The organism is Pseudomonas brassicacearum, from assembly GCF_918698105.1.
Lineage (GTDB): Bacteria > Pseudomonadota > Gammaproteobacteria > Pseudomonadales > Pseudomonadaceae > Aquipseudomonas > Aquipseudomonas brassicacearum_F.
Map to the genome: position 1 here is coordinate 1 of NZ_CAKKMI010000042.1, position 55588 is coordinate 55588.

General features: G+C 58.2%; 59 protein-coding genes, 4 tRNA genes and 1 rRNA gene (1 of these 64 cut by a window edge). 57 read left to right on the forward strand and 7 right to left on the reverse strand.

Features of this window, described 5'->3' with window-relative positions; genetic code table 11:
- From rrf to bfr, 51 genes are all read left to right on the forward strand, one after another.
- Positions 1-100, forward strand: a 5S ribosomal RNA gene (gene rrf, locus LQ215_RS17180); the annotation flags it as partial.
- A gap of 133 nt (positions 101-233) precedes the next feature.
- The gene (gene birA, locus LQ215_RS17185; protein ID WP_230151654.1) at positions 234-1190 is read left to right on the forward strand and encodes a bifunctional biotin--[acetyl-CoA-carboxylase] ligase/biotin operon repressor BirA; all 957 of its coding nucleotides are present in this window, start codon (positions 234-236) and stop codon (positions 1188-1190) included.
- A complete protein-coding gene (locus LQ215_RS17190; protein WP_230151655.1) occupies positions 1180-1929 on the forward strand; it encodes a pantothenate kinase in 750 nt (249 codons plus the stop codon). Before birA ends, LQ215_RS17190 begins: the two co-directional genes overlap by 11 nt.
- A 7-nt stretch (positions 1930-1936) precedes the next feature.
- The gene (locus tag LQ215_RS17195) at positions 1937-2392 is read left to right on the forward strand and encodes a hypothetical protein (protein WP_057452119.1); all 456 of its coding nucleotides are present in this window, start codon (positions 1937-1939) and stop codon (positions 2390-2392) included.
- Positions 2393-2534: 142 nt separating this feature from the next.
- A tRNA-Tyr gene (locus LQ215_RS17200) sits at positions 2535-2619 on the forward strand.
- A 23-nt stretch (positions 2620-2642) separates the two neighbouring features.
- Positions 2643-2716, forward strand: a tRNA-Gly gene (locus tag LQ215_RS17205).
- 26 nt (positions 2717-2742) lie between these two features.
- Positions 2743-2818, forward strand: a tRNA-Thr gene (locus LQ215_RS17210).
- Between the two features lie 84 nt (positions 2819-2902).
- Entirely contained in the window at positions 2903-4096 is a 1194-nt protein-coding gene (tuf, locus tag LQ215_RS17215; RefSeq protein ID WP_003186103.1) for an elongation factor Tu, read from the forward strand.
- A 53-nt stretch (positions 4097-4149) separates the two neighbouring features.
- A tRNA-Trp gene (locus LQ215_RS17220) sits at positions 4150-4225 on the forward strand.
- A gap of 45 nt (positions 4226-4270) precedes the next feature.
- Positions 4271-4639 carry a preprotein translocase subunit SecE gene (gene secE, locus LQ215_RS17225; RefSeq protein ID WP_003206102.1) on the forward strand — a complete coding sequence of 123 codons (369 nt, stop codon included), beginning with the start codon at positions 4271-4273 and terminating at the stop codon, positions 4637-4639.
- A gap of 9 nt (positions 4640-4648) precedes the next feature.
- Positions 4649-5182, forward strand: a complete 534-nt coding sequence (nusG, locus tag LQ215_RS17230; RefSeq protein WP_003186097.1) for a transcription termination/antitermination protein NusG — start codon at positions 4649-4651, stop codon at positions 5180-5182.
- Positions 5183-5299: 117 nt separating this feature from the next.
- Entirely contained in the window at positions 5300-5731 is a 432-nt protein-coding gene (rplK, locus tag LQ215_RS17235; protein ID WP_003176435.1) for a 50S ribosomal protein L11, read from the forward strand.
- Positions 5731-6426: a 50S ribosomal protein L1 gene (rplA, locus tag LQ215_RS17240; protein WP_003186095.1), complete on the forward strand. Its 696-nt coding sequence runs from the start codon at positions 5731-5733 to the stop codon at positions 6424-6426. Before rplK ends, rplA begins: the two co-directional genes overlap by 1 nt.
- Before the next feature lie 198 nt (positions 6427-6624).
- Positions 6625-7125, forward strand: coding sequence for a 50S ribosomal protein L10 (gene rplJ, locus LQ215_RS17245; protein ID WP_003186092.1), 501 nt, complete (start codon positions 6625-6627; stop codon positions 7123-7125).
- 79 nt (positions 7126-7204) lie between these two features.
- The gene (rplL, locus tag LQ215_RS17250) at positions 7205-7570 is read left to right on the forward strand and encodes a 50S ribosomal protein L7/L12 (RefSeq protein WP_230151658.1); all 366 of its coding nucleotides are present in this window, start codon (positions 7205-7207) and stop codon (positions 7568-7570) included.
- Positions 7571-7790: 220 nt separating this feature from the next.
- On the forward strand, positions 7791-11864 hold the full coding sequence (gene rpoB, locus LQ215_RS17255; RefSeq protein WP_053125867.1) for a DNA-directed RNA polymerase subunit beta: 4074 nt from the start codon (positions 7791-7793) through the stop codon (positions 11862-11864).
- A 64-nt stretch (positions 11865-11928) separates the two neighbouring features.
- Positions 11929-16128 (forward strand): DNA-directed RNA polymerase subunit beta', encoded by a 4200-nt coding sequence (gene rpoC / locus LQ215_RS17260; protein ID WP_230151660.1) that lies wholly within the window; start codon positions 11929-11931, stop codon positions 16126-16128.
- A 216-nt stretch (positions 16129-16344) separates the two neighbouring features.
- Positions 16345-16716: a 30S ribosomal protein S12 gene (gene rpsL, locus LQ215_RS17265; protein ID WP_003186084.1), complete on the forward strand. Its 372-nt coding sequence runs from the start codon at positions 16345-16347 to the stop codon at positions 16714-16716.
- A gap of 102 nt (positions 16717-16818) precedes the next feature.
- Complete coding sequence (gene rpsG, locus LQ215_RS17270; RefSeq protein ID WP_003186074.1) at positions 16819-17289, forward strand: 30S ribosomal protein S7; 471 nt, start codon at positions 16819-16821, stop codon at positions 17287-17289.
- A 30-nt stretch (positions 17290-17319) separates the two neighbouring features.
- On the forward strand, positions 17320-19425 hold the full coding sequence (fusA, locus tag LQ215_RS17275; RefSeq protein WP_230151663.1) for an elongation factor G: 2106 nt from the start codon (positions 17320-17322) through the stop codon (positions 19423-19425).
- 30 nt (positions 19426-19455) lie between these two features.
- Positions 19456-20649 (forward strand): elongation factor Tu, encoded by a 1194-nt coding sequence (gene tuf / locus LQ215_RS17280; protein ID WP_003186071.1) that lies wholly within the window; start codon positions 19456-19458, stop codon positions 20647-20649.
- 157 nt (positions 20650-20806) lie between these two features.
- Positions 20807-21118 carry a 30S ribosomal protein S10 gene (gene rpsJ, locus LQ215_RS17285; protein WP_003186070.1) on the forward strand — a complete coding sequence of 104 codons (312 nt, stop codon included), beginning with the start codon at positions 20807-20809 and terminating at the stop codon, positions 21116-21118.
- Positions 21119-21198: 80 nt separating this feature from the next.
- On the forward strand, positions 21199-21834 hold the full coding sequence (gene rplC, locus LQ215_RS17290) for a 50S ribosomal protein L3 (RefSeq protein WP_003186059.1): 636 nt from the start codon (positions 21199-21201) through the stop codon (positions 21832-21834).
- 12 nt (positions 21835-21846) lie between these two features.
- Entirely contained in the window at positions 21847-22449 is a 603-nt protein-coding gene (gene rplD, locus LQ215_RS17295; RefSeq protein ID WP_003186057.1) for a 50S ribosomal protein L4, read from the forward strand.
- The gene (gene rplW, locus LQ215_RS17300) at positions 22446-22745 is read left to right on the forward strand and encodes a 50S ribosomal protein L23 (RefSeq protein ID WP_002555488.1); all 300 of its coding nucleotides are present in this window, start codon (positions 22446-22448) and stop codon (positions 22743-22745) included. Before rplD ends, rplW begins: the two co-directional genes overlap by 4 nt.
- 14 nt (positions 22746-22759) lie before the next feature.
- Positions 22760-23584 (forward strand): 50S ribosomal protein L2, encoded by an 825-nt coding sequence (rplB, locus tag LQ215_RS17305; RefSeq protein ID WP_003186055.1) that lies wholly within the window; start codon positions 22760-22762, stop codon positions 23582-23584.
- A gap of 16 nt (positions 23585-23600) precedes the next feature.
- Positions 23601-23876 (forward strand): 30S ribosomal protein S19, encoded by a 276-nt coding sequence (gene rpsS / locus LQ215_RS17310; protein WP_002555486.1) that lies wholly within the window; start codon positions 23601-23603, stop codon positions 23874-23876.
- Positions 23877-23887: 11 nt separating this feature from the next.
- Positions 23888-24220, forward strand: coding sequence for a 50S ribosomal protein L22 (gene rplV / locus LQ215_RS17315; protein WP_003103908.1), 333 nt, complete (start codon positions 23888-23890; stop codon positions 24218-24220).
- Between the two features lie 13 nt (positions 24221-24233).
- Positions 24234-24920, forward strand: a complete 687-nt coding sequence (gene rpsC / locus LQ215_RS17320) for a 30S ribosomal protein S3 (RefSeq protein ID WP_003176422.1) — start codon at positions 24234-24236, stop codon at positions 24918-24920.
- Between the two features lie 12 nt (positions 24921-24932).
- Positions 24933-25346 carry a 50S ribosomal protein L16 gene (gene rplP / locus LQ215_RS17325; RefSeq protein WP_003186052.1) on the forward strand — a complete coding sequence of 138 codons (414 nt, stop codon included), beginning with the start codon at positions 24933-24935 and terminating at the stop codon, positions 25344-25346.
- Positions 25346-25537, forward strand: a complete 192-nt coding sequence (gene rpmC / locus LQ215_RS17330; RefSeq protein WP_002555481.1) for a 50S ribosomal protein L29 — start codon at positions 25346-25348, stop codon at positions 25535-25537. Before rplP ends, rpmC begins: the two co-directional genes overlap by 1 nt.
- 2 nt (positions 25538-25539) lie before the next feature.
- On the forward strand, positions 25540-25806 hold the full coding sequence (gene rpsQ, locus LQ215_RS17335; RefSeq protein ID WP_003194644.1) for a 30S ribosomal protein S17: 267 nt from the start codon (positions 25540-25542) through the stop codon (positions 25804-25806).
- Positions 25807-25829: 23 nt separating this feature from the next.
- Complete coding sequence (gene rplN / locus LQ215_RS17340; protein WP_002555479.1) at positions 25830-26198, forward strand: 50S ribosomal protein L14; 369 nt, start codon at positions 25830-25832, stop codon at positions 26196-26198.
- Between the two features lie 11 nt (positions 26199-26209).
- Positions 26210-26524: a 50S ribosomal protein L24 gene (gene rplX, locus LQ215_RS17345; protein WP_186546713.1), complete on the forward strand. Its 315-nt coding sequence runs from the start codon at positions 26210-26212 to the stop codon at positions 26522-26524.
- A gap of 22 nt (positions 26525-26546) precedes the next feature.
- Positions 26547-27086, forward strand: a complete 540-nt coding sequence (gene rplE / locus LQ215_RS17350; protein ID WP_003186044.1) for a 50S ribosomal protein L5 — start codon at positions 26547-26549, stop codon at positions 27084-27086.
- A 13-nt stretch (positions 27087-27099) separates the two neighbouring features.
- The gene (rpsN, locus tag LQ215_RS17355; RefSeq protein WP_003186042.1) at positions 27100-27405 is read left to right on the forward strand and encodes a 30S ribosomal protein S14; all 306 of its coding nucleotides are present in this window, start codon (positions 27100-27102) and stop codon (positions 27403-27405) included.
- A 210-nt stretch (positions 27406-27615) separates the two neighbouring features.
- Positions 27616-28008 carry a 30S ribosomal protein S8 gene (gene rpsH, locus LQ215_RS17360; RefSeq protein WP_003186040.1) on the forward strand — a complete coding sequence of 131 codons (393 nt, stop codon included), beginning with the start codon at positions 27616-27618 and terminating at the stop codon, positions 28006-28008.
- A 12-nt stretch (positions 28009-28020) separates the two neighbouring features.
- The gene (rplF, locus tag LQ215_RS17365) at positions 28021-28554 is read left to right on the forward strand and encodes a 50S ribosomal protein L6 (protein WP_053125864.1); all 534 of its coding nucleotides are present in this window, start codon (positions 28021-28023) and stop codon (positions 28552-28554) included.
- 10 nt (positions 28555-28564) lie between these two features.
- Positions 28565-28915, forward strand: coding sequence for a 50S ribosomal protein L18 (gene rplR, locus LQ215_RS17370; RefSeq protein WP_003186037.1), 351 nt, complete (start codon positions 28565-28567; stop codon positions 28913-28915).
- A gap of 3 nt (positions 28916-28918) precedes the next feature.
- Positions 28919-29419 (forward strand): 30S ribosomal protein S5, encoded by a 501-nt coding sequence (rpsE, locus tag LQ215_RS17375; RefSeq protein ID WP_003186035.1) that lies wholly within the window; start codon positions 28919-28921, stop codon positions 29417-29419.
- Between the two features lie 2 nt (positions 29420-29421).
- Positions 29422-29598, forward strand: coding sequence for a 50S ribosomal protein L30 (gene rpmD, locus LQ215_RS17380; RefSeq protein WP_003186033.1), 177 nt, complete (start codon positions 29422-29424; stop codon positions 29596-29598).
- A 3-nt stretch (positions 29599-29601) separates the two neighbouring features.
- A complete protein-coding gene (rplO, locus tag LQ215_RS17385) occupies positions 29602-30039 on the forward strand; it encodes a 50S ribosomal protein L15 (RefSeq protein WP_003186032.1) in 438 nt (145 codons plus the stop codon).
- On the forward strand, positions 30040-31368 hold the full coding sequence (gene secY, locus LQ215_RS17390; protein WP_003186029.1) for a preprotein translocase subunit SecY: 1329 nt from the start codon (positions 30040-30042) through the stop codon (positions 31366-31368).
- A 30-nt stretch (positions 31369-31398) separates the two neighbouring features.
- Positions 31399-31515, forward strand: coding sequence for a 50S ribosomal protein L36 (gene rpmJ / locus LQ215_RS17395; RefSeq protein WP_002555468.1), 117 nt, complete (start codon positions 31399-31401; stop codon positions 31513-31515).
- Positions 31516-31645: 130 nt separating this feature from the next.
- Positions 31646-32002, forward strand: a complete 357-nt coding sequence (gene rpsM / locus LQ215_RS17400; protein ID WP_003186020.1) for a 30S ribosomal protein S13 — start codon at positions 31646-31648, stop codon at positions 32000-32002.
- A 30-nt stretch (positions 32003-32032) separates the two neighbouring features.
- On the forward strand, positions 32033-32422 hold the full coding sequence (rpsK, locus tag LQ215_RS17405) for a 30S ribosomal protein S11 (RefSeq protein WP_002555466.1): 390 nt from the start codon (positions 32033-32035) through the stop codon (positions 32420-32422).
- 18 nt (positions 32423-32440) lie between these two features.
- On the forward strand, positions 32441-33061 hold the full coding sequence (gene rpsD, locus LQ215_RS17410; protein WP_003176404.1) for a 30S ribosomal protein S4: 621 nt from the start codon (positions 32441-32443) through the stop codon (positions 33059-33061).
- A 22-nt stretch (positions 33062-33083) separates the two neighbouring features.
- Positions 33084-34085 (forward strand): DNA-directed RNA polymerase subunit alpha, encoded by a 1002-nt coding sequence (locus tag LQ215_RS17415; RefSeq protein WP_003186012.1) that lies wholly within the window; start codon positions 33084-33086, stop codon positions 34083-34085.
- 42 nt (positions 34086-34127) lie between these two features.
- Complete coding sequence (rplQ, locus tag LQ215_RS17420; RefSeq protein ID WP_003186009.1) at positions 34128-34514, forward strand: 50S ribosomal protein L17; 387 nt, start codon at positions 34128-34130, stop codon at positions 34512-34514.
- Between the two features lie 222 nt (positions 34515-34736).
- A complete protein-coding gene (locus LQ215_RS17425; RefSeq protein ID WP_230151665.1) occupies positions 34737-36185 on the forward strand; it encodes a catalase in 1449 nt (482 codons plus the stop codon).
- A 158-nt stretch (positions 36186-36343) separates the two neighbouring features.
- Positions 36344-36808: a bacterioferritin gene (bfr, locus tag LQ215_RS17430; protein WP_230151667.1), complete on the forward strand. Its 465-nt coding sequence runs from the start codon at positions 36344-36346 to the stop codon at positions 36806-36808.
- A 98-nt stretch (positions 36809-36906) separates the two neighbouring features.
- Here bfr and uvrA read toward each other — a convergent pair whose 3' ends face one another.
- Positions 36907-39741, reverse strand: a complete 2835-nt coding sequence (uvrA, locus tag LQ215_RS17435; protein ID WP_230151669.1) for an excinuclease ABC subunit UvrA — start codon at positions 39739-39741, stop codon at positions 36907-36909.
- A gap of 179 nt (positions 39742-39920) precedes the next feature.
- Here uvrA and LQ215_RS17440 point away from each other — a divergent pair, with 179 nt between their 5' ends.
- Both LQ215_RS17440 and LQ215_RS17445 read left to right on the forward strand, forming a co-directional pair.
- Entirely contained in the window at positions 39921-41318 is a 1398-nt protein-coding gene (locus tag LQ215_RS17440) for an MFS transporter (protein ID WP_057452332.1), read from the forward strand.
- 9 nt (positions 41319-41327) lie between these two features.
- The gene (locus tag LQ215_RS17445; protein WP_003206078.1) at positions 41328-41849 is read left to right on the forward strand and encodes a single-stranded DNA-binding protein; all 522 of its coding nucleotides are present in this window, start codon (positions 41328-41330) and stop codon (positions 41847-41849) included.
- A 75-nt stretch (positions 41850-41924) separates the two neighbouring features.
- On the opposite strand, the gene LQ215_RS17450 is transcribed toward LQ215_RS17445, so the two are convergent.
- Entirely contained in the window at positions 41925-42488 is a 564-nt protein-coding gene (locus tag LQ215_RS17450; protein ID WP_230151670.1) for a cysteine hydrolase family protein, read from the reverse strand.
- Positions 42489-42585: 97 nt separating this feature from the next.
- Between LQ215_RS17450 and LQ215_RS17455 the strand changes: the two genes are divergently transcribed.
- From LQ215_RS17455 to LQ215_RS17465, 3 genes are all read left to right on the forward strand, one after another.
- Positions 42586-43581 (forward strand): GlxA family transcriptional regulator, encoded by a 996-nt coding sequence (locus LQ215_RS17455; protein ID WP_230151671.1) that lies wholly within the window; start codon positions 42586-42588, stop codon positions 43579-43581.
- A gap of 327 nt (positions 43582-43908) precedes the next feature.
- Positions 43909-45018: a DUF3182 family protein gene (locus LQ215_RS17460; protein ID WP_230151683.1), complete on the forward strand. Its 1110-nt coding sequence runs from the start codon at positions 43909-43911 to the stop codon at positions 45016-45018.
- Positions 45008-45766: an alpha/beta hydrolase family protein gene (locus LQ215_RS17465; protein ID WP_063324151.1), complete on the forward strand. Its 759-nt coding sequence runs from the start codon at positions 45008-45010 to the stop codon at positions 45764-45766. The genes LQ215_RS17460 and LQ215_RS17465 overlap by 11 nt, the downstream gene beginning before the upstream one ends.
- A 133-nt stretch (positions 45767-45899) precedes the next feature.
- On the opposite strand, the gene LQ215_RS17470 is transcribed toward LQ215_RS17465, so the two are convergent.
- Genes LQ215_RS17470 through LQ215_RS17485 form a run of 4 tightly spaced genes read right to left on the reverse strand, consistent with a single transcriptional unit; the run spans position 45900 to position 49915 of the window.
- Positions 45900-46901, reverse strand: coding sequence for a lysylphosphatidylglycerol synthase domain-containing protein (locus LQ215_RS17470; RefSeq protein WP_230151672.1), 1002 nt, complete (start codon positions 46899-46901; stop codon positions 45900-45902).
- Positions 46888-48186 carry a cardiolipin synthase ClsB gene (gene clsB / locus LQ215_RS17475; RefSeq protein WP_230151674.1) on the reverse strand — a complete coding sequence of 433 codons (1299 nt, stop codon included), beginning with the start codon at positions 48184-48186 and terminating at the stop codon, positions 46888-46890. Before clsB ends, LQ215_RS17470 begins: the two co-directional genes overlap by 14 nt.
- Positions 48183-48992, reverse strand: coding sequence for an endonuclease/exonuclease/phosphatase family protein (locus tag LQ215_RS17480; protein WP_230151676.1), 810 nt, complete (start codon positions 48990-48992; stop codon positions 48183-48185). The genes clsB and LQ215_RS17480 overlap by 4 nt, the downstream gene beginning before the upstream one ends.
- Positions 48989-49915 (reverse strand): DUF72 domain-containing protein, encoded by a 927-nt coding sequence (locus LQ215_RS17485; RefSeq protein WP_230151677.1) that lies wholly within the window; start codon positions 49913-49915, stop codon positions 48989-48991. The genes LQ215_RS17480 and LQ215_RS17485 overlap by 4 nt, the downstream gene beginning before the upstream one ends.
- A gap of 287 nt (positions 49916-50202) precedes the next feature.
- On the opposite strand from LQ215_RS17485, the gene LQ215_RS17490 reads away from it, so the two are divergent.
- On the forward strand, positions 50203-52290 hold the full coding sequence (locus LQ215_RS17490; protein WP_230151679.1) for a mechanosensitive ion channel family protein: 2088 nt from the start codon (positions 50203-50205) through the stop codon (positions 52288-52290).
- A gap of 134 nt (positions 52291-52424) precedes the next feature.
- Here LQ215_RS17490 and LQ215_RS17495 read toward each other — a convergent pair whose 3' ends face one another.
- Positions 52425-55588: the 3' portion of a DEAD/DEAH box helicase gene (locus LQ215_RS17495; RefSeq protein ID WP_230151681.1), read on the reverse strand. 1150 nt of this gene lie beyond the right edge of the window; the window shows 3164 of its 4314 coding nt (coding positions 1151-4314); its start codon lies beyond the right edge, outside the window; it ends in the stop codon at positions 52425-52427.

Genomic DNA, 55588 nt, shown 5'->3' on the forward strand with positions numbered 1-55588 from the left:
CATTGGAACCACCTGATCCCATCCCGAACTCAGCAGTGAAACGATGCATCGCCGATGGTAGTGTGGGGTTTCCCCATGTGAGAGTAGGTCATCGTCAAGATTAAATTCCGAAACCCCTATCTGCTGATGCAGGTAGGGGTTTTGTTTTGCCCGCGGGAAAGTCATTTTGTGTTTCTATGCAACTGTCTTGCGCATGGCTATCATGCGGGCCTCATTATCAGGGCGCAGTCCGCATGCTCACGTTGCTAAAACTTCTGAAGGATGGTCGCTTTCATTCAGGGCAGGCGCTAGGTGCTGCGCTGGGTATCAGTCGTAGTGCTGTATGGAAGCAATTGCAGCACTTGGAGGCAGAAATAGGGCTGTCTGTTCATAAGGTTCGAGGTAGGGGGTACCAGTTGGCTAAGCCTCTGGTGCTTTTGGATGCTGCTGAGATTCACGCAAAAGGCCTTCATGAGTGGCCTGTCCATATCTTTGACGCTATTGACTCCACCAACGCCGAGGCGCTGCGTTTGATCGAGCGTGGGGCGGCGGCACCGTTCATGGTTTTGGCCGAGCGACAGATCGCTGGTCGTGGTCGCCGTGGCCGTAAGTGGGTCAGTCCGTTTGCCGAAAACCTCTATCACAGCCTGGTGCTGCGCATTGACGGCGGCATGCGGCAGATCGAAGGGCTGAGCCTGGTCGTCGGGCTTGCTGTCATGCATGCCCTGCGTGATATGGGGATCGCAGAGGCGGGACTGAAATGGCCTAATGATGTCCTGGTAGGAGAGAAAAAGATCGCCGGCATTTTGCTTGAGCTGGTGGGGGATCCTGCGGACGTTTGCCATGTTGTCCTGGGCGTGGGGATTAATGTGAATATGCAATCGACTGATGAGGTCGACCAGCAATGGACATCCATGTGCCTTGAGGCAGGAAGGGATTTTGATAGAAATGAGCTGGTGGCACGATTGGGTGCGAAGCTTCAGCACTATCTGAAGCTTCATCATGCATCGGGGTTTGCCGCAATACAGTCGGAGTGGGAGCAACACCATCTTTGGCAGGGCAAGGCTGTCTCCCTGATTGCTGGTGTTAATAAAATTGACGGTATTGTGCTGGGCATTGATCACCAGGGTGCGCTGCGTTTGAAGGTAGAGGGTGTGGAAAAAAACTTTAGCGGTGGTGAGCTCAGCCTGAGGTTGCGTGATGATTCTTGAGCTTGACTGCGGCAATAGCTTTATCAAATGGCGTGTTCTTCGTGCTGACGGGCTGACGCCGGTTGACGGCGGCGTGGTCAGCTCTGACAGCGATTTGCTGGTGAGCCTCAGTAATGCCGAGAAGTTCCAGCTCAAGAAATGTCGTCTTGTTAGTGTGCGGACCCTGGAGGAGACAGATTCACTGGTCGCCTCTCTGGTTGATGCGTATGGGGTGTCGGTGACCCGTGCTGTGCCTGCCCGAGAAATGGCGGGGGTGAAAAACGGCTACCAGGATTACGAGCGGTTGGGGCTTGATCGATGGCTGGCGCTGCTTGGTGGGTTCCATCTTGCTTCAGGTGCATGCCTGGTCCTTGACTTTGGTACTGCCATTACCGCTGATTTTGTGGCGGCGGATGGTGAGCATCTCGGCGGATTCATTTGCCCGGGCATGCCTTTAATGCGTAACCAATTGCGTACTCACACGCGAAGAATTCGCTATGACGATATGGCGGCTGAGCGAGCCCATGAGAGTCTTGCTCCAGGTCGGACAACTGTCGAAGCAGTCGAGCGCGGTTGCATGCTGATGCTCAGAGGGTTTGTTCTGACTCAGCTTGAATTGGCGCAGCAATATTGGGGAAAGGATTTCGTGGTGTTTCTCACGGGTGGGGACGCCAATCTGGTTTCCGGGGTTGTTCCTGATGCCAAGGTGGTGCCCGATCTGGTTTTTGTCGGTTTGGCGATGGCCTGTCCTTTGTCTTGAGGTTTCTATGCGGTGGTTGTTTCTGTTGTTGCTGGTTTTGAATGTCTTCTACTACATCTGGCATCAGCAGGAGGCCCCACTTCGCGCCAAGGATGTGACTCCGCTCAGTTTGTACCGCGGTTCGCAGCAGGATATCCACCTGTTGAGCGAAACGGCGGATGCACTTGTCAGGCGCGACCTGGGTAAACCCGGTGAAGCGCAAAAGACCTGTGTTTACTTGGGTGGTTTTGTTCGTCCGGAGCTGGCCAGGCAGTTGGAGCAGCGATTGGCTGCCTCGGGCGTCGTAGGTCGTTCTGCTGCGCCGAACTCGCCAAATCTCCCTGAGGGTGGGGGATTCTGGGTTCAGGTTTCCCAGGAAAGCGCGGGAAAGGTGAATGAAACGTTGCTTCAAAACCTTTCTAAAGAATTCAATGAGTTAAAACATAAAATAATGCCATGCGAAGGGGTTGCACCGGCAGGGTAGTTTGCATAGAATGGCGCCCGCTTCGCAGCGAAGACCTTTAAAGGTTAGCGATACGAAGCGACGTCAACGCAGCTAACCTCAGGTTTTTAATGAGAAAATGCTTGACAGAAGGCTGGCATGATATAGAATGCCGGCTCGCTTAGGAGGGGTTCCCGAGCGGCCAAAGGGATCAGACTGTAAATCTGACGTCTACGACTTCGAAGGTTCGAATCCTTCCCCCTCCACCATTTTAGCGTGAGCTGCAAGCTCCGCGGGTATAGTTTAGTGGTAGAACCTCAGCCTTCCAAGCTGATGATGCGGGTTCGATTCCCGCTACCCGCTCCAAGTTTGCAGGTTGTGCATAGTGTTTCGCTCTTGTAGCTCAGTTGGTAGAGCACACCCTTGGTAAGGGTGAGGTCAGCGGTTCAAATCCGCTCAAGAGCTCCATATAACAAGGCAGATATGAAAATATCTGCCTTTGTTTTAATGGCTTGTGTGACTTGCTAAATTCTTCTCCTAGGGGTGATTTCGATGGCTAAGGAAAAGTTCGAACGTAATAAGCCGCACGTCAACGTTGGTACTATTGGTCACGTTGACCACGGTAAAACCACGCTGACCGCTGCTCTGACCCGTGTCTGCTCCGAAGTTTTCGGTTCGGCCAAGGTTGACTTCGACAAGATCGATAGCGCCCCGGAAGAGAAAGCTCGCGGTATCACCATCAACACCGCTCACGTTGAATACGATTCGGCCGTGCGTCACTACGCACACGTTGACTGCCCAGGTCACGCCGACTACGTAAAAAACATGATCACTGGTGCTGCCCAGATGGATGGTGCGATCCTGGTTTGTTCGGCCGCTGATGGTCCGATGCCACAAACCCGTGAGCATATCCTGCTGTCCCGCCAGGTAGGCGTTCCGTACATCGTTGTCTTCCTGAACAAGGCTGACATGGTTGACGACGCTGAGCTGCTGGAACTGGTTGAGATGGAAGTGCGCGATCTGCTGAGCACTTACGATTTCCCAGGTGATGACACTCCAATCATCATCGGTTCGGCTCTGATGGCTCTGAACGGCCAAGACGACAACGAAATGGGCACCACTGCTGTCAAGAAGCTGGTGGAAACTCTGGATAGCTACATCCCAGAGCCAGAGCGTGCTATCGACAAGCCGTTCCTGATGCCAATCGAAGACGTATTCTCGATCTCCGGTCGCGGTACTGTTGTGACTGGTCGTGTTGAGCGTGGCATCGTCCGTATCCAGGAAGAAGTTGAGATCGTCGGTCTGCGCGATACTCAGAAAACTACCTGCACCGGCGTTGAAATGTTCCGCAAGCTGCTCGACGAAGGTCGTGCTGGTGAGAACTGCGGCGTGCTGTTGCGCGGCACCAAGCGTGACGATGTTGAGCGTGGCCAGGTTCTGGTCAAGCCAGGTACCGTAAAGCCGCACACCAAGTTCACCGCAGAAGTTTACGTTCTGAGCAAGGAAGAAGGCGGTCGTCATACTCCGTTCTTCAAAGGCTACCGTCCACAGTTCTACTTCCGTACAACTGACGTGACTGGTAACTGCGAGCTGCCAGAAGGTGTTGAAATGGTAATGCCGGGTGACAACATTCAGATGACTGTTACCCTGATCAAGACCATCGCGATGGAAGACGGTCTGCGTTTCGCTATCCGTGAAGGCGGTCGTACCGTCGGCGCTGGCGTCGTAGCCAAAGTCATCGAGTAAACAGTTGTAATGTCTTTTTCAGGCCGGCATAATGGTCGGCCTGATTTTGTTTTAGGTCAGTAGCTCAATTGGCAGAGCGACGGTCTCCAAAACCGTAGGTTGGGGGTTCGATTCCCTCCTGACCTGCCAGATTCACTCAGTGTGTCTGGCTTTCTTTTCACAGGATCTTCATAGATGACTCCTAAAGCTGAAGCTCAAGGCTCTCGCTTCGATCTGCTCAAGTGGCTAGTAGTAGTCGCTTTGGTGGTTATTGGCGTTGTTGGCAATCAGTATTATTCTGCTTCGCCGATCCTGTACCGCGTACTTGCATTGCTCGCCATTGCTGCTGTTGCTGCCTTTGTAGGCCTGCAGACAGCCAAGGGCAAGTCTTTCTTTGTACTCGCTAAGGAAGCTCGCACTGAGATTCGTAAAGTCGTATGGCCGACTCGCCAAGAAACCACGCAGACCACGTTGATCGTTGTGGCTGTTGTTCTGGTAATGGCGTTGCTGTTGTGGGGGCTCGATTCCCTGCTCGGCTGGCTTGTTTCCTTGATTGTTGGCTAAGGGTGTCCCGTGGCTAAGCGTTGGTACGTTGTGCATGCTTACTCGGGTTACGAGAAGCATGTTATGCGCTCGCTGGTAGAGCGCGTAAAGCTGGCTGGCATGGAAGATGGCTTTGGCGAGATTCTGGTCCCCACTGAAGAAGTGGTTGAGATGCGTAATGGCCAGAAGCGCAAAAGTGAACGTAAGTTCTTTCCGGGCTACGTGCTGGTACAGATGGACATGAACGAAGGGACTTGGCACTTGGTCAAGGATACCCCTCGGGTGATGGGCTTCATTGGCGGTACTGCCGACAAGCCTGCGCCGATCACAGATAAAGAGGCAGAAGCGATTCTGCGTCGCGTCGCTGATGGTAGCGACAAGCCGAAACCGAAAACACTGTTTGAACCAGGTGAGGTTGTACGCGTCACCGACGGTCCATTCGCTGATTTTAACGGCACGGTTGAAGAAGTTAACTACGAAAAGAGCCGGATCCAAGTGGCAGTGCTCATTTTCGGTCGCTCTACTCCGGTAGAGCTAGAGTTCAGTCAGGTCGAAAAGGTCTGATTGAGCAGGCATCCCAACCCCGCAGCCCAAGGCTGTGGGGTTTTGTCGTCACTGGGATAAACGCGCAAGTAACCGGGGAGCCTTTCGAGGCGTTCGAACCCGTAATTGGAGTGCCTCATGGCCAAGAAAATTACCGCTTACATCAAGCTGCAAGTGAAGGCCGCTCAGGCTAACCCAAGCCCACCTGTTGGTCCTGCCCTGGGTCAGCACGGCGTGAACATCATGGAATTCTGCAAGGCCTTCAACGCCCGTACTCAGGGTCTTGAGCCAGGTCTGCCGACTCCAGTGATCATCACTGTCTACAGCGACCGTAGCTTCACTTTCGAAACAAAAAGCACCCCAGCTTCGGTTCTGCTGAAGAAGGCTGCAGGTTTGACCAGCGGTTCCGCTCGTCCAAACACCGTTAAGGTTGGCACCGTTACCCGTGCTCAGCTGGAAGAAATCGCGAAAACCAAAAACGCGGATCTGACTGCAGCTGATATGGATGCAGCCGTGCGTACTATCGCCGGTTCTGCTCGTAGCATGGGCCTTAACGTGGAGGGTGTGTAATGGCTAAGCTGACTAAGCGTCAAAAGGCTATCGCCGGCAAAATTGAAGCAGGCAAGGCCTACAACTTTGTAGACGCCGCCGCTCTGCTGGCTGAGCTGTCGACTGTCAAGTTCAGCGAGTCGTTCGACGTTGCTGTAAACCTGGGTGTTGACCCACGTAAATCCGACCAGGTCGTTCGTAGCGCTACCGTGCTGCCACACGGCACTGGCAAGACCGTTCGTGTAGCTGTCTTCACCCAGGGCCCGGCAGCTGAAGCTGCTCTGGCTGCTGGTGCTGATCGCGTAGGCATGGACGATCTGGCTGCTGAAATGAAGGGCGGCGACCTGAACTATGACGTAGTGATCGCATCCCCGGATGCCATGCGCGTTGTAGGTCAGTTGGGTCAGATCCTCGGTCCACGTGGTCTGATGCCTAACCCTAAAGTCGGCACCGTAACGCCAGACGTAGCCACCGCGGTTAAAAACGCCAAGGCTGGTCAGGTTCGTTATCGCACCGACAAAAACGGCATCATCCACACTTCCGTTGGCAAGATCGGCTTCGATGCCGTCAAGCTGAAGGAAAACGTTGAAGCCCTGATCGCTGATCTGAAGCGTATCAAGCCAGCTTCTTCGAAAGGTATCTACGTCAAGCGCGTTACCCTGAGCACCACTATGGGCCCAGGTCTGGTCATCGATCAGAGCTCGCTCGACGCGTAAGACTCAGGTTGGCGCAAGTAATTGCGCCAATCAAAAAATTGGGGTCCCTGCCTGGCGGGGGCTGTCCAAGACCGTAGGCGACGCAAGTCTTAAACCACAAGCCTACGCAGATGGTGCTCCCGGTTCCTTACCGAATCAGACACCAAAACGACATTCGGTTTCGACCGGATGAAACGGTAACAAGCAGGAGTTAAACCCGTGGCAATTAAACTCGAAGACAAGAAGGCCATCGTCGCTGAAGTCAACGAGGCTGCCAAAGCTGCTCTGTCCGCTGTCGTGGCTGATGCCCGTGGCGTAACAGTAGGCGCTATGACCGGACTCCGTAAAGAGGCTCGTGAAGCTGGCGTTTACGTACGTGTTGTACGTAACACCCTGCTCAAGCGCGCCGTTGCTGACACTGAATACAGTGTCCTCAACGACGTGTTCACCGGCCCGACCTTGATCGCGTTCTCCACCCAACATCCTGGCGCTGCCGCCCGTTTGTTCAAGGAATTCGCCAAAGGTCAGGACAAGTTCGAGATTAAGGCAGCTGCGTTCGAGGGCAAGTACCTCGCAGCTAACCAGATCGACGTACTGGCAACTCTGCCGACCCGTGACGAAGCAATTTCCCAGCTGATGAGCGTGATTCAAGGCGCAACCAGCAAATTGGCTCGTACCCTGGCGGCACTGCGCGACCAGAAAGAAGCTGCCGCAGCCTAAGGCTGAGCATCCCTTTCCGCGTTTTTTGTTTATTTCGATGGTCGCGTAGGCCGTCCCCCAATTGTAGGAATTTAGAGTCATGTCTATCTCTCAAAACGATATCCTCGAAGCCGTTGGCAACATGTCCGTAATGGAAGTTGTTGAGCTGATCAAAGCTTTCGAAGAAAAATTCGGTGTTACCGCTGCTGCTGCTTCCGCTGGTCCAGCTGCTGCTGTTGCCGTTGCTGAAGAGCAAACCGAATTCAACGTCATGCTGACCGAAGCTGGCGAGAAGAAAGTAAACGTGATCAAGGCAGTACGTGAACTGACCGGTCTGGGCCTGAAAGAAGCCAAGGCTGTAGTTGACGGCGCTCCTGCCATGGTTCTGGAAGCTGTTGCCAAAGATGCAGCTGACAAAGCCAAAGCAGTTCTGGAAGAAGCAGGCGCTAAAGTCGAGCTGAAGTAAGCATCGACTTTGCGTCTCCAGCCCGAGCGTTAAGCGACAGGCTGATGGCTGGTGGCTCTTGCCACCGGCCTTTTTCCGTTATTGGCAGCCGACTGGGTCGGTGCCGATAGCGAGCTGTAACCACCCGATGTGGTGGCGCAAACCATGGGGTTTGCACGATTTTCTGGCTGCTCCCGTCGGGAGGGGCCAAACAAGCAGGTGACCAAGCTGGGGAACGCTGATGGCTTACTCATATACTGAGAAAAAACGTATCCGCAAGGACTTTAGCAAGTTGCCGGACGTCATGGATGTGCCGTACCTCCTGGCCATCCAGCTGGATTCGTATCGTGAATTCTTGCAAGCGGGAGCGACTAAAGATCAGTTCCGCGACGTGGGCCTGCATGCGGCCTTCAAATCCGTTTTCCCGATCATCAGCTACTCCGGCAATGCTGCGCTGGAGTACGTCGGTTATCGCCTGGGCGAACCGGCATTTGATGTCAAAGAATGCGTATTGCGCGGTGTTACTTACGCCGTACCTTTGCGGGTAAAAGTGCGCCTGATCATTTTCGACAAAGAATCGTCGAACAAAGCGATCAAGGACATCAAAGAGCAAGAAGTCTACATGGGTGAAATCCCCCTGATGACTGAGAACGGTACCTTCGTAATCAACGGTACCGAGCGTGTAATCGTTTCCCAGCTGCACCGTTCTCCGGGCGTGTTCTTCGACCACGACCGTGGCAAGACGCACAGCTCCGGCAAACTGCTTTACTCCGCGCGCATCATTCCTTACCGCGGTTCGTGGTTGGACTTCGAGTTCGACCCGAAAGACTGCGTATTCGTGCGTATCGACCGTCGTCGCAAGCTGCCTGCATCGGTACTGCTGCGCGCGCTCGGCTATACCACCGAAGAAGTGCTGGACGCGTTCTACACCACCAACGTTTTCCATGTGCAAGGTGAAAACCTCAGCCTGGAACTGGTGCCTCAGCGCCTGCGCGGTGAAATCGCTGTCCTCGATATCCAGGATGACAAAGGCAAGGTTATTGTCGAGCAGGGTCGTCGTATCACCGCTCGCCACATCAACCAGCTGGAAAAAGCCGGGATCAAAGAGCTGCAGGTACCTCTGGACTACGTCCTGGGTCGCACCACGGCCAAGGTCATCGTGCATCCGGCCACCGGCGAAATCCTGGCAGAGTGCAACACCGAGCTGAACACCGAGATCCTGGCAAAAATCGCCAAGGCCCAGGTCGTTCGCATCGAGACGCTGTACACCAACGACATCGATTGCGGTCCGTTCATCTCCGACACGCTGAAGATCGACTCCACCGGCAACCAACTGGAAGCCCTGGTCGAGATCTATCGCATGATGCGTCCTGGCGAGCCGCCAACCAAGGATGCCGCCGAGACCCTGTTCAACAACCTGTTCTTCAGCCCTGAGCGCTATGACCTGTCTGCGGTCGGCCGGATGAAGTTCAACCGTCGTATCGGTCGTACCGAAATCGAAGGTTCGGGTGTACTGAACAAGGACGACATCGTTGCCGTTCTCAAAACCCTGGTCGACATCCGTAACGGCAAGGGCATCGTCGATGACATCGACCACCTGGGTAACCGTCGTGTTCGCTGCGTAGGCGAAATGGCCGAGAACCAGTTCCGTGTTGGCCTGGTGCGCGTAGAGCGTGCGGTCAAGGAACGTCTGTCGATGGCTGAAAGCGAAGGCCTGATGCCGCAAGACCTGATCAACGCCAAGCCAGTGGCTGCGGCGGTGAAGGAGTTCTTCGGTTCGAGCCAGCTGTCCCAGTTCATGGACCAGAACAACCCGCTGTCCGAGATCACCCACAAGCGTCGTGTCTCCGCACTCGGCCCGGGCGGTCTGACCCGTGAGCGTGCAGGCTTCGAAGTTCGTGACGTACACCCGACTCACTACGGTCGTGTATGCCCGATCGAAACGCCGGAAGGTCCGAACATCGGTCTGATCAACTCCCTGGCTGCCTATGCGCGCACCAACCAGTACGGCTTCCTCGAGAGCCCGTACCGTGTGGTGAAAGACGCCCTGGTCACCGACGAGATCGTGTTCCTGTCCGCCATCGAAGAAGCTGATCACGTGATCGCTCAGGCTTCGGCCACGATGAACGACAAGAAAGTCCTGATCGACGAGCTGGTAGCTGTTCGTCACTTGAACGAGTTCACCGTCAAGGCGCCGGAAGACGTCACCTTGATGGACGTATCGCCGAAGCAGGTAGTTTCGGTTGCAGCGTCGCTGATCCCGTTCCTCGAGCACGACGACGCCAACCGTGCGTTGATGGGTTCGAACATGCAGCGTCAGGCTGTACCCACCCTGCGTGCTGACAAGCCGCTGGTAGGTACCGGCATGGAGCGTAACGTTGCCCGTGACTCCGGCGTTTGCGTCGTGGCTCGTCGTGGCGGCGTGATCGACTCCGTCGACGCCAGCCGTATCGTGGTTCGTGTTGCCGATGACGAAGTTGAAACTGGCGAAGCCGGTGTCGACATCTACAACCTGACCAAATACACCCGCTCCAACCAGAACACCTGCATCAACCAGCGTCCGCTGGTGAGCAAGGGTGATCGGGTTCAGCGCAGCGACATCATGGCCGACGGTCCGTCCACCGATATGGGTGAACTGGCGTTGGGTCAGAACATGCGCATCGCGTTCATGGCATGGAACGGCTTCAACTTCGAAGACTCCATCTGCCTGTCCGAGCGTGTGGTCCAGGAAGACCGCTTTACCACGATCCACATCCAGGAACTGACCTGTGTGGCCCGTGACACCAAGCTTGGCCCAGAGGAAATCACTGCGGACATCCCGAACGTGGGTGAGGCTGCACTGAACAAGCTGGACGAAGCCGGTATCGTTTACGTAGGTGCTGAAGTAGGCGCAGGCGACATCCTGGTCGGTAAGGTCACTCCGAAAGGCGAGACCCAGCTGACTCCGGAAGAAAAACTGCTGCGTGCCATCTTCGGTGAAAAAGCCAGCGACGTTAAAGACACCTCCCTGCGCGTGCCTACCGGCACCAAGGGTACCGTCATCGACGTACAAGTCTTCACTCGCGACGGCGTTGAGCGTGATGCTCGTGCACTGTCGATCGAGAAGACTCAACTCGACGAGATCCGCAAGGACTTGAACGAAGAGTTCCGTATCGTCGAAGGCGCAACTTTCGAGCGTCTGCGCTCCGCTCTGGTCGGCCACAAAGCCGAAGGCGGCGCCGGCCTGAAGAAAGGTCAGGAAATCACCGACGAAGTTCTCGACGGTCTTGAGCATGGCCAGTGGTTCAAACTGCGCATGGCTGAAGATGCTCTGAACGAGCAGCTCGAGAAGGCCCAGGCCTATATCGTTGATCGCCGCCGTCTGCTGGACGACAAGTTCGAAGACAAGAAGCGCAAACTGCAGCAGGGCGATGACCTGGCTCCAGGCGTGCTGAAAATCGTCAAGGTTTACCTGGCAATCCGTCGTCGCATCCAGCCGGGCGACAAGATGGCCGGTCGTCACGGTAACAAAGGTGTGGTCTCCGTGATCATGCCGGTTGAAGACATGCCGCACGATGCCAATGGCACCCCGGTCGATGTGGTCCTCAACCCGTTGGGCGTACCTTCGCGTATGAACGTTGGTCAGATCCTTGAAACCCACCTGGGCCTCGCGGCCAAGGGCTTGGGCGAGAAGATCAACCGTATGATCGAAGAGCAGCGCAAGGTCGCTGACCTGCGTAAGTTCCTGCACGAGATCTACAACGAGATCGGCGGTCGCAACGAAGAGCTGGACACCTTCTCCGACCAGGAAATCCTGGATCTGGCGAAGAACCTGCGCGGCGGCGTTCCAATGGCTACTCCGGTGTTCGACGGTGCCAAGGAAAGCGAAATCAAGGCCATGCTGAAACTGGCAGACCTGCCAGAAAGCGGCCAGATGCAGCTGTTCGACGGCCGTACCGGCAACAAGTTCGAGCGCCCGGTTACCGTTGGCTACATGTACATGCTGAAGCTGAACCACTTGGTAGACGACAAGATGCACGCTCGTTCTACCGGTTCTTACAGCCTGGTTACCCAGCAGCCGCTGGGTGGTAAGGCGCAGTTCGGTGGTCAGCGTTTCGGGGAGATGGAGGTCTGGGCACTGGAAGCGTACGGTGCTGCATACACTCTGCAAGAAATGCTCACAGTGAAGTCGGACGATGTGAACGGCCGGACCAAGATGTACAAAAACATCGTGGACGGCGATCACCGTATGGAGCCGGGCATGCCCGAGTCTTTCAACGTGTTGATCAAGGAAATTCGTTCCCTCGGCATCGATATCGATCTGGAAACCGAATAACACGTGACGCGAATCGAGAGCGGGGCTGTTTTGCCCGCTCTCTGCTCCGCCAGGAGGAAAGGCCTTGAAAGACCTACTGAATTTGCTGAAAAACCAGGGTCAAGTCGAAGAGTTCGACGCTATCCGTATTGGATTGGCCTCGCCTGAGATGATCCGTTCGTGGTCGTTCGGTGAAGTTAAAAAGCCGGAAACCATCAACTACCGTACGTTCAAACCTGAGCGTGACGGCCTGTTCTGCGCCAAGATCTTTGGCCCGGTCAAGGATTACGAGTGCCTGTGCGGTAAGTACAAGCGCTTGAAGCACCGTGGTGTGATCTGCGAGAAGTGCGGTGTTGAAGTCGCGCTGGCAAAAGTTCGCCGTGAGCGCATGGCGCACATCGAACTGGCCTCGCCAGTTGCCCACATCTGGTTCCTGAAATCGCTGCCGTCCCGTATCGGCCTGCTGATGGACATGACCCTGCGTGATATCGAACGCGTTCTCTACTTCGAGAGCTATGTCGTTATCGACCCAGGCATGACCACCCTTGAAAAAGGTCAGCTGCTCAACGACGAGCAGTACTTCGAAGCGCTGGAAGAGTTCGGCGACGATTTCGATGCCCGCATGGGTGCCGAAGCTGTCCGCGAACTGCTGCACGCTATCGACCTGGAACACGAGATTGGCCGTCTGCGCGAGGAAATTCCGCAAACCAACTCCGAAACCAAGATCAAGAAGCTGTCCAAGCGTCTGAAGTTGATGGAAGCCTTCCAGGGTTCCGGCAACCTGCCAGAGTGGATGGTGCTGACCGTTCTGCCGGTTCTGCCGCCAGACCTGCGTCCACTGGTTCCGCTTGATGGCGGTCGTTTCGCGACTTCCGACCTCAACGATCTGTATCGTCGAGTGATCAACCGTAACAACCGCTTGAAGCGTCTGCTCGATCTGTCCGCTCCGGACATCATCGTGCGCAACGAAAAGCGTATGTTGCAGGAAGCGGTCGACGCACTGCTCGACAACGGTCGTCGTGGCCGCGCTATCACCGGTTCCAACAAGCGTCCTCTGAAATCCCTGGCCGACATGATCAAGGGTAAGCAGGGTCGTTTCCGTCAGAACTTGCTCGGTAAGCGTGTTGACTACTCCGGTCGTTCGGTAATTACCGTAGGCCCGACCCTGCGTCTGCACCAGTGCGGTCTGCCAAAGAAAATGGCCTTGGAGCTGTTCAAGCCGTTCATTTTCGGCAAGCTGGAAATGCGTGGTCTTGCGACCACCATCAAAGCGGCCAAGAAAATGGTCGAGCGCGAGCTGCCAGAGGTCTGGGACGTTCTCGCTGAAGTGATTCGCGAACACCCGGTTCTGCTCAACCGTGCACCGACCCTTCACCGTCTGGGTATCCAGGCGTTTGAACCGGTACTGATCGAAGGTAAGGCTATCCAGCTGCACCCGTTGGTCTGTGCTGCGTACAACGCCGACTTCGACGGCGACCAAATGGCCGTGCACGTACCGCTGACACTGGAAGCCCAGTTGGAAGCGCGTGCGTTGATGATGTCGACCAACAACATTCTGTCGCCAGCCAACGGTGAGCCAATCATCGTTCCGTCGCAGGACGTTGTATTGGGTCTGTACTACATGACGCGTGAAGCGATCAACGCCAAGGGCGAAGGTCGTGTGTTCGCGGATCTGCAAGAAGTTGACCGTGTGTTCCGTGCCGGCGAAGCCGCGCTGCACGCCAAGGTCAAGGTGCGGATCAACGAAACCGTGAACGATCGTGACGGCGGCAGCGTGACCAACACTCGTATTGTCGACACTACCGTCGGCCGTGCGCTGTTGTTCCAGGTTGTGCCAAAAGGTCTGTCCTACGACGTCGTCAACCTGCCGATGAAGAAAAAGGCGATCTCCAAGCTGATCAACCAGTGCTACCGCGTGGTTGGTCTGAAAGAGACCGTGATCTTCGCTGACCAGTTGATGTACACCGGTTTTGCCTATTCGACCATTTCCGGCGTTTCCATCGGTGTTAACGACTTCGTTATCCCGGATGAAAAAGCCCGCATCATCGGTGCTGCTACCGAAGAAGTGAAAGAGATCGAAAGTCAGTACGCCTCCGGCCTGGTAACCCAGGGCGAGAAGTACAACAAGGTGATCGACCTCTGGTCCAAGGCGAACGACGAAGTTTCCAAGGCGATGATGGCCAACCTCTCGAAAGAGAAAGTCATCGACCGTCATGGCAACGAAGTCGACCAGGAATCCTTCAACTCGATGTACATGATGGCCGACTCGGGCGCACGGGGTTCTGCTGCGCAGATCCGTCAGCTCGCCGGTATGCGTGGCCTGATGGCCAAGCCGGACGGTTCCATCATCGAGACCCCGATTACCGCGAACTTCCGTGAAGGCCTGAGCGTACTCCAGTACTTCATCTCCACTCACGGTGCTCGTAAGGGTCTTGCGGATACCGCGTTGAAAACGGCGAACTCCGGTTACCTGACGCGTCGTCTGGTAGACGTTGCCCAGGATCTGGTCGTGACCGAGATCGATTGCGGCACCGAACATGGCCTGGTAATGACTCCGCACATTGAAGGCGGTGACGTTGTAGAGCCGTTGGGTGAACGCGTATTGGGTCGTGTTATCGCCCGTGACGTATTCAAGCCGGGTACCGAGGACGTGATCGTTCCTGCGGGCACACTGGTTGACGAGAAGTGGGTCGAGTTCATCGAGCTCAACAGCATCGACGAAGTGATCGTACGTTCGCCGATCAGCTGCGAAACCCGCTACGGTATCTGCGCCAAGTGCTACGGTCGCGACCTGGCACGTGGTCACCAGGTGAACATTGGTGAAGCGGTCGGCGTAATCGCCGCCCAGTCCATCGGTGAGCCGGGTACCCAGCTGACGATGCGTACGTTCCACATCGGTGGTGCGGCAAGCCGGACCTCCGCGGCCGACAGCGTTCAGGTGAAGAATGGCGGTACCGTCCGTCTGCACAACCTCAAGCACGTTGAGCGCGTGGATGGTCACCTGGTGGCTGTGTCGCGTTCCGGTGAGCTGGCCATCGCTGACGACTTCGGTCGCGAGCGCGAGCGCTACAAGCTGCCATACGGTGCTGTGATTTCGGTCAAGGAAGGTGACAAGGTCGACGCTGGCGCCATCGTGGCCAAGTGGGACCCGCACACTCACCCGATCGTTACCGAAATGAAAGGTACCGTGACCTACGTGGGCATGGAAGAAGGCATCACGATCAAGCGTCAGACCGACGAATTGACCGGTATGACCAACATTGAAGTACTCGATGCGAAAGATCGTCCAGCTGCTGGCAAGGACATCCGTCCTGCTGTGAAGATGGTCGACGACAACGGCAAGGATCTGTTGCTGCCAGGCACTGACGTAATCGCTCAGTACTTCCTGCCAGCCAACGCCCTGGTCGGTGTTGCGGACGGTGCGCGGATCGCGATCGGTGACGTTATCGCCCGTATCCCGCAGGAAACTTCGAAAACCCGCGACATCACCGGTGGTCTGCCGCGTGTTGCCGACTTGTTCGAAGCCCGTCGTCCGAAAGAAGCCTCGATTCTGGCTGAAGTCAGCGGCACCATCGCGTTCGGTAAAGAGACCAAGGGCAAGCGTCGCCTGGTCATTACACCGAACGACGGTAGCGATCCGTACGAAGAGCTGATTCCGAAGTGGCGTCACCTGAACGTCTTCGAAGGCGAACAGGTAAACCGCGGCGAAGTTATCTCGGACGGTCCGAGCGATCCACACGACATCCTGCGTCTGCTGGGTGTGAGTGCGCTGGCCAAGTACATCGTGAACGAGATCCAGGACGTTTACCGTCTGCAAGGCGTGAAGATCAACGACAAGCACATCGAGACCATCCTGCGTCAGATGCTGCGTAAAGTTGAAATCGCTGAATCCGGCGATTCGAGTTTCATCAAGGGCGACCAGATGGAACTGACTCACGTACTGGTAGAAAACGAGCGCCTGGCTGCGGACGATAAGTTCGTATCCAAGTTCACTCGCGTGCTGCTGGGTATCACCAAGGCATCGCTGTCCACCGAATCGTTCATCTCGGCGGCTTCCTTCCAGGAAACCACCCGCGTACTGACCGAGGCGGCGGTAACCGGCAAGCGCGATTACCTGCGCGGCCTGAAAGAAAACGTGGTCGTGGGTCGTCTGATCCCGGCTGGTACCGGTTTGGCCTATCACAGCGAGCGCAAGCGTCGCCGTGATGCTGACAAGCCGTTGCGCGTAAGCGCCAGTGAAGTGGAAGCTGCACTGACCGAAGCACTGAACTCGAGTGGTAACTGAGTTCTGCGGTAATTGAGTGCCTGGCCCTGGTCGCCCCGTTCGGCGGATCGAGACAAATTGTCGAGATCCGGCGGGCGGGGAGGTCGGGGCCTTGCCTTGACTGGGGACAAGATCCTCTTTAGACTCTTGATCCCCTAAATTTGGCGGGAATTCGTTCCTGCCATTTTGCTTTTCTTGTAAGACAATAGCGTCGCAAGACAACAGTGGAGCTAGTAGATGGCAACTATCAACCAGCTGGTACGTCAGCCGCGTAAGCGTATCGTCGAGAAATCCGACGTGCCTGCGCTGCAGAACTGCCCGCAACGTCGTGGCGTATGCACCCGTGTGTATACCACCACGCCGAAAAAACCTAACTCGGCACTGCGTAAAGTATGCCGTGTGCGTCTGACCAACGGTTTCGAGGTTTCCTCGTACATCGGCGGTGAAGGCCACAACCTGCAAGAACACAGCGTGGTCCTGATCCGCGGCGGTCGTGTAAAAGACTTGCCAGGTGTTCGTTACCACACCGTTCGCGGCTCTTTGGATACTTCCGGCGTTAAAGGTCGTAACCAAGGTCGTTCGAAGTACGGTACCAAGCGTCCGAAATAATCGGCCGTTTTGCAGTTTTTAATTTTATTGAGTCGATAAGAGTAAGGTCGGGCACGCATCCGCTGTCCCGGGCTAACCTGAAGACCGTTTGAGGGCTTATCAATGCCAAGACGTCGCGTAGCAGCCAAACGTGAGATTCTGGACGATCCGAAATACGGAAGCCAGATTCTCGCCAAGTTCATGAACCACGTAATGGAAAGCGGCAAGAAAGCCGTTGCCGAGCGTATCGTTTATGGCGCACTGGACAAAGTTAAGGAACGCAAGAACAGCGATCCCCTGGAAATCTTCGAGAAAGCTCTCGACGCCATCGCTCCGCTGGTCGAAGTGAAGTCGCGCCGTGTAGGCGGTGCTACTTACCAGGTTCCGGTCGAAGTTCGTCCGTCCCGTCGTAACGCCCTGGCAATGCGCTGGTTGGTAGACTTCGCCCGCAAGCGCGGCGAGAAGTCCATGGCCCTGCGTTTGGCTGGCGAACTGTTGGACGCTGCTGAAGGTAAAGGTGCTGCAGTTAAGAAGCGTGAAGACGTGCACCGTATGGCTGAAGCCAACAAGGCTTTCTCGCACTACCGCTTCTAATTTTAGCGTCACTCAATTTGCGAGGGCTTTATGGCTCGTACTACACCGATTAACCGCTACCGTAACATCGGTATCGTTGCTCACGTGGATGCTGGTAAAACCACCACCACCGAGCGCGTCCTTTTTTACACCGGCAAAAGTCACAAGATGGGCGAGGTGCATGATGGCGCCGCGACCACCGACTGGATGGTGCAGGAGCAGGAGCGTGGTATTACCATTACTTCTGCTGCCATTACCGCTTTCTGGAAGGGTTCCGAGAAGCAGTACAAGGACGAGCACCGCTTCAACGTCATCGATACCCCGGGCCACGTTGACTTCACTATTGAAGTAGAACGTTCCCTGCGCGTACTCGACGGCGCTGTGGTTGTATTCTGCGGTACCTCGGGCGTTGAGCCTCAGTCGGAAACCGTATGGCGTCAAGCCAACAAATACGGCGTTCCGCGTCTTGTTTATGTGAACAAGATGGACCGTGCTGGTGCCAACTTCCTGCGCGTGATCGGTCAGATCAAGCAGCGTCTGGGCCACACTCCTGTGCCTATCCAGCTGGCTATCGGTTCCGAAGACAACTTCCAGGGTCAGATCGATCTGATCAACATGCAAGCTGTCTACTGGAACGATGCTGACAAAGGCATGGTCCCTGTTCGCAAGGACATTCCTGCTGAATTGCTGGAAGAAGCCGAGAAGTGGCGCGGCAACATGGTTGAGGCTGCGGCCGAAGCCAACGAAGAGCTGATGAACAAGTACCTAGAAGGTGAAGAGCTCACCAACGAGGAAATCAAGGCCGCTCTGCGTCAGCGTACTATCGCTGGTGAAATCGTCCTGGCTGTTTGCGGTTCTTCCTTCAAGAACAAGGGTGTTCCCCTGGTTCTCGACGCCGTGATCGACTTCCTGCCTGCGCCAACCGACATTCCTGCCATCAAGGGTACTGACCCGGATGACGAGACTGTCGAGCTGGAGCGTCATGCAGACGACAACGAGCCGTTCTCGGCTCTGGCGTTCAAGATCGCTACCGACCCATTCGTGGGTACCTTGACCTTTGTCCGCGTTTACTCGGGCGTGTTGAACTCCGGCGACGGCGTGATCAACTCTGTAAAAGGCAAGAAAGAGCGCGTAGGCCGTATGGTGCAGATGCACGCAAACGCCCGCGAAGAGATCAAGGAAGTGCGCGCTGGCGACATCGCGGCCTTGATCGGCATGAAGGACGTCACCACGGGTGAAACTTTGTGCAATGGCGACAAGCCAATCATCCTGGTTCGCATGGACTTCCCGGAGCCGGTTATTTCGGTTGCCGTTGAGCCTAAGACCAAGGACGACCAGGAAAAAATGGGTATCGCTCTGGGCAAGCTCGCTCAGGAAGACCCGTCTTTCCGCGTCAAGACTGATGAAGAGACTGGTCAAACGATCATCTCCGGCATGGGCGAGTTGCACCTGGACATCCTGGTTGACCGGATGCGCCGTGAGTTCAACGTCGAAGCCAACATCGGTAAGCCTCAGGTTTCCTATCGTGAGCGCATCACGAAGAACTGTGAAATCGAAGGCAAGTTCGTTCGTCAATCCGGCGGTCGTGGTCAGTTTGGTCACTGCTGGATCCGTTTTGCACCGGCTGACGAAGGTCAGGAAGGTCTGCAATTCGTGAACGAAGTCGTAGGTGGTGTGGTTCCTAAGGAATACATCCCGGCGATCCAGAAGGGTATCGAAGAGCAGATGAAGAACGGCGTTGTTGCCGGTTATCCGCTGATCGGCCTGAAGGCAACTGTGTTTGATGGTTCTTACCACGACGTCGACTCCAACGAGATGGCGTTCAAGGTGGCTGCTTCCATGGCAACCAAGCAACTGGCCCAGAAGGGCGGTGGTGAGTTGCTCGAGCCTATCATGGCGGTAGAAGTCGTTACGCCTGAAGACTACATGGGTGATGTCATGGGCGACCTTAACCGTCGTCGTGGCATGATTCTGGGTATGGAAGATACGGTTTCCGGCAAGGTCATTCGTGCCGAGGTTCCGTTGGGTGAAATGTTCGGTTATGCAACCGACGTTCGTTCCATGTCTCAGGGTCGCGCAAGCTACTCTATGGAATTCAAAAAATACAATACAGCTCCGTCGCATATCGTCGAGACTGTTACCAAAAAGCAAGGCTGATTCAGCCCTTTAGGCAAGGAGTTAATTGTCGTGGCTAAAGAAAAATTTGATCGTTCCCTACCGCACGTCAACGTTGGCACCATTGGTCACGTTGACCACGGTAAAACCACTCTGACTGCAGCTCTGACTCGCGTCTGCTCCGAAGTTTTCGGTTCGGCCGTTGTTGCTTTCGACAAAATCGACAGCGCTCCGGAAGAAAAGGCTCGTGGTATCACCATCAACACCGCGCACGTTGAGTACAACTCTTCGATTCGTCACTACGCTCACGTTGACTGCCCAGGTCACGCTGACTACGTGAAGAACATGATCACTGGTGCTGCCCAGATGGACGGCGCGATCCTGGTTTGCTCGGCCGCTGATGGTCCGATGCCACAAACCCGTGAGCACATCCTGCTGTCCCGTCAGGTAGGCGTTCCGTACATCGTTGTCTTCCTGAACAAGGCTGACATGGTTGACGACGCTGAGCTGCTGGAACTGGTTGAGATGGAAGTGCGCGATCTGCTGAGCACTTACGACTTCCCAGGTGATGACACTCCAATCATCATCGGTTCGGCTCTGATGGCTCTGAACGGCCAAGACGACAACGAAATGGGTACCACCGCTGTCAAGCGCCTGGTAGAAACTCTGGACAGCTACATCCCAGAGCCAGTTCGTGTTATCGACAAGCCATTCCTGATGCCAATCGAAGACGTGTTCTCGATCTCGGGTCGCGGTACTGTTGTGACCGGTCGTATCGAGCGCGGTATCGTCAAGGTTCAGGATCCACTGGAAATCGTAGGTCTGCGTGACACCACCGTCACCACCTGCACCGGTGTTGAAATGTTCCGTAAGCTGCTCGACGAAGGTCGTGCTGGCGAGAACTGCGGCGTTCTGCTGCGTGGTACCAAGCGTGACGACGTTGAGCGTGGCCAGGTTCTGGTTAAGCCAGGTTCGGTCAAGCCGCACACCAAGTTCGAAGCTGAAGTGTACGTTCTGAGCAAAGAAGAAGGCGGTCGTCACACTCCGTTCTTCAAAGGCTACCGTCCACAGTTCTACTTCCGTACAACTGACGTGACTGGTAACTGCGAGCTGCCAGAAGGCGTTGAAATGGTAATGCCAGGCGACAACATCAAAATGGTTGTCACCCTGATCAAGACCATCGCAATGGAAGACGGTCTGCGTTTCGCTATCCGTGAAGGCGGTCGTACCGTCGGCGCTGGCGTCGTAGCCAAAATCATCGAGTAAGCTCTTTCTTGAGTAAGCTTTGATGAGTTGAAAAAGCCCCCGCTCAGCGGGGGCTTTTTTATTGGGTTGACACCTATATGGGGCGTCTATAGAATTGCGCCTCCTTTTAACGGGCGTATTGCGCCCGGTGGGAATAGCAGCCGGAGTCTGAAATCCAATGCAAAATCAGCAAATCCGTATCAGGTTGAAGGCTTTTGACCATCGCCTGATCGACCAATCCACCCAGGAAATCGTGGAAACCGCGAAACGTACTGGTGCTCAAGTGCGTGGTCCAATTCCACTGCCTACCCGTAAAGAGCGGTTCACCGTTCTGGTCTCCCCGCACGTCAACAAAGACGCGCGTGACCAGTACGAGATCCGTACTCATAAGCGCGTTCTGGACATCGTCCAGCCAACGGATAAAACCGTTGATGCACTTATGAAGCTTGATCTTGCGGCCGGTGTGGAAGTGCAGATCAGCCTCGGCTAAGACTCGGTCTTAGTCGTGTAACGCTCTGAAATGGGCGGCCATAGCGGGTGAAAGCCCCGTACACTCATGAGGTTTACAACATGACTATTGGTGTAGTCGGTCGTAAATGCGGTATGACCCGTATTTTCACCGAAGAAGGTGTCTCCATTCCGGTCACGGTCATTGAGATCGAGCCGAATCGCGTCACCCAGTTCAAAACTGAAGAGACCGATGGCTATCGTGCAGTGCAAGTCACTGTCGGCGAGCGTCGCGCTTCGCGTGTAACAGCAGCTCAGGCTGGCCACTTCGCCAAGGCGAACGTTGCCGCTGGTCGTACCGTAATGGAATTCCGCCTTGAAGAAGGCGAGTACCAGGCCGGCGATCTGATCAACGCTGAAATCTTCGCCGCTGGCCAACTGGTTGATGTAACCGGTCAGTCCAAGGGTAAGGGTTTCCAGGGTACGATCAAGCGTTGGAACTTCCGCGGGCAAGATAACACCCACGGTAACTCCGTATCCCACCGCGTTCCAGGCTCTATCGGCCAGTGCCAGACTCCTGGTCGTGTATTCAAGGGCAAAAAAATGTCCGGTCATATGGGCGCTGAGCGCGTGACCGTGCAGTCCCTCGAAGTAGTGCGCGTGGACGCTGAACGCAATCTGTTGTTGGTCAAGGGCGCTGTTCCTGGCGCTACTGGCGGCAACTTGGTTGTACGTCCAGCAGCCAAGGCTCGCGGTTAAGGGGAAGCTGACATGCAATTAAATGTAAATGACGCTCAAGCGATCGAAGTTTCCGAACTGACATTTGGCGGCGAATTCAACGAGACGCTGGTTCACCAAGCAGTCGTGGCCTACATGGCCGGCGGCCGTCAAGGTAGCAAGCAGCAAAAGACCCGTTCCGACGTTTCCGGTGGCGGCAAGCGCCCATGGCGTCAGAAAGGTACTGGCCGTGCTCGTGCCGGTACTATCCGTAGCCCAATCTGGCGTGGCGGCGGTACCACTTTCGCAGCTCGTCCTCAGGATCACTCCCAGAAGCTGAACAAGAAGATGTATCGCGCAGCAATGCGTTCCATCCTTGCTGAGCTGGTGCGTACTGATCGTCTGGTCGTGGTTCAGGACTTCGCTGTTGAAGCACCGAAAACCAAAGATCTGCTGAACAAGCTGAACGGCATGGGCCTGACTGACGTCCTGATCGTGTCTGACGCTGTTGATCAGAACCTGTACCTGGCTGCTCGCAACCTGCCACACGTCGACGTTCGTGACGTGCAAGGTTCCGATCCGGTCAGTCTGATCGCATACGACAAGGTGTTGATCACCGTGTCGGCCGTGAAGAAATTCGAGGAGCTGCTGGGATGAACCAGGAACGCGTATTTAAAGTTCTGCTTGGCCCGCACGTTTCCGAGAAGGCTACGGTTCTGGCAGACAAGAAAGGCCAGTTCGTTTTCAAGGTTGCTACCGACGCAACCAAGCTGGAAATCAAGAAGGCCGTCGAAAGCCTGTTCAGCGTGAAAGTAGAGCGCGTGACTACCCTGAACGTTCTGGGTAAAAGCAAGCGCACTGCTCGCGGTCTGGGCAAGCGTAATGACTGGAAGAAGGCAGTTATCTCCCTTCAGCCAGGCCAAGATCTCGATTTCAGCAGCAGTGCTGAGTAAGGAAGGGGTGCATCATGGCAATCGTTAAATGCAAACCGACTTCCCCTGGCCGCCGTTTTGTGGTCAAGGTGGTCAACCAGGAGCTGCATAAAGGCGCTCCTCACGCACCGCTGCTCGAGAAAAAATCGAAGTCTGGTGGTCGTAACAACAATGGCCGTATTACCACTCGTCACATCGGTGGTGGTCATAAGCAGCATTATCGTCTGGTCGACTTCCGTCGCAACGACAAGGATGGCATCGCTGCCACCGTCGAGCGTATCGAATACGATCCAAACCGTACTGCTCACATCGCTCTGCTGCTGTACGCAGATGGCGAGCGTCGCTACATCATCGCCCCTAAAGGCGTGAGTGCTGGCGACCAGCTGATCGCAGGTGCCCTGGCACCGATCAAGCCGGGCAACGCTCTGCAACTGCGTAACATTCCAGTTGGTAGCACCGTACACGGCATCGAATTGAAGCCAGGTAAAGGCGCACAGATCGCTCGTTCCGCTGGTGCTTCGGCTCAGCTGATCGCTCGTGAAGGTGTCTACGTGACCCTGCGTCTGCGTTCTGGTGAGATGCGTAAAGTATTGGCTGAATGCCGTGCGACCCTGGGCGAAGTCTCGAACTCCGAGCACAGCCTGCGTTCGTTGGGTAAAGCTGGTGCCAAGCGCTGGCGTGGCGTTCGCCCAACCGTTCGTGGTGTTGCCATGAACCCGGTTGACCACCCACATGGTGGTGGTGAAGGTCGTACCTCTGGTGGTCGTCATCCGGTATCGCCATGGGGCTTCCCGACTAAGGGCGCGAAGACTCGTGGTAATAAGCGTACCGACAAAATGATCGTCCGTCGTCGCAAGTAAATAGAGGGATACGACAGTGCCACGTTCTCTGAAAAAAGGTCCTTTTATTGATCTTCACCTACTGAAGAAGATCGAAGTGGCGGCGGAAAAGAACGATCGCAAACCAGTTAAAACCTGGTCGCGTCGTTCGATGATCCTGCCACAAATGGTCGGTTTGACCATCGCAGTACACAACGGTCGCCAACACGTCCCAGTTCTCGTGAACGAAGACATGGTCGGCCACAAACTGGGCGAGTTCGCCGGTACCCGCACATACCGTGGGCACGTGGCTGACAAGAAAGCCAAGCGTTAAGGGGTAAGGAAATGGAAGTAGCCGCTAAGTTGTCGGGCGCTCGAATCTCCGCCCAGAAAGCCCGCTTGGTCGCCGACCAGATCCGCGGGAAGAAGGTGGGCGAAGCGCTCAACCTGTTGGCTTTCAGCAGTAAGAAAGCCGCCGAGATCATGAAGAAAGTGCTGGAGTCGGCCGTAGCCAACGCCGAGCATAACGAAGGCGCAGACGTTGATGACCTGAAGGTCAGCACCGTTTTCGTCAACGAAGGGCGTTCGCTGAAGCGCATCATGCCACGTGCCAAAGGCCGTGCTGATCGCATCGTCAAGCGGTCTTGCCATATCACTGTCAAGGTTGCTGACAAGTAACGGAGTCGAAGAGATGGGTCAGAAAGTACATCCCATTGGCATTCGCCTGGGAATCGTCAAGGAGCACACCTCCGTCTGGTACGCAGACGGTCGGACTTATGCGGACTACTTGTTCGCTGATCTGAAGGTGCGTGAGTATCTCCAAGACAAACTAAAAAGCGCGTCCGTAAGCCGTATCGATATCCATCGTCCGGCGCAGACTGCACGTATCACCATCCACACCGCTCGTCCAGGTATCGTTATCGGGAAGAAAGGTGAAGATGTTGAGAAACTGCGTCAGGACCTGACCAAGCAAATGGGTGTGCCTGTGCACATCAATATCGAAGAGATCCGCAAGCCGGAGCTCGACGGTATGCTGGTTGCGCAGAGCGTAGCTCAGCAGCTGGAGCGTCGCGTAATGTTCCGTCGCGCTATGAAGCGCGCTGTACAGAACGCAATGCGCATTGGTGCCAAGGGCATCAAAATCCAAGTGAGCGGTCGTCTCGGCGGTGCTGAAATCGCACGTACTGAATGGTATCGCGAAGGTCGTGTGCCACTGCACACCCTGCGTGCCGACATCGACTATGCCAACTACGAAGCTCACACCACCTACGGTGTGATCGGTGTAAAGGTTTGGATCTTCAAAGGCGAAGTAATTGGTGGTCGCCAAGAAGAACTGAAGCCACAAGCACCAGCGCCTCGTAAAAAAGCTGCTAAGTAAGGGGTACGCCAAATGTTGCAACCAAAGCGTACGAAGTTCCGCAAGCAAATGACCGGTCACAACCGTGGCCTGGCATTGCGCGGTAGCAAAGTCAGCTTCGGCGAGTTCGCGCTGAAGTCTGTTGCTCGTGGTCGTCTCACCGCTCGTCAGATCGAGTCAGCGCGTCGTGCTCTGACCCGTCACGTAAAACGTGGCGGCAAGATCTGGATCCGTGTATTCCCGGACAAGCCTGTCACCAAAAAGCCACTCGAAGTTCGGATGGGTAAAGGTAAGGGTAACGTGGAGTACTGGGTTGCCCAGATTCAGCCAGGCAAAGTCCTGTATGAAATCGAGGGTGTTTCTGAAGAGCTGGCGCGTGAGGCTTTCGCCCTGGCTGCTGCAAAGCTGCCGCTCGCCACCTCCTTTGTTAAACGGACGGTGATGTGATGAAAGCGAATGAACTTCGTGAAAAATCAGCACAGCAGCTGAACGAGCAACTGCTCGGCCTGCTGCGCGACCAGTTCAATCTGCGTATGCAGAAAGCAACTGGCCAGTTGGGGCAGTCTCATCTGCTCTCGCAAGTTAAGCGTGACATCGCTCGCGTGAAAACTGTGCTCAACCAGCAGGCAGGTAAGTGATCATGGCTGAAGCCGAAAAAACTGTCCGTACGCTGACTGGCCGTGTTGTCAGCGACAAGATGGACAAAACCATCACCGTTCTGATCGAGCGTCGCGTTAAGCACCCGATCTACGGTAAATACGTTAAGCGTTCGACTAAGCTGCACGCGCACGACGAAACCAATCAGTGCCACATCGGCGACAAAGTCACTATTCGTGAAACTCGTCCGATGGCCAAGACCAAGTCTTGGGCGCTGGTTGATGTTCTCGAACGCGCTGTGGAAGTCTAAGGGCTAGGGGTCGGAGAAATTATATGATTCAGACTCAATCCATGCTCGATGTGGCCGATAACAGCGGCGCTCGCCGTGTTATGTGCATCAAGGTGCTGGGTGGCTCCCATCGTCGTTACGCTGGTATCGGTGACATCATCAAGGTTACCGTCAAGGAAGCAATTCCTCGCGGTAAGGTGAAAAAAGGCCAAGTGATGACTGCTGTCGTAGTCCGCACTCGCCATGGCGTTCGTCGTGCTGACGGCTCCATCATCCGCTTTGATGGCAACGCTGCTGTTCTGTTGAACAACAAGCAAGAGCCGATCGGCACCCGTATCTTTGGGCCAGTGACCCGTGAACTTCGTACTGAGAAGTTCATGAAGATCGTCTCGCTCGCCCCAGAAGTGCTGTAAGGAGATCCGACATGCAAAAGATTCGTCGTGACGACGAGATCATCGTGATCGCCGGCAAAGACAAAGGTAAGCGCGGTAAGGTGCTTAAGGTTCTCGCTAACAACCGTCTGGTTGTTGGCGGTCTGAACCTGGTCAAGCGTCATACCAAGCCTAACCCGATGTCGGGCGTGCAGGGCGGTATCGTCGAAAAAGAAGCTCCGCTGGATGCTTCTAACGTCGCCATTTTCAACGGCGAAACCAACAAGGCTGACCGCGTTGGTTTCAAAGTAGAAGACGGCAAGAAAATTCGTGTCTTCAAGTCGACCCAAAAAGCGGTTGATGCTTGAACACTGCTAGGTAGATGAGACCATGGCACGACTAAAAGAGATTTACCGGAAGGAAATCGCACCGAAACTTAAGGAAGAACTTAAGCTTTCGAACGTGATGGAAGTTCCGCGCGTTACCAAAATCACCCTGAACATGGGTCTGGGCGAAGCGATCGGCGACAAAAAAGTCATCGAGCACGCTGTTGCCGACCTGGAAAAGATCACCGGTCAGAAAGTCGTCGTGACTTACGCTCGGAAATCCATCGCTGGCTTTAAAGTCCGTGAAGGTTGGCCGATCGGCGTCAAAGTGACCCTGCGCCGTGAGCGTATGTATGAGTTCCTGGATCGTCTGCTGTCGATCTCCCTGCCTCGGGTTCGCGACTTCCGCGGCCTGAATGCCAAGTCCTTCGATGGTCGTGGCAACTACAGCATGGGCGTTAAAGAGCAGATCATTTTCCCGGAAATCGATTACGACAAGATCGACGCTCTCCGCGGTCTGGACATTACCCTGACCACCACTGCTCGGACGGATGACGAAGGTCGCGCACTGCTGCGCGCTTTCAAATTCCCGTTCCGCAACTGATTGGAGTAGGAAAATGGCCAAGAAGAGCATGAAGAACCGTGAGCTGAAGCGTCAGCTCACCGTTGCCAAGTACGCCACCAAGCGTGCAGCGCTGAAAGCTATCATCGTTGATCTGAACGCAAGTCCAGAAGCGCGTTGGGAAGCTACCGTAGCCCTGCAGAAGCAGCCACGTGACGCAAGCGCCTCGCGCATGCGTAACCGCTGCCGCCTGACTGGTCGTCCGCACGGCGTGTACCGCAAGTTCGGCCTCGGCCGTAACATGCTGCGTCAAGCTGCAATGCGTGGTGACGTTCCAGGTCTGGTTAAAGCCAGCTGGTAAGCACTGTCAAAGTCGCGGCGTTCGGGATCGCAAGATCCTGACCGCCGGTGACCTTGAACTTGAATCAAGCCCCTATTGGGGCTTGATTCATTTGTGGGGTGTGTCTAGAATACCCGGCTCGCCTGAGCCCGTGTGTTTATTGCACGGATGCGCTCGGCGACACGTACTAGCCGAAAGGCTAATTTTTTGTGTATTAGGAGCGTCTAGCCCATGAGTATGCAGGACCCGTTAGCGGACATGCTAACTCGTATCCGTAATGCCCAGATGGCTGAAAAGTCCGTCGTAAGCATGCCATCTTCTACGTTGAAGGTAGCTGTTGCCAAAGTCCTGAAGGACGAAGGTTACATTGCGGGTTATCAGATCAGCAGCGAAATCAAGCCTCTGCTGTCCATCGAGCTGAAGTACTTCGAAGGCCGTCCGGTCATCGAGGAAGTGAAGCGCGTTAGCCGTCCAGGCCTGCGTCAGTACAAGTCCGTCGATGATCTGCCAAAAGTTCGTGGCGGTCTCGGTGTGTCTATCGTCTCCACCAACAAGGGTGTGATGACGGATCGTGCTGCGCGCGCTGCCGGTGTCGGCGGCGAAGTTCTTTGCACTGTGTTCTAAGGGGGGATAAGCATGTCACGCGTCGCTAAGAACCCCGTTAAGCTGCCAGCCGGTGTCGAAGTCAAATTCGCAGGCCAACAGCTTTCGGTGAAGGGTGCCAAGGGCACTCTGCAACTGAACATCCATTCGTCCGTAGAGATCGTTGAAGAAGCTGGTGAGCTGCGTTTCGCTGCTCGCAATGGCGATCAACAGACTCGCGCAATGGCTGGTACCACTCGTGCGTTGGTAAACAACATGGTCCAAGGCGTAAGCCAAGGCTTCGAGCGCAAGCTCCAGCTGGTCGGTGTTGGTTACAAAGCGCAAGCAAAAGGCACAGTGCTGAACCTGGCTCTTGGCTTCTCGCACCCAGTGGATTATGAACTGCCGGAAGGCATCACCGCTGAGACTCCTAGCCAGACCGATATCCTGATCCGGGGTATCGACAAGCAGCTGGTAGGTCAAGTGGCCGCCGAGATCCGCGACTTCCGTCCACCAGAGCCGTACAAAGGCAAAGGTGTGCGCTACGCGGACGAAGTCGTCCGTCGTAAAGAAGCCAAGAAGAAGTAGGGCATAGCAAATGACCGACAAAAAAGTTACTCGACTGCGTCGCGCTCGCAAAGCACGCCTGAAAATGCACGAACTCGAAGTCGTGCGTCTCTGCGTGTTCCGCTCGTCGCAGCACATCTACGCCCAGGTCATTTCGGCCGACGGCAACAAAGTCCTGGCAAGTGCCTCGACTTTGGATAAAGAACTGCGTGATGGCGCCACTGGCAACATCGACGCGGCCACTAAGGTTGGCCAGCTGGTCGCTACGCGTGCTAAAGCCGCTGGCGTCTCGCAGGTGGCTTTCGACCGCTCTGGCTTCAAGTACCACGGCCGCGTCAAGGCGCTGGCTGATGCTGCTCGTGAAGCTGGGCTGGAGTTCTAAGTTATGTCAAATAACGACCAAAAGCGCGACGAAGGCTACATCGAGAAGCTGGTTCAAGTTAACCGCGTAGCCAAAACCGTTAAAGGCGGCCGTATCTTCACTTTCACTGCGTTGACCGTAGTGGGTGATGGTAAAGGCCGTGTTGGCTTCGGCCGTGGCAAGTCGCGTGAAGTGCCTGCTGCGATCCAGAAGGCAATGGAAGCTGCTCGCCGCAACATGATCCAGGTTGATCTGAACGGCACCACTCTGCAGTACGCAATGAAGTCTGCCCATGGCGCTTCGAAGGTGTACATGCAGCCTGCTTCTGAAGGTACCGGTATCATCGCTGGCGGCGCTATGCGTGCTGTCCTCGAAGTTGCTGGCGTTCAGAACGTTCTGGCCAAGTGCTACGGATCGACTAACCCGGTAAACGTGGTTCACGCCACTTTCAAGGGTTTGAAAGCAATGCAGTCTCCTGAATCCATTGCCGCCAAGCGTGGCAAAAGCGTCAAGGAGATCTTCTGATCATGGCTACCGTAAAAGTTACGCTGATCAAAAGCATGACCGGCCGCATCCCTAACCACAAACTGTGTGTTAAGGGTCTGGGTCTGCGTCGCATCGGTCACACTGTAGAAGTCCTGGATACTCCCGAGAATCGCGGGATGATCAACAAGGCTTACTACATGCTGCGTGTCGAGGGTTAATCGATGAAACTCAATGATCTGAGTCCAGCGCCGGGTTCCCGTCGCGAAAAGCATCGTCCGGGCCGTGGTATCGGTAGTGGTTTGGGCAAGACCGGTGGCCGTGGCCACAAAGGTCAGACCTCCCGCTCCGGTGGCACCATTGCTCCAGGCTTTGAAGGCGGTCAACAGCCGCTGCATCGTCGCCTGCCGAAGTTCGGTTTCGTTTCCCTGAAAGCCATGGATCGCGCAGAAGTGCGTCTGTCCGAACTGGCCAAAGTGGACGGCGACATCGTCACCGTGCAGTCCCTGAAGGATGCCAACGTGATCAACCAGAACGTTCAGCGTGTGAAAATCATGCTGTCGGGCGAAGTTGCTCGTGCTGTCACCATCGGAAAGGGAATCGGCGCCACCAAAGGTGCGCGTGCGGCTATCGAAGCAGCTGGCGGCAAGTTCGAGGAATAAATGGCTAAGCAAGGTGCTCTCTCTGCGCTCGGCAAAGGCGGTATGTCTGAACTCTGGGCTCGTCTGCGTTTTCTGTTCCTGGCGATTATCGTCTACCGAATAGGCGCACACATCCCGGTTCCAGGTATCAACCCGGACCGACTCGCGGACCTGTTTCGACAGAATGAGGGGACCATTCTTAGCTTGTTCAACATGTTTTCCGGCGGCGCGCTGGAGCGGATGAGCATCTTTGCACTGGGGATCATGCCGTACATTTCGGCATCGATCATCATGCAATTGATGAGCGCCGTCAGCCCGCAGCTGGAGCAGTTGAAGAAGGAAGGTGAAGCTGGCCGTCGCAAGATCAGCCAGTACACCCGCTACGGCACTGTCGTCCTCGCTCTCGTTCAAGCCATTGGCATGTCCATCGGCTTGGCGGGGCAGGGCGTTTCGTTCACTGCTGACTTCAGCTTTCATTTCGTTGCGGTAACCACTTTTGTGGCGGGCGCGATGTTCATGATGTGGCTGGGTGAGCAGATTACTGAGCGTGGTGTTGGCAACGGTATCTCGATGTTGATCTTCGCAGGTATCGTCGCCGGTCTTCCGAGAGCGATCGGGCAGTCTTTCGAGTCTGCGCGTCAGGGTGATATCAACATTTTCGCCCTGGTTGCCATCGGTCTGCTGGCAGTAGCGATTATCGGTTTCGTGGTGTTCATCGAGCGTGGTCAGCGTCGTATTGCTGTTCACTACGCCAAGCGTCAGCAGGGCCGCAAGGTATTTGCTGCGCAGACTAGCCACTTGCCGTTGAAGGTGAACATGGCCGGCGTAATTCCGGCTATTTTCGCGAGCAGCATCCTGCTGTTCCCGGCTTCGTTGGGTGCCTGGTTCGGCCAGTCTGAAGGTATGGGCTGGTTGCAGGACATCTCGCAGTCGATCGCTCCTGGTCAGCCGTTGAATATTCTGCTGTTTAGTGCAGGGATTATTTTCTTCTGCTTCTTCTATACGGCGTTGATGTTCAATCCGAAAGACGTAGCGGAAAACCTGAAGAAGTCCGGTGCCTTTATTCCGGGCATCCGTCCAGGTGAGCAGTCTGCGCGCTACATTGATGGCGTTCTGACTCGCTTGACCATGTTCGGTGCTCTTTACATGACGGCCGTCTGTCTGTTGCCCCAGTTCCTGGTGGTTGCGGCAAACGTACCGTTCTACCTTGGCGGGACCTCGTTGCTGATCGTGGTCGTGGTTGTGATGGACTTCATGTCCCAAGTACAATCGCACCTCGTTTCGCACCAGTACGAATCCCTGATGAAGAAAGCCAACCTGAAGGGCTACGGCAGCGGCATGTTGCGCTGAGTAGCGTCCATAAGGTTCGAGGAGTTGGTGATGAAAGTTCGTGCATCGGTGAAAAAGCTGTGCCGTAACTGCAAGATTATTCGCCGCGAAGGTGTTGTTCGGGTAATTTGCAGCGCGGAACCGCGTCACAAACAGCGCCAAGGCTGAGTGTGATTGTGCTTTAAGCCCGGCAGCTAGTGCGCTGCCGGGTTGATTATTTGTTATTACAGCGATATTATCTCGCGCCCTATTTCTTGGCTTCCGGGGCGTAGGTAGCTGTCAATTGGAGTCCCACTGAATGGCCCGTATTGCAGGCGTCAACATTCCAGATAACAAGCATACTGTTATCTCGCTGACCTACATCTATGGTGTTGGTCGCACTACTGCACAGAAAATTTGTGCAGTGACTGGGGTCAACCCAGCGGCAAAGATCAAAGATCTGAGCGACGAGCAGATTGAACAGCTGCGTGGCGAAGTGGCGAAGTTCACCACTGAAGGTGACCTGCGTCGCGAAATCAACATGAAAATCAAGCGCTTGATGGACCTCGGTTGCTATCGCGGTCTGCGTCATCGTCGTGGTCTGCCAGTACGCGGTCAGCGTACCAAGACCAACGCGCGTACCCGTAAAGGTCCGCGTAAGCCGATCCGCAAGTAATCGCCCCAGCGAATCGACAGGAATTTAATCATGGCAAAACCTGCTGCTCGTCCTCGTAAAAAAGTTAAAAAGACAGTGGTTGATGGCATCGCCCACATCCATGCTTCTTTTAACAACACCATCGTGACCATTACCGACCGTCAAGGTAACGCTCTTTCCTGGGCTACCTCCGGTGGTTCGGGTTTCCGCGGTTCCCGCAAGTCCACCCCGTTCGCTGCTCAAGTAGCTGCTGAGCGTGCTGGTCAAGCTGCGCTGGAATACGGCCTGAAAAACCTCGACGTCAACGTCAAGGGTCCAGGTCCAGGTCGTGAATCCGCAGTCCGCGCTTTGAACGGCTGTGGCTACAAGATCGCCAGCATCACCGACGTGACGCCAATCCCGCACAACGGGTGCCGTCCGCCGAAGAAGCGCCGCGTGTAATCCAGGAGATTGTAAAGAATGGCTCGTTACATTGGTCCAAAATGCAAACTCGCTCGTCGCGAAGGCACCGATCTTTTTCTGAAGAGCGGCGTGCGCGCGATCGAATCGAAGTGCAACATTGAAGCAGCACCTGGTATCCACGGCCAACGCCGCGGTCGCCAGTCCGACTACGGTACCCAACTGCGTGAAAAGCAGAAGGTCCGTCGTATCTACGGCGTTCTCGAGCGTCAATTCAGCGGCTACTACAAAGAAGCTGCTGGCAAGAAAGGCGCAACCGGCGAAAACCTGTTGCAGCTGCTCGAATGCCGCCTGGACAACGTTGTATACCGTATGGGTTTCGGTTCTACTCGTGCCGAATCCCGTCAGCTGGTATCGCACAAGTCGATCAGCGTTAACGGCCAGACCGTAAACGTTCCGTCCTACCAGGTTCGTGCTGGTGACGTGGTTGCTGTTCGCGAGAAAGCAAAGAACCAACTTCGCATTGTCCAAGCTCTCGATCTGTGTGCCCAACGTGGCCGCGTAGAATGGGTAGAAGTAGACACTGAGAAGAAGTCGGGCGTTTTCAAGAACGTTCCTGCTCGCAGTGATCTGTCCGCCGACATCAACGAAAGCCTGATTGTCGAGCTCTACTCCAAGTAAGGGCTAGAAAATAGGTGCATCCATGCAGATTTCGGTAAATGAGTTCCTGACACCCCGCCATATTGATGTGCAGGTTGTCAGTCCAACCCGCGCCAAGATCACACTCGAGCCTCTCGAGCGTGGTTTCGGCCACACCCTGGGCAACGCGCTGCGCCGCATCCTGTTGTCCTCAATGCCCGGCTGTGCAGTAGTCGAGGCCGAGATTGACGGTGTGCTCCACGAGTACAGCGCCATCGAAGGTGTACAGGAAGATGTAATTGAAATCCTGTTGAACCTTAAAGGTCTGGCTATCAAGCTGCACGGTCGTGACGAAGTTACGCTGACCTTGTCGAAGAAGGGTTCGGGGGTGGTTACCGCTGCCGATATTCAGCTGGATCATGATGTCGAGATCGTTAACCCCGATCACGTAATCGCTAACCTGGCGTCTAACGGCGCCCTGAACATGAAGCTCACCGTAGCTCGTGGTCGTGGTTATGAACCGGCAGACTCGCGTCAGAGCGATGAAGACGAAAGCCGCAGCATCGGTCGCTTGCAGCTTGACTCTTCGTTCAGCCCGGTTCGCCGTATCGCATACGTGGTGGAAAACGCCCGTGTCGAACAGCGTACCAACCTGGACAAGCTGGTTATTGATCTGGAAACCAACGGTACCCTGGATCCTGAAGAGGCTATCCGCCGTGCTGCAACCATCCTGCAACAGCAGTTGGCTGCGTTCGTCGACCTCAAAGGTGACAGTGAGCCAGTGGTTGTCGAGCAGGAAGACGAGATCGATCCGATCCTGCTTCGCCCGGTTGACGATCTGGAACTGACTGTACGTTCGGCTAACTGCCTTAAGGCGGAAAACATCTACTACATCGGCGACCTGATTCAGCGTACCGAAGTAGAGCTGTTGAAGACTCCGAACCTTGGCAAGAAATCCTTGACTGAAATCAAGGACGTTCTGGCCTCCCGCGGTCTGTCCCTCGGCATGCGCCTCGACAACTGGCCGCCTGCAAGTCTTAAGAAGGACGACAAGGCGACTGCCTGATCGTCGTAATCACCGAACGTTGTGTTTGGTAAGGAATGAACCATGCGTCATCGTAAAAGTGGTCGTCACCTGAGCCGCACCAGCTCGCACCGCAAGGCCATGTTCCAAAACATGGCGGTGTCGCTGTTCGAGCACGAGCTGATCAAAACTACACTGCCGAAAGCCAAAGAACTGCGTCGCGTTGCTGAGCCGCTGATCACTCTGGCCAAGACAGATAGCCTGGCTAACCGCCGTTTGGCTTTCGACCGTACTCGTTCGAAAGCTATCGTTGGTAAGCTCTTCAACGACCTGGGCAAGCGTTACGCTACCCGTGAGGGTGGCTACCTGCGCATCCTCAAGTGCGGTTTCCGCGCTGGCGACAACGCGCCTATGGCGTACGTCGAGTTGGTTGATCGTGCTACCAGCGGTGAAGCTGTATCCGCTGAGTAAGTCGGCAACATACAAAAAACCGGGCCTTGTGCCCGGTTTTTTGTTGCCTGAAAAAAGTAGATGAGCCGTTTTGGATGGCTTGGTGATCGGCAAGTATTCAGCGTTAGATAAAGACTATCGATGTCCATGATTTAATGAATTTGGATACTGTCATTAACATGATCAATACTCCTTGCCAGCCGATTAGCCGGCAGTTCGAAGACCGACCTAGGAAGATTGAGCATGAGCCAGACCAAAACGCTTACGACCGCCAGTGGCGCTCCTGTCGCCGATAACCAGAACTCTCGTTCCGCCGGCCCGCGCGGCCCGTTGCTGCTCGACGACTTTCACCTGATCGAGAAGCTTGCTCACTTCAATCGCGAGAACATCCCTGAGCGTCGCGTGCACGCCAAAGGCTCGGGCGCCTACGGTACATTCACCGTTACCCGGGACATTACCCAGTACTCCAGCGCCAAGTTGTTCGAATCGGTTGGCAAGCAGACGCCCACCTTCCTGCGGTTCTCCACCGTGGGTGGCGAGCGTGGTTCGGCCGACACTGAACGCGACCCGCGCGGCTTCGCCCTGAAGTTCTACACAGAGGAAGGCAACTGGGACATCGTCGGCAACAACACGCCGGTATTCTTCATCCGTGATCCGTTGAAGTTTCCAGACTTCATCCACACCCAGAAACGTCTGCCGCAAAGCAATCTGAAAAGCGCCCAGGCAATGTGGGATTTCTGGTCGCATTCGCCTGAGGCGTTGCACCAGGTCACCATTCTGTTCTCTGATCGCGGTATTCCGGATGGCTACCGCCACATGCACGGCTTCGGCAGTCACACCTACAGCCTGATCAACGCGCAGGGTGAGCGCCACTGGGTGAAATGGCACTACAAGACCCAGCAAGGGATCAAGAACCTCGCGCCGGCAGAGGCAGCACGCCTGGCGGGTACCGACCCGGATTACGCCCAGCGTGACTTGTTCGGCGCCATCGAGCGCGGTGACTTCCCGAAATGGAGCGTTTGCATCCAGGTCATGACCGAGGCCCAGGCCGCGGCGCATTACGAGAATCCGTTCGACGTCACCAAGACCTGGTCGCAGAAAGAATTCCCGTTGATCGAAGTGGGTATGCTCGAGCTCAACCGCAACCCGCTGAACTACTTTGCTGAAGTCGAGCAGGCGGCGTTTGGCCCGAGCAACATGGTGCCAGGGGTTGGCCTCTCGCCGGACCGCATGCTGCAGGGCCGTGTCTTCGCCTACGCTGATGCGCACCGCTACCGTGTGGGCACCAATCACCAGCAATTGCCGGTGAATGCACCACGTAGTCCGGTCAACACTTACCAGCGTGACGGCGCCATGGCGTTTGGCAGCAATGGCGGGGCGGCACCGAACTACGAGCCTAACCGCTACGTGGAGGCACCGAAGCAGGCTCCGCGCTATGCAGAACCGGCATTGGCCCTCAGTGGCGCGGCGGACCGTTACGATCATCGCGAAGACACCGACTACTACAGCCACGCCGGTGCGCTGTTCCGCTTGATGAACGATGAGCAGAAAGCGCTGTTGATCAGCAATATCGCGGGTGCGATGGCTGGCGTATCGCAGGATGTGGTTGACCGTCAGTTGCAGCATTTCTTCAAGGCCGATGTTGCCTATGGAGAAGGCATCGCCAAAGCCTTGGGTGTAGCGCTTAACTAAGTCTAAACGAGAAGCAGAACCGCCCGCATTAGGGCGGTTTTTGCGTTATTTACCCTGGTTTTCTCAGATTTTCTTCGCTTTTATTGCGATGAGCCAGTGACCTTGCGGTCAGCTTGGTTCAAACTACAACCTTTAAAAGCTTGTGGAGATGTAGGGCGATGCAAGGTCACCCAGACGTAATCGATTACCTCAACACGTTGCTGACAGGCGAACTGGCAGCCCGTGATCAATATTTCATCCATTCGCGGATGTACGAGGATTGGGGGTTTACCGAGCTCTACGAACGTATCAACCACGAGATGGAAGAAGAGACCCAGCACGCCGATGCGCTGATGCGCCGGATCCTGATGCTCGAAGGCACGCCACGCATGCGCGCCGATGACCTCGACGTCGGTACCACGGTGCCCGACATGCTCGCCGCCGACCTGCGCCTGGAATACAAAGTCCGCGCTGCGCTGTGCAAAGGCATCGAGCTCTGCGAGCAGCATGGCGACTATGTGACCCGCGAGATCCTGCGGATCCAGCTCAACGACACCGAAGAAGACCATACCTACTGGCTGGAGAAGCAGTTGGGCCTGATCAAGCTGGTCGGGTTGGAAAACTACCTGCAATCGCAGTTCTGATGCGGTCATTGTGGGAGCGAGCAAGCTCGCTCCCACAGGAGAACAAAAAGCCCCTGCCATCGATGAGATGACAGGGGCTTTTTCGTGCGCGGGTGAAATCAGTCCCGATCACGTTCCAGCAGTGGCTTGAGGTAGTAGCCGGTGTAGGACTGCTTCATCTCGGCCACTTGTTCCGGCGTTCCTACGGCGATGATCTGGCCACCCTTGGAGCCGCCTTCCGGCCCGAGGTCCACCAGCCAGTCAGCGGTCTTGATCACGTCCAGGTTGTGTTCGATCACCACCACGGTATTGCCGTGGTCGCGAAGGCGGTGCAGCACGTCGAGCAATTGCTGGATATCGGCGAAGTGCAGGCCTGTGGTCGGCTCGTCGAGGATATACAGGGTCTTGCCGGTGTCGCGCTTGGACAGCTCGCGCGACAACTTGACCCGCTGGGCTTCACCACCCGACAGCGTGGTTGCCGACTGCCCCAGCTTGATATACGACAGGCCGACATCCATCAGCGTCTGGAGCTTGCGCGCCAGGGCCGGCACCGCGTCGAAGAACCCTCGGGCCTCCTCGATGGTCATCTCGAGGGTTTCGTGGATGTTCTTGCCCTTGTACTTGATCTCCAGGGTCTCGCGGTTGTAGCGCTTGCTCTTGCACACATCACACGGCACGTAGATGTCTGGCAGGAAGTGCATTTCCACCTTGATCAGGCCATCGCCCTGGCAGGCTTCGCAGCGCCCGCCCTTGACGTTGAACGAGAAACGCCCGGGGCCGTAGCCACGCGACCGGGACTCCGGCACGCCGGCGAACAGTTCGCGGATCGGTGTGAACAACCCGGTATAGGTCGCCGGGTTGGAACGCGGGGTACGGCCAATCGGGCTCTGGTCGATGTCGACCACTTTATCCAAGTGCTCCAGGCCCTTGATGCTGTCGTGGGCGGCCGCTTCCAGCGTCGTGGCGCCGTTCAGGGCCGTGGCGCTGAGGGGGAACAGCGTGTTGTTGATCAGCGTCGACTTGCCGGAGCCGGACACGCCGGTCACGCAGGTCAGCAGGCCGATCGGGATTTCCAGGTCGACGTTGCGCAAGTTGTTGCCGCGAGCACCCTTGAGGGTCAGCGACAACTTCTTGTTGCGCGGCGTACGTTTGGCCGGGACCTTGATCTTGACCCGGCCCGACAGGTATTTGCCCGTCAGCGAGTCAGGGTGTGCCATGACTTCGGCGGCGGTGCCCTGGGCGACGATATGCCCGCCATGCACGCCCGCGCCCGGGCCGATGTCGACCACGTAGTCCGCCAGGCGGATGGCGTCTTCGTCGTGCTCGACCACGATCACCGTGTTGCCGATGTCCCGCAGGTGCTTCAGGGTGCCGAGCAGCCGGTCGTTATCCCGCTGATGCAGGCCGATGGACGGCTCGTCGAGGATGTACATCACCCCCACCAGGCCGGCGCCGATCTGGCTGGCGAGGCGGATACGCTGGGCTTCGCCGCCGGACAAGGTGTCGGCGCTGCGATCGAGGGTCAGGTAGTCCAGGCCGACGTTCACCAGGAACTGCAGGCGCTCGCGGATTTCCTTGAGGATCTTGTCGGCGATTTCGCCTCGACGGCCGGTGAGCTTCAAGCCGCCGAAATAATCGGTGGCGTCGCCAATCGGCAGGTTGGTCACCGCCGGCAGCGTTTTCTCGCCGACCCATACATGCCGCGCTTCGCGCCGTAGACGGGTGCCACGGCAATCCGGGCAGGGCTGGGTGCTGAGGAACTTGGCCAGTTCTTCGCGCACACTGGCCGATTCGGTCTCGCGGTAGCGTCGCTCCAGGTTCGGCACGATGCCTTCGAACGGGTGGGAGCGCTTGACGATGTCGCCGCGGTCGTTGAGGTATTTGAAGTCGACATTCTGCGAGCCGCTGCCCTGCAGGATGAATTTCTGCTGATCGGCGGGCAGCTCGTTGAACGGCTTGTCCAGGCTGAACTTGTAATGGGCCGCCAGCGAACCGAGCATCTGGAAGTAATAGACGTTGCGCCTGTCCCAGCCGCGAATCGCGCCTTCGGCCAGGGTCAGCTCGCCATTGACCAGCCGCTTGGTGTCGAAGAACTGCTTGACCCCCAGGCCGTCGCAGGTCGGGCAGGCGCCAGCCGGGTTGTTGAAGGAGAACAGCTTGGGTTCCAGCTCGCTGATGGCGTGGCCGCAGACCGGGCAGGCGAAGCGCGCGGAGAAGATGATTTCCTCGCCGGGCTCGTCGTCCATCGGTGCGACCAGGGCGATGCCATCGGCCAGCTTCAGCGCCGTCTCGAAAGACTCGGCCAGGCGCTGTTGCAAATCGGCGCGGACCTTGAAGCGGTCGACCACTACATCGATCGAATGCTTCTTCTGCTTATCCAGCTTGGGCAGTTCGTCCAGCTCGCACAGCTTGCCGTTGACCCGGGCCCGCACGAAGCCCTGGGCGCGCAGTTCTTCGAAGACCATCAGGTGTTCGCCCTTGCGCTCGCGAATCACTGGTGCCAGCAGCATCAGCTTGCTGCCTTCCGGCTGGGCCAGCACCAGGTCGACCATCTGGCTGACGGTCTGGGCTTCCAGGGGAATGTCGTGATCGGGGCAACGGGGAATACCGACCCGCGCATACAGCAAGCGCAGGTAGTCGTAGATCTCGGTGATGGTGCCGACCGTCGACCGGGGGTTATGGGAGGTCGACTTCTGTTCGATGGAAATGGCCGGCGACAGGCCTTCGATGGTGTCGACATCGGGTTTTTCCATCATCGACAGGAACTGCCGGGCGTAGGCCGACAGCGATTCGACATAGCGTCGCTGGCCTTCGGCGTACAACGTGTCGAAGGCCAGGGATGATTTGCCGGATCCGGACAGGCCGGTGATGACGATCAGCTTGTCCCGTGGCAGGGTCAGGTCGATGTTCTTCAGGTTGTGGGTACGGGCCCCACGAATCAGGATCTTGTCCAAAGTGGCCTCGCTCGGCGGGCGTCGAAAACGTAGGAGTATACGGGCAAATACTGGATGGATGCACACTATCGACGGTGCGATTGCAGCCATACATGAAGACTGCGCGGCAAACAGTCGCCATATACCCTCTCAATCGATGGGACTGGTAGAATCGCCGCCGGTTCACATGAGGTTTTTCCATGCAAGATCCCCACAGCGAACGCATGAGTAGTGGCGAGACGCGCGCAGCAAGCGGTCTGGCCCTGGTGTTCGCCTTCCGTATGCTGGGCATGTTCATGGTGTTGCCGGTGCTGGCGACCTATGGCATGGACCTGGCTGGCGCGACGCCGGCCCTCATCGGGTTGGCGATTGGCGCTTATGGCCTGACCCAGGCGATCTTCCAGATCCCGTTCGGGGTCATTTCCGACCGCATCGGCCGGCGCCCGGTCATCTACCTGGGACTGATCGTCTTCGCCCTGGGCAGTGTGCTGGCGGCCAATGCCGACTCGATCTGGGGCGTGATCGCCGGACGGATCCTACAGGGCGCCGGGGCTATTTCCGCGGCTGTCATGGCGCTGCTATCAGACTTGACCCGCGAACAGCATCGGACCAAGGCCATGGCCATGATCGGCATGACCATTGGTCTGTCGTTCGCCGTGGCCATGGTGGTAGGTCCGTTGCTGACCCGTGCCTTTGGCTTGTCCGGCCTGTTCCTGGCAACCGGCGCCATGGCGCTGGTGGGGATTTTGATCGTGGCGTTCATGGTGCCGCACGCCACTGGCCCGTTGCAGCACCGGGAATCCGGGGTGGCGCGCCAGGCGCTGATCCCGACGCTCAAGCACCCGGACCTGTTGCGCCTGGACCTGGGCATTTTCGTGCTCCACGCCATGCTGATGTCCAGCTTCGTGGCCTTGCCGCTGGCCTTGGTCGAGAAGGCCGGCCTGCCCAAGGAACAGCACTGGTGGGTCTACCTGACGGCGCTGCTGATTTCCTTCTTCGCCATGATTCCGTTCATCATCTATGGCGAGAAGCGACGCAAAATGAAACGAGTTTTGCTCGGCGCCGTCATGACGCTCATGCTCACTGAGCTATTCTTCTGGCAGTTCGGCGACAGCTTGCGGGCCCTGGTGATCGGCACGGTGGTGTTCTTCACCGCGTTCAACCTGTTGGAGGCATCGCTGCCGTCGCTGATCAGCAAGGTTTCGCCGGCGGGCGGCAAGGGCACGGCGATGGGGGTTTATTCCACCAGTCAGTTCCTGGGTTCGGCGTTGGGCGGGATCCTCGGCGGCTGGCTGTTCCAGCACGGCGGTTTGTCGGTTGTGTTCCTGGGATGTGCCGCGCTGGCTGCACTTTGGTTGGCCTTTGCTGTTACCATGCGCGAACCTCCCTATGTGACGAGCCTGCGCTTGCCCTTATCGCCCGAGGCGATTCGTGAGGCTGGCCTGACCGAGCGCCTGAAGGCCGTCGTTGGAGTAACCGATGCAGTGGTGGTCGCCGACGAGGCGGCCGTATATATCAAACTCGACACCGAATTATTGGATCGCGCGACGCTCGAGCGCCTGGTGAACAACCCGGCCCCGACCACGTGCGAAGCCTAGGAGAACGTTATGGCCCGTGGGGTTAACAAAGTCATATTGGTCGGTACTTGCGGCCAGGATCCCGAAGTTCGCTACTTGCCAAACGGCAACGCCGTGACCAACCTGAGCCTGGCGACCAGCGAGCAGTGGACCGACAAGCAGACCGGGCAGAAGGTCGAGAAGACCGAATGGCACCGCGTGTCGATGTTCGGCAAAGTGGCTGAGATCGCCGGCGAATACCTGCGCAAGGGTTCGCAGGTGTACATCGAGGGCAAGCTGCAGACCCGCGAGTGGGAAAAGGACGGCATCAAGCGCTACACCACCGAAATCGTGGTCGACATGCAAGGCACCATGCAACTGCTGGGCGGCCGTCCACAGGGTGACCAGCAACAAGGTGGCAACAACTACCAGCAGTCGGCTCCGGCCCCGCGTCAGCAGGCGCCTCGTCCGCAGTCGGCGCCACAGCCACAACGCGAACGCCCGGCCCCACAACAGGCCGCGCCGCAACCGGCTCCGGATTTCGACAGTTTCGATGACGATATTCCGTTCTAAAAAGTAGTTCACGGCTTCGAGCTAAAGACAAAACCGCGCTTCGTTTCCGAGGCGCGGTTTTTTTTCGCTTGAAACTTATGGCTGCGTCCGGCTGGCGCCCAAAAACTGTTCAGTGCTCACCACGCTCGCGTAGGCAAACCCCAGCGCGGCCATGAACGCCGCATGCACCTGCGCAGCCGGCACGACGACGCCGTTGAATTCCAGGTCGAGGGTCGCGCAGGCGTCGTGGATCACCGTGACGCCGTAGCCCAGGTCAGCTGCCGCCCGCACCACGCCATCGACGCACATGTGGCTCATGCTGCCGACCACCACCAGTTGTTCGATACCGTGCTGATCGAGGACGGCTTGCAGTTCGGTTTCGCGAAACGCATTGACGAAGTGCTTGAGCACCACCGGTTCATCGGCGCGGTTGAGCACCTTGGGGTGCAGTTGTGCGCCTTCGGAGCCTGGGGTGAAGAAGGGTGCGTCGTCGGAGGTGAATTCGTGGCGGATGTGCAGCACGCTGTCGCCGGCCTGACGAAAGGCTTCGATCAGCCTGGCAGCATTGTCGGCAGCCGCGTCGGCGCCGACCAACGGCCATTTGCCCTGGGGGAAGTAGTCGTTCTGGATATCGACTACGATGAGCGCTTGCTTGGACATGAGGCTTCCTCGATCAGTTGGGGTGTGAAGCCAGTATTGGCTTTTGCTGCCGCTTCGAGGATTGGCCGCAACGACAATATGCGAGGGAAAACTGACAATGACGCAGCAAAGGGCAGTCGCCGAACTCGGGGTGCTCATCTACCCCGGCGCGCAACTGGCAGCGGTGCATGGCTTGACCGATCTGTTCGCCGTGGCGCAACGGATCGCGGCCGAGCAGGCCAGCGCGCAGTTGCCACAGCTGCGGGTGAGTCACTGGCGAGCGGAGGAAGGCGAGGCTCCGCTGCGGGTGTTCGACAGCGAAACCGGCCCGGCGGGCAAGCTGGCTGCGTTGTTGATTCCACCGTCCCTTGCTGGTTTCAGTGAGGGCTTGGTCTCTGAGGCGCTGATGGATTGGCTGCGGGCGCGGCACGCCGACGGCACGGTGCTGGGCGGGGTGTGCGTGGGCTCGATCCTGCTGGCCGAAAGCGGCCTGCTCGACGGGCGCAGCGCCACCACCCACTGGACGTCGGCCAAGACCTTTGCGGCGCGTTACCCGAAGATCAAGCTCAACGCCGACAAACCCATCGTCGACGACGGCGACCTGATCACCACCGCCGGGCTGATGGCCTGGTCGGAACTGGGGCTGCGCCTGGTGGACCGCCTGCTCGGGCCGAGCATCGCCACGCGCACGGCGCAATTTCTGGTGATCGAGCACAGCGACAGCGCGAGCCAGTGCGGCAGTAATTTTGCGCCCATCCTCGGCCATGGCGACCCGGCGATTCTCAAGGTCCAGCATTGGTTGCAAAGCAGCGGTGCGGTGGAGGTGTCCCTCGGTGCGATGGCCGAACGCGCCGGGCTGGAGGAACGCACCTTCCTGCGCCGGTTTCGCGCCGCCACCGGGCTCAAGCCCACTGAATACTGTCAGCACCTGCGCGTCGGCAAGGCCCGGGAAATGCTGGAATTCACCAATGGCACCATCGACCACATTGCCTGGACCGTCGGTTATCAGGACCCGAGCGCTTTTCGCGCGACATTCAAGAAAATAACCGGGTTGGCGCCGAGTGATTACCGGGCGCGGTTTGGGGTAAATCCACCGAGTACTCCCAAGGGCTGACACTGACCCTTTGTGGCGAGGGAGCTTGCTCCCGCTGGGCTGCGCAGCAGCCCCAACATCTCAACTGACACACCGCGGTTCTTTGGGGGGGGCGCTTCGCACCCCAGCGGGAGCAAGCTCCCTCGCCACAGGGGGGTGTGTCTGCAGCCTGGCATCGTGCAATTTGCGGGACGCCTGCCATGGGTCGTGCAGAATGAAACAGGCCCGATGCCATCAATTGCGCACAATGCCCCCGCTTGGCTGACCATCATTGCCGACGCCATCGTTGGCCTGATCTCTGCACCTTTCTTTATCCACAGCCATCGAGCGCAGGAAAAAGGGCAACGCATGACACCAGTCAATCGCAACAAGCGGGTAGTGGCCTATTCGGTCAATCCACAAGCGCCGCGCCATGAAGTCGAGACCAATCGAGCACTGGCCCAGTGGCTGGCGCAGATACTGGGATGGGACTACGGCGACAGTCATGACGCCCAGGGGCATGCCGGTCATGATCTCTATCTGTTGCCCACACAGACCCTGACCGGCGCCGAAGCCGCGATGCGCCTGGGGGTCAAGGGGCCGGAGGATATGTGGGGCGGGTATGTCGAGCATGATTTTATCTGCACCAAGGCGATTACCCATGGTCTGTTGAATAAGGACGCCGTGGCGCCCAAAGGCTGGTCGCCGCTGTTTGCCAAGCTCACGCGAGGCGCGGTGCTTGATGGCGTGACGGTCTTTTCGCTCAAGGATGCGCGTCCGGCTGCCGAGCACTTGCTGTACACCGGGCCGATTCGCCTCAAGCCGATCCATGCCTGTGCCGGGCGTGGGCAACGGCTGATCAAGAGCCTGGCGCAGTTCGATGAAATCGTCGCCGAGCCTGACGCCCAAGCGTTGTTTCGCGAAGGGGTGGCGCTGGAACAGCACCTCAACGAGGTCAAGACCCAGAGCGTCGGCCAGAGCTTCATCAACGGCAAGGTCCTGAGTTATTGCGGTGTACAACACCTGACCCACGACAGCCAAGGAGTGGAGGTGTACGGCGGGTCGGACCTGCTGGTGGTGCAGGGCGGTTATATCGAGTTGCTCAAGCTCGAACTGCCCGACGATGTGCGCGAGGCGGTGCGGCTGGCGCAAGTGTTTGATGACGCCGCCAACCAGGCTTACCCGAGCTTTTTTGCGTCGCGACGCAATTACGACATTGCCCAGGGCCTCGATGCTGCCGGCCAGCCGCGTGGTGGCGTGTTGGAACAGTCGTGGCGCATGGGCGGCGCCAGCAGCGCCGAACTGGCGGCGTTGCAGGTGTTCGTCGACGCGCCGCAAACCAGCGCGGTACGGGTGTCCTCGGTGGAGACCTACACCGAACAACCGCTGCCGCCCGGCGCGAGGGAGGTCTATCGCGGCGCGGCGCACAACGGCGACTTCCTTCTCAAATACGTAACGGTTCAATCCTATGACGGCTAGAAGTGAAACCATTCAGATCGAGATTGACGATGAACGCATGAACGGGACATTCCTGAGTCCCAAGTCGAAGGTCCCTGGCGTGTTGTTCGTGCACGGTTGGGGCGGTAGCCAGGAGCGGGACCTGGAACGGGCCAAGGGCATCGCCGGCCTGGGTTGCGTGTGCCTGACCTTCGACTTGCGTGGGCACACCGGCGGGGCGGGAATTCCCTTGTCCCGGGTCACCCGCGAGGACAACCTGCGGGACCTGTTGGCGGCATACGACCGCCTGCTCGCCCACCCAGCCTTGGATACCTCGGCGATTGCCGTGGTGGGCACCAGTTATGGCGGCTACCTGGCTTCGATCCTGACATCGCTGCGCCCGGTACGCTGGCTGGCCCTGCGGGTGCCGGCGCTGTACCGCGACGAACAATGGCACACGCCCAAGCGCGACCTGGACAAGACTGACCTGCTCGATTACCGCAGCACCCTGGTGCACGCCGGCACCAATCGTGCCTTGCATGCATGCTCGCAGTTCACTGGCGATGTACTGCTGGTGGAGTCCGAGACCGATGCCTACGTGCCCCATGCCACCATCATGAGCTACCGTGCGGCGTGCCAGCAGACCCATTCGCTGACCCACCGGATCATCGACGGCGCCGACCATGCCTTGAGCGACCCCGTGTCACAGCAGGCCTACACCTCGATCCTGGTGGACTGGATCACGGAAATGGTGGTGGGAGAGCGGTTGAGCATTATTCAGGAGCGGTGATTGTGGAGTGGCTGTGGGGGCCTCATCGCGAGCAAGCTCGCTCCCACAATGGAACTGTGTGAACCCGAACTTATATCCCAGTCATCCCTGTGGGAGCGAGCTTGCTCGCGATGGGGCCAAACCAGGCAACCCATCACTTGAGCCCAGGCTTGACCCGCAACGCCTTGGCCTTCGCTTCGATCACCAGGTACATCACCACGGTAATCAGCAACGGCAGGATGAAGTAGATCGCTCGGTAGGCGATCAATCCCGCCAACAGGCTGCCCCGGGACACTTCATGTTGCAGCAGGGCAATGAACACCGCCTCCAGCACTCCAAGCCCCGCCGGAATGTGGGTGATGACCCCGGCAATGCTGCTGATCAGCAACACCCCGAGCACCACCGGATAATCCAGTTTGCTGGGCAGCAACGTGAAGATCACCGCCGCCATCAGCGACCAGTTCAACGCGCCCAACGCCAGCTGCAGCACCGCCATGCGCAGCGACGGCAGGTTGATTTCCATGCCGCGAACGGTCCAGGCCCGGCGCTTGGAGAACCGGCAGGCCACCAGGTAACTGGCACTCACCAGCAACAACAGCGCGCCGACGCCTTGCAGCGCATCGCTGCTGAGCTTCCAGCCCGGCGGCATGGTCACCAGGCCGCTGCTGAACACTACGCCGGCCAGGGTCATGTAGCCGAACCAGTTGGTCGCCAGGCTCAGGCCGAGGATCTTGGCGATGTTGCCGGTGCTGACCCCCAGCCGCGAATACAGCCGATAGCGCATGGCGATGCCGCCGACCCAGGCGCTGAGGTTGAGGTTGAACGCGTAACTGATCACCCCCACCGGCAAGATCTGCCGCCACCCCAGTTTCTGGCGGATGTAGGTGCGACCGATCAAGTCGAAACAGGCATAGGTGATGAAGCTGGTGACCGTCAGCGCGGCGGCGATGACCAGGGTGCGCACCTTGAAGTCCGCCAGCGTGGCGAACACTTCCGACCAGTCGATGCGCCGGGCCAGGGTGGTGAACAGCACGATCAACAGCAGGAAAAACGCCAGGGTCAGCGGTCTTTTCCAGCGGCTCCAGCGCGATTTTGGCTTGGCCTGTCCCGGCGCATGGGCATCTCTCGGCGCGGCGTGCGCTTCAGAGTGGTTCATGGGGTTCGCTCCGGACCGCCGTTGGCGGCGAAAAGGGTTTCAGACGCGGTTTATGGGCCGGCAGCCAGCCGGCCCAGGCCGGGAAATGGCGCAAAAAGTGGAACACCATGAAACCGATGGTCATGCGCCATAACAGGCCCCGGGGGGCGTGGTCCTCGGGCATGGCGGTGCAATGGTTGCGACTCAGGTAATCGAGGCGCTCGAACAGCTCGCGGTTGAACGCCCGGTCGCGGATCAGCACATTGGCCTCCAGGTTCAGGGACAGGCTCAGCGGGTCGAGGTTGCTCGAACCCACCGTGCTCCAGTCCTCATCCACCAAGGCGACCTTGCCGTGCAGCGGTCGCTCGCAATATTCGTAGATCACCACGCCGGCCTTGAGCAGGTAGCTGTAGAGCATGCGGGCGGCGAGCTTGGCGATCATCATGTCCGGCTGGCCCTGCAGGATTAGCCGGACCTCCACGCCCCGGCGCGCGGCATTGCGGATTTCGCGCAGCAACCGGTAGCCAGGGAAGAAATAGGCATTGGCGATCACCACCCGCCGCTTGGCGCTGCGCAGCACTTGCAGGTAGACCTCTTCGATGTCGGTCTGGTGTTCGTGGTTATCCCGGTAGACCAGGCGCACCTGGCCGTCATGGTCGTTGAACGCCAGCTCGTTGCGGCGATTACGGCGGCGTTGCCACCAGTATTTGGCCCGGGCGGGTCGGCCACTCTGCAACAGCGCGAAGTGGTGGATATCCACCACCGCCGGGCCTTTGACCTCCACGGAATAGTCCTGTTTGGCCTCGGGGCCGAAATCGCCCAGGTGGTCAGCGGAAAAATTGATCCCGCCAATAAACGCAATCACGCCGTCCACCACGACGATCTTGCGGTGCAGGCGGCGGAACCAGTTGGTGCGGATCCCCAGATGCCGCGGCGCGGGGTCGAACATCTGCAAGCGCACCCCGGCGTCACTCAACGAGGCCAGGAAAGCGGTGGTCAGCTCTCCGCAGCCGAAACCATCGAGGCTGACGGTGATGCGCACGCCACGCTCGGCGGCTTCGACCAACAGATCCCGCAGTTCAATGCCGACCTTGTCCTCGAACAGGATGAAGGTCTCCAGAAGGATTTCTGTTTCGGCCCGGCGAATGGCCTCGAAGACCCTGGGGAAATACTCTTCGCCGTTTTCCAGCAGCGTGACGCGATTGTTGCCGTGCCAGCCGTATTCGATATCGGCCAGCGCCGGGTTGCGCTCGGTGGGCGGCGTCTCGACCTGCTCAACCGTCGCCTTGTTCATCGTCGCGCTCATAATTGGATCTCCACCGACAGCGGTGCGTGGTCGGACAGGTGTGACCAAGGGCGTACATTCAATACTTTGGCGTGACGGGCCTTGAGGTTGCGCACGTAGATGCGGTCCAGGCGCAGGATCGGCAGGCGTGCCGGAAAACTGCGAGCCGGCTTGCCCCACTGTTCGGCGAACACTTCGCGCAGACCGCAGGGTTCGAGCAGCTCACTGGCCTTGCCGCGCCAGTCGTTGAAGTCGCCAGCGACGATCACTGGCGCGTCGGGCGGCAGTTCGCTCAAGCGCTGGCAAAGCAACTTGAGTTGCTCGATACGATGACCTTCGCGCAGCCCCAGGTGCACGCAAATGGCGTGCACTTGCGGTCCATCGCCCGGCAGGCGCAGCACGCTGTGGAGCATGCCGCGGTTCTCATGGCCGCTGATGGACACGTCCAGGTTTTCATGACGGATGATCTGGAATTTCGACAGCAGCGCGTTGCCGTGGTCGCCCGCCGGGTACACCGCGTTGCGCCCGTAGGCGAACTGCGGCCAGAGGCTGTCGGCCAGGAACTCGTATTGCGGCATGCTCGGCCAGTTGCTGTAGCGCTGGGGGTGGTGTTCGTGGGTGCCGTGGACTTCCTGCAAGAACACCACATCGGCAGACACACTGCGCACCGCTTCACGCAGTTCCGGCAGGATGAAGCGCCGGTTCAGGGCGGTGAAGCCCTTGTGGGTGTTGACCGTCAGCACGGTGAAGTGGCTGACCCGGTCGATAACCTGGGGCTGCTGCGGAGTCGGCTCGTGGGTCGCTTCGCTGGTTTCCGGGCGGTTCATGGCAATACCCCTTCGGCCGGGCGCTCGCCTGGCGCGGTGGCGAGGTCCTTGTCCAGATGGAAGCGTTCCAGCAAGTGGCGTGCGTCATAGGGCGCGCGGACTTTGATGTCGTTGTCGAAATAGCAGAACACTTGCCGGCTTTTGCGGGCGCGAGGCTTCTTGTCGGGGTCGATCAGGTGGGCGTCGGCGGGTTGCTTGCCGTGGCTCCAGGCCTCGATCCGGTCGCCCCAGCGCTTCAACGCCTCGTCGGTATAGCCGCTGGCGTACAGTTCCTCGGCTCCGTGTAGGCGCAGGTAGACAAAATCGCTGGTGACGTCTTCGCGATAGGGCCATTTGCCGGCAGTGTCGGCGATCACCAGGGCCACGTCGTAGCGCTTGAGCAACGTGACGAAGTGCGGGTCGATAAAGCTCTCATGGCGGATTTCCACGGCGTGGCGCAGCGGCCGTTTTTTATCGGTCTTGGTGCTGGCGTGGCCGTCCAGGCGCGGCTCGTGCTCGCGGGCCAGGGCGGCGGCGCCTTCGGTGTCGTGGGGCAGTTGCTTGAGGAAGTCTTCGAACAGTTCAGGGTCGAATTTGAAGCTGGGCGGAAACTGCCAGAGGATCGCGCCCAGCTTCTCCTTGAGCTCCAGCACGCCGGAGGCGAAGAAATTGGCCAAAGGCTTGCGGATGTCCCGCAGGCGCTTGATGTGGGTGATGAAACGCGGGGCCTTGACGCTGAACACGAAGCCGGGCGGTGTCTCGGCATACCACTGGGCATACCGTTCGGGACGTTGCAGAGCGTAGAACGATCCATTGATTTCGATGCTATTGACCGCTCGCGAGGCAAATTGCAATTCCCGTTTCTGGGTCAGCCCCTTGGGGTAGAAATCCCCCCGCCAAGGCGTGTAGCGCCAGCCGGAAATACCAATGTGGATCGCCGTCATGTATTCCTCCCGTGCCAATGACCTCGTACTGCCTGTGTCTTGTGATGACTGTCGCGCGGCCCGGAAAGTTTCGATGGTCTTACCGACGGAAGAGGGGGCCGCGGATTCTGTGGCGAGGGAGCTTGCTCCCGCTGGGCTGCGCAGCAGCCCCCAAAAAAACAGGGCCGCTACGCGCCCCAGCGGGAGCAAGCTCCCTCGCCACAGGGGTTGGATTAATCATTCGAGCGAACTTGCCCGCCCGTTATTGATCAGTTCCTTACCCATCCCGTGTGAAGGAGCCTCGCGTTTTGTCTCGATTGAGCACTGTATTGCTGCTGTGCCTGCTGGCGATGACTGGCACCAGCGCCTACGGGACCGTCGCTGTCCCTGGCACCTCCCAGCCCAGTGAACCTCCCGCCGAGCCCGCGCCGCTGGTGCAGGGCGGTCTATTGGGGGCCATCTGTTCGAGCATCGACGACGTCCAGGACAAACTTGAGCTCAACCAGAGCCTGGTGGATGCCTGGCGCCTGCGGGCGGACCGGGCGGCGGATGAGGTGGACCGGCTGGTGGACCAGACGTCCCGTTCGTCCTGGCGCGTGGCGGGGGATTTCCTGTTGTTGTCGAGCGTCTGGATCGGCGCTTTTGCACTGATCTGGTCGGGGGCGCGGCTGCTGCTGCGCCATTTGGGCCGGCGCCGCTGGCTGCGCACCCGCCAGCGCGTGCGCGACCTCCTCGGTTATCTGCTGCCGTACACCGCTGCGGCGTTGATTTGCCTGCCGCTGACCCTCTACGTCAGCCACTTCCTGCAGGTCTCGGTCGGTCGCGCCCTGGCGCTGTGCTTCGCCTACGCCACCAGCAGCGGCATTTTCTCCACCTCGGTGTTGCTGTGCGTGATCGTGATGTTCAACGCCGGCCACAAACGCCGGGCGGTGGCGATGATCCGACGCTTCAGCCCCCGGCCATTGTTCATGATCGGCTTTCTCGCCGCCCTCAGCGATGCCCTGACCAGCCCGCAGATCGCCCGGCAACTGGGCGGCAACATCACCAGCAGCATCGCGGTGTTCACCGGCCTGTTCGCCTCGGTGATCTTTGGCTGGTTGGTGATTCGCATGCGCCGGCCCGTGGCGCACCTGATCCGCAATCGCCCGCTGGCCCAGCGCTTGAAGCAACCGGCCTTGCAGGAGTCGCTGCGGATTTTCTCCGGGCTCTGGTATTGGCCGATCCTGTTGATGGTGCTGGTGTCGGCGGTGAGCCTGATCGGTGTCGGCGAGGACAACCAGAAAGCCCTGCGTTGTGCGCTGTTCACCACCATCCTGCTGATCGCCACGGTGTTCCTCAGCACGGTGTTCCAGCACGTCTTCAAGTCGCCCAAGGCCGAGGCCATCCAGCGCAACAGCGCCTACAAGGGCCGCCTGTTGAGCCTGCTGCACGCGATGCTGCGCATCGTCATGGCGGTGGTGTTCATTGAAGTCCTCGGGCGGATCTGGGGGTTTTCCCCGTTCGAGTTCGCCTCGCGCAATGCCGTAGGCCGGGCGATCAGTGATTCCTTGAGCCGCATCGGCCTGATCTTCCTGATGACCTGGCTCACATGGGTGGTGCTCGACACGGCGATCCAGGAAGCCCTGAAACCGCCGCTGAACAAGCGCGGGGCCCGCCAGCCCAGCACCCGGATCAAGACCATCCTGCCGCTGTTGCGCAATGCGGCGAAAATCATCCTGGTGGTGATTTGCGCAATCACCACCATGGCCAACCTGGGCATCAACGTCGCGCCGCTGTTGGCCGGTGCCGGGGTGGTGGGGCTGGCGATCGGTTTCGGTTCCCAGCAACTGGTGCAGGACGTGATCACCGGGCTGTTCATCATCATCGAAGACACGCTGTCCATCGGCGACTGGGTGGTGCTCAGCTCCGGCCACGCCGGCACGGTCGAAGGCCTGACCATCCGCACCCTGCGCCTGCGCGACGGCAAGGGCTTCGTGCATTCGGTGCCGTTCGGCCAGATCAAGGCCGTGACCAACCAGTCCCGGCAATTCGCCTTTGCGTTTTTCTCCGTGCAGTTCACCTATGACACCGATGTGGACGAGGCCATCGAGCTGATTCGCGAGGCCGGGCGTTCGATTGCCGAAGACCCGTTCCTGAAATTCAACCTGCAAGGGCCGCTGGATGTGTTCGGCGTGGACAAGATGGACCTCAACGGCGTGGTGCTCACGGCGCAGTTTCGCACGGTATCCGGCGGGCAATATGCGGTGAGCCGGGCGTTCAACCAGCAGTTGAAGAAGCTTGTGGATAACCATCCGGCGGTGCACTTTGCGCAGACTTATCCACAGCAGGTGGTGTTGCCCAAGCGGTTGGTCGAGGAGCAAAAAGCGGGGGAAGAGGTGCCTGATCAATCTCAGTAGTTGATGAGGTTTAGTGGTGATCTGCCGGCCTCATCGCGAGCAGGCTCGCTCCCACAGTTGGCCGAGTTCCTTCAGAAAGAATGCGATCGAATGTGGGAGCGAGCCTGCTCGCGAAAGGGCCAGCACAGGCACCCTCAAACTTTCTGAATCAGCTTGCTCTTAACTTCAGCCATCCCTTGAGCATCCAACTCCACCCATAGATGCTGCTTGCCGGCAATCTGCGCCGCCACCGGCAAACCATCGCGATACACCAGCCGATTACTCGCCAGTGCCGGTACTTTCGCCCCCGGCAGCAAGGTGCCCGCCAGGTTCAGCGGGTCGACGCCGCACACCGCCACCAGGCTGCCGTCGGTGGGGCGGCGGCGGGTTTCGCGTAGCAGCGGGATGGCTTCGGGCAGGGCGAACTGTTCTCCCGCCAGCCCGCTGACAAAGCGCCCGCCACGAATCTCGCCCCGCGCCTCCAGGCGATGAAAGGTGCGCAGCAGCTCACGCCAACTCGGCAACCAATCGGCCTCGCGCTCCAGCAAGCGCCAGAACACCACGCCGTAACGGCGCAGCAGGGTCATGGCGATGTGCTCCAGGGTGTCGGGCGGCGTGGGCGCGGGGCGGTTGCCGTCCACGGGCGCCGGTTGACTGCGGCGCAGCAAGGCCCAGCGCCCGGCGTCGTCCATGCCGCCGACAAACGCCCCGCGCCCGCGCCGACTGCTGCGGGCCTGGCGTTTGCTGGCCGGGGTGATCAGCGCGCGCAAGCCGGCAAAGCTGTCGGCATTCACCAAACCCGCGCCCACCAGTTCCTGCAAGGCGATTTCCAGTTCGCTGCGCAGCAGGTGGGCTTCGTGGGCCAGTTCGTCGAAAAACAACGCGCCATGCTCGCTCAGGGCCTGATGGACTTTTTGCGTCTTGGGCGACAACTCATCCAGGGCCGTTTGCCCGGCCAGGCTGCTCCACAACGCCACCTGGGTGCGCGGCAGCAACACCACCGGCGTGCTGCGCAGGGCGCTGGCGCTAGGCTTCTGGCGCGCACTCAGGCGCGTCCATACCCACTTGCCACTGCGGCACAACTCATCGAGCCAACTGGGCGAGTAGTCCTTGATTCGCGCCGGCAGCAGGTCGCTGTCCCAGGCTGACGCAGCGGCCGGGAAGCCTTCGAACTGGCCGAGGATCGACGGCAGCACGGCGTTGCCCCGGCCCTGGGTGGACGACGACAGGTGCTGCCAGTCGAACAAAAAGCGCATGAAGTCCTGCAACATCACCGGTTCGATTTCCCGGCGCAGGCGCTTGACCGTGTAGCGATGGATGCGCGCCAACAAATGCCGCTCGCACCATTCCTCCTGGCCGGTGCCCGGCGTGAACCGTCCGCGCAGCACATAGCCTTGTTGCTCAAGCTGCGCCAGTGCCTGGGTGACCTGCGGGGTCGACATTCCCAGCGGGTAGGCGATGGCCTTCAACGGCAGCGGGCCAAAGGCACTGAGCCGGGCGCGGAGCACTTCCACCAGGGCTTCGTCGCTGTCCCAGGCTTCATCGAAACCGGCCAGGGGCGTCAACGGCGGTTGCCATTGGGCCTGTGGATAAAGGGCTTGCAGGCAGGTCAGGCGCTCCAGCGGCACCCACAGGCCACGCTCGGCACTGATCTGCAGATGGCTGGCGCGACCACTGGCGGCCAAGGCCTGCAACCAATCCAGCCACGATGGGTGGGCGTCGGCTTCGCTGTCGGCGATGCAAGCCAGGCTCATCAACGCTTCATGCATTTCATCGAGATTGGCCGGCGTCGGCCAGGCCTCATCGCGAACCGACTGGATGGCTTCGGCGTCCAGTGCGCCAAGGTCGTCGGTGGCCTGTGGATCGCTCCAGCGTCGGTTGATCACCGCTTGGGTGCGCCGTTCTTCCAGCGGCGCGTCGTCGAGAAAGGTGTAGGGGCGGGCGCTGAGAATTTCCGCCGCCAGCGGCGAGGGTGCCGGCAGGTCGCGGCTGATCAGGCGAACCTCGCCCGCTTCCATGCGCCGCAACAGCGTCAGCCAACCTTCGCTGTCCATGGCTTCGTGCAGGCAATCGTCGAGGGTTTGTTCCACCATCGGGTGGTCGGGGATCTCCCGCTCGCCGGCCAGGTTTTCCAGGCAGGCGATCTGGTCCGGAAACACGCTGGCGATCAGGTCCTCGCTTTTCATCCGCTGGATCTGCGGGGCGACTTTGCGCCCGCCGGCGTAACGCGGCAAGGCCAGGGCCACGCCAGCGTTCCAGCGCCAGCGCACGCCGAACAGCGGCGCATCCAACACCGCCTGGACCAGGATCTGCTCGGCGCTGTGGCTGTTGAGGTAGCGCCAGACCTCGTCCAGCTCGAAGCTGTGGCTGGTGGACAGCGAGAGCACGATGGCGTCTTCGCTGGCGGCGGCCTGCAATTCGAAGTTGAAGGTGCGGCAGAAGCGTTTGCGCAAGGCCAGGCCCCAGGCGCGGTTGATACGGCTGCCGAAGGGCGTGTGGATGATCAGTTGCGTGCCGCCGGACTCGTCGAAAAACCGCTCCATCAGCAGCGTGTCCTGGGACGGCAGGGCGCCGAAGGCCAGGCGCGCCGGAGCCAGGTAATCCACCAATTGTTCGGCGCTGGCCAGGTTCAGTTGCAAGGTGCCGGTGAGCCAATCGAGGGCCGGTTGCAGGTTGCCCGGCGTGGCGCCGAGCAGTTGATCGAGCTGGGCTTGCAGGCGCGCCACGGCCAGGGACAATTCGGCGCTGCGCCCCGGCGCTTCGCCGAGCCAGAACGGGATGGTCGGCGGCTGGCCCTGGGCATCCTCGACCCGCACGCGACCGGTCTCGACGCGAATGATGCGATACGAGGTATTGCCCAACTGGAACACGTCGCCGGCGATGCTCTCCACCGCGAAGTCTTCGTTGACGCTGCCGATGTTCAGCCCTTGGGGTTCGAGCAGCACGCTGTAGTCGGCATTGTCCGGAATGGTGCCGCCGCTGGTCACGGCCGTGAGCTTGCTGCCCCGACGCCCGCGCAAGGTCCGGGTCACGGCATCGCGGTGCAGGTAGGCGCTGCGCACGCCCTGGCGACCATTGAGGCCTTCGGCGAGCATCTGCAACAGCGCCTGGTAATGCCCTTCGTCCAGCTCCGCGTAGGGCGAGGCACGACGCAAGGTTTCCAGCAGCGCTTGTTCCGACCATTCCTGGCAACTGACTTCGGCGACGATCTGCTGGGCCAGTACATCCAGCGGCGCCTTGGGGATGTGCAGGATGTCGAGTTCGCCACGGCGTACGCAGTCGAGCAGGGCGGCGCATTCGATCAAGTCGTCGCGGGTGG

What these genes read in the sequence shown, in the direction of transcription:
- rplL (WP_230151658.1), top strand. Translation starts at nt 7,205, where the DNA reads ATGTCTATCTCTCAAAACGATATCCTCGAAGCCGTTGGCAACATGTCC.
- rpsE (WP_003186035.1), top strand. Translation starts at nt 28,919, where the DNA reads ATGTCAAATAACGACCAAAAGCGCGACGAAGGCTACATCGAGAAGCTG.
- rpsC (WP_003176422.1), top strand. Translation starts at nt 24,234, where the DNA reads ATGGGTCAGAAAGTACATCCCATTGGCATTCGCCTGGGAATCGTCAAG.
- rplC (WP_003186059.1), top strand. Translation starts at nt 21,199, where the DNA reads ATGACTATTGGTGTAGTCGGTCGTAAATGCGGTATGACCCGTATTTTC.
- rplV (WP_003103908.1), top strand. Translation starts at nt 23,888, where the DNA reads ATGGAAGTAGCCGCTAAGTTGTCGGGCGCTCGAATCTCCGCCCAGAAA.
- LQ215_RS17460 (WP_230151683.1), top strand. Translation starts at nt 43,909, where the DNA reads ATGACACCAGTCAATCGCAACAAGCGGGTAGTGGCCTATTCGGTCAAT.
- clsB (WP_230151674.1), bottom strand. Translation starts at nt 48,186, where the DNA reads ATGAGCGCGACGATGAACAAGGCGACGGTTGAGCAGGTCGAGACGCCG.
- LQ215_RS17415 (WP_003186012.1), top strand. Translation starts at nt 33,084, where the DNA reads ATGCAGATTTCGGTAAATGAGTTCCTGACACCCCGCCATATTGATGTG.
- bfr (WP_230151667.1), top strand. Translation starts at nt 36,344, where the DNA reads ATGCAAGGTCACCCAGACGTAATCGATTACCTCAACACGTTGCTGACA.
- rplO (WP_003186032.1), top strand. Translation starts at nt 29,602, where the DNA reads ATGAAACTCAATGATCTGAGTCCAGCGCCGGGTTCCCGTCGCGAAAAG.
- LQ215_RS17190 (WP_230151655.1), top strand. Translation starts at nt 1,180, where the DNA reads ATGATTCTTGAGCTTGACTGCGGCAATAGCTTTATCAAATGGCGTGTT.
- rplR (WP_003186037.1), top strand. Translation starts at nt 28,565, where the DNA reads ATGACCGACAAAAAAGTTACTCGACTGCGTCGCGCTCGCAAAGCACGC.
- LQ215_RS17465 (WP_063324151.1), top strand. Translation starts at nt 45,008, where the DNA reads ATGACGGCTAGAAGTGAAACCATTCAGATCGAGATTGACGATGAACGC.
- rplE (WP_003186044.1), top strand. Translation starts at nt 26,547, where the DNA reads ATGGCACGACTAAAAGAGATTTACCGGAAGGAAATCGCACCGAAACTT.
- rpmC (WP_002555481.1), top strand. Translation starts at nt 25,346, where the DNA reads ATGAAAGCGAATGAACTTCGTGAAAAATCAGCACAGCAGCTGAACGAG.
- rplA (WP_003186095.1), top strand. Translation starts at nt 5,731, where the DNA reads ATGGCTAAGCTGACTAAGCGTCAAAAGGCTATCGCCGGCAAAATTGAA.
- rpsH (WP_003186040.1), top strand. Translation starts at nt 27,616, where the DNA reads ATGAGTATGCAGGACCCGTTAGCGGACATGCTAACTCGTATCCGTAAT.
- rpsG (WP_003186074.1), top strand. Translation starts at nt 16,819, where the DNA reads ATGCCAAGACGTCGCGTAGCAGCCAAACGTGAGATTCTGGACGATCCG.
- LQ215_RS17455 (WP_230151671.1), top strand. Translation starts at nt 42,586, where the DNA reads ATGACGCAGCAAAGGGCAGTCGCCGAACTCGGGGTGCTCATCTACCCC.
- rplX (WP_186546713.1), top strand. Translation starts at nt 26,210, where the DNA reads ATGCAAAAGATTCGTCGTGACGACGAGATCATCGTGATCGCCGGCAAA.
- rplN (WP_002555479.1), top strand. Translation starts at nt 25,830, where the DNA reads ATGATTCAGACTCAATCCATGCTCGATGTGGCCGATAACAGCGGCGCT.
- rpoB (WP_053125867.1), top strand. Translation starts at nt 7,791, where the DNA reads ATGGCTTACTCATATACTGAGAAAAAACGTATCCGCAAGGACTTTAGC.
- secE (WP_003206102.1), top strand. Translation starts at nt 4,271, where the DNA reads ATGACTCCTAAAGCTGAAGCTCAAGGCTCTCGCTTCGATCTGCTCAAG.
- LQ215_RS17480 (WP_230151676.1), bottom strand. Translation starts at nt 48,992, where the DNA reads ATGAACCGCCCGGAAACCAGCGAAGCGACCCACGAGCCGACTCCGCAG.
- rpmJ (WP_002555468.1), top strand. Translation starts at nt 31,399, where the DNA reads ATGAAAGTTCGTGCATCGGTGAAAAAGCTGTGCCGTAACTGCAAGATT.
- birA (WP_230151654.1), top strand. Translation starts at nt 234, where the DNA reads ATGCTCACGTTGCTAAAACTTCTGAAGGATGGTCGCTTTCATTCAGGG.
- rplQ (WP_003186009.1), top strand. Translation starts at nt 34,128, where the DNA reads ATGCGTCATCGTAAAAGTGGTCGTCACCTGAGCCGCACCAGCTCGCAC.
- LQ215_RS17470 (WP_230151672.1), bottom strand. Translation starts at nt 46,901, where the DNA reads ATGAACCACTCTGAAGCGCACGCCGCGCCGAGAGATGCCCATGCGCCG.
- LQ215_RS17485 (WP_230151677.1), bottom strand. Translation starts at nt 49,915, where the DNA reads ATGACGGCGATCCACATTGGTATTTCCGGCTGGCGCTACACGCCTTGG.
- LQ215_RS17450 (WP_230151670.1), bottom strand. Translation starts at nt 42,488, where the DNA reads ATGTCCAAGCAAGCGCTCATCGTAGTCGATATCCAGAACGACTACTTC.
- LQ215_RS17440 (WP_057452332.1), top strand. Translation starts at nt 39,921, where the DNA reads ATGCAAGATCCCCACAGCGAACGCATGAGTAGTGGCGAGACGCGCGCA.
- rplP (WP_003186052.1), top strand. Translation starts at nt 24,933, where the DNA reads ATGTTGCAACCAAAGCGTACGAAGTTCCGCAAGCAAATGACCGGTCAC.
- LQ215_RS17445 (WP_003206078.1), top strand. Translation starts at nt 41,328, where the DNA reads ATGGCCCGTGGGGTTAACAAAGTCATATTGGTCGGTACTTGCGGCCAG.
- fusA (WP_230151663.1), top strand. Translation starts at nt 17,320, where the DNA reads ATGGCTCGTACTACACCGATTAACCGCTACCGTAACATCGGTATCGTT.
- rpsN (WP_003186042.1), top strand. Translation starts at nt 27,100, where the DNA reads ATGGCCAAGAAGAGCATGAAGAACCGTGAGCTGAAGCGTCAGCTCACC.
- secY (WP_003186029.1), top strand. Translation starts at nt 30,040, where the DNA reads ATGGCTAAGCAAGGTGCTCTCTCTGCGCTCGGCAAAGGCGGTATGTCT.
- rplD (WP_003186057.1), top strand. Translation starts at nt 21,847, where the DNA reads ATGCAATTAAATGTAAATGACGCTCAAGCGATCGAAGTTTCCGAACTG.
- rplF (WP_053125864.1), top strand. Translation starts at nt 28,021, where the DNA reads ATGTCACGCGTCGCTAAGAACCCCGTTAAGCTGCCAGCCGGTGTCGAA.
- LQ215_RS17195 (WP_057452119.1), top strand. Translation starts at nt 1,937, where the DNA reads ATGCGGTGGTTGTTTCTGTTGTTGCTGGTTTTGAATGTCTTCTACTAC.
- rpsD (WP_003176404.1), top strand. Translation starts at nt 32,441, where the DNA reads ATGGCTCGTTACATTGGTCCAAAATGCAAACTCGCTCGTCGCGAAGGC.
- rpsM (WP_003186020.1), top strand. Translation starts at nt 31,646, where the DNA reads ATGGCCCGTATTGCAGGCGTCAACATTCCAGATAACAAGCATACTGTT.
- tuf (WP_003186103.1), top strand. Translation starts at nt 2,903, where the DNA reads ATGGCTAAGGAAAAGTTCGAACGTAATAAGCCGCACGTCAACGTTGGT.
- rpsL (WP_003186084.1), top strand. Translation starts at nt 16,345, where the DNA reads ATGGCAACTATCAACCAGCTGGTACGTCAGCCGCGTAAGCGTATCGTC.
- rpsK (WP_002555466.1), top strand. Translation starts at nt 32,033, where the DNA reads ATGGCAAAACCTGCTGCTCGTCCTCGTAAAAAAGTTAAAAAGACAGTG.
- rplK (WP_003176435.1), top strand. Translation starts at nt 5,300, where the DNA reads ATGGCCAAGAAAATTACCGCTTACATCAAGCTGCAAGTGAAGGCCGCT.
- rpsJ (WP_003186070.1), top strand. Translation starts at nt 20,807, where the DNA reads ATGCAAAATCAGCAAATCCGTATCAGGTTGAAGGCTTTTGACCATCGC.
- rpsQ (WP_003194644.1), top strand. Translation starts at nt 25,540, where the DNA reads ATGGCTGAAGCCGAAAAAACTGTCCGTACGCTGACTGGCCGTGTTGTC.
- rplB (WP_003186055.1), top strand. Translation starts at nt 22,760, where the DNA reads ATGGCAATCGTTAAATGCAAACCGACTTCCCCTGGCCGCCGTTTTGTG.
- rpmD (WP_003186033.1), top strand. Translation starts at nt 29,422, where the DNA reads ATGGCTACCGTAAAAGTTACGCTGATCAAAAGCATGACCGGCCGCATC.
- rplW (WP_002555488.1), top strand. Translation starts at nt 22,446, where the DNA reads ATGAACCAGGAACGCGTATTTAAAGTTCTGCTTGGCCCGCACGTTTCC.
- LQ215_RS17425 (WP_230151665.1), top strand. Translation starts at nt 34,737, where the DNA reads ATGAGCCAGACCAAAACGCTTACGACCGCCAGTGGCGCTCCTGTCGCC.